The sequence below is a fragment of the Pseudomonas sp. GQ91 genome (assembly GCF_059758795.1).
In genome coordinates this window covers 286705-343226 of sequence record NZ_JCAXED010000005.1, presented here as the reverse complement: position 1 = coordinate 343226, position 56522 = coordinate 286705, and the positions used below count along the sequence as shown (strand labels likewise).

53 protein-coding genes and 1 pseudogene (2 of these 54 only partly in view) are annotated in these 56522 nt (G+C 60.6%); 30 read left to right on the top strand and 24 right to left on the bottom strand.

Annotation, left to right across the window (positions count from 1 at the left end):
* A protein-coding gene (locus tag AC6CIA_RS10085; RefSeq protein WP_498311787.1) for a DUF3999 domain-containing protein crosses the window boundary here: on the top strand, positions 1-93 show its end. 1245 nt of this gene lie to the left of the window's left edge; 93 of the gene's 1338 nt are visible here — the last part of the coding sequence; the start codon falls outside the window, past its left edge; its stop codon occupies positions 91-93.
* Positions 94-207: 114 nt separating this feature from the next.
* Positions 208-1218, top strand: a complete 1011-nt coding sequence (locus AC6CIA_RS10080; protein WP_084379884.1) for a class 1 fructose-bisphosphatase — start codon at positions 208-210, stop codon at positions 1216-1218.
* 167 nt (positions 1219-1385) lie between these two features.
* On the opposite strand, the gene AC6CIA_RS10075 is transcribed toward AC6CIA_RS10080, so the two are convergent.
* Positions 1386-1583 carry a hypothetical protein gene (locus tag AC6CIA_RS10075; RefSeq protein WP_498311738.1) on the bottom strand — a complete coding sequence of 66 codons (198 nt, stop codon included), beginning with the start codon at positions 1581-1583 and terminating at the stop codon, positions 1386-1388.
* Between AC6CIA_RS10075 and AC6CIA_RS10070 the strand changes: the two genes are divergently transcribed.
* Complete coding sequence (locus AC6CIA_RS10070) at positions 1582-1836, top strand: hypothetical protein (RefSeq protein WP_084379883.1); 255 nt, start codon at positions 1582-1584, stop codon at positions 1834-1836. The genes AC6CIA_RS10075 and AC6CIA_RS10070 overlap by 2 nt on opposite strands.
* Before the next feature lie 32 nt (positions 1837-1868).
* On the top strand, positions 1869-2438 hold the full coding sequence (locus AC6CIA_RS10065; protein WP_498311737.1) for a lipocalin family protein: 570 nt from the start codon (positions 1869-1871) through the stop codon (positions 2436-2438).
* A gap of 258 nt (positions 2439-2696) precedes the next feature.
* On the opposite strand, the gene AC6CIA_RS10060 is transcribed toward AC6CIA_RS10065, so the two are convergent.
* On the bottom strand, positions 2697-4061 hold the full coding sequence (locus AC6CIA_RS10060; protein ID WP_498311736.1) for a formimidoylglutamate deiminase: 1365 nt from the start codon (positions 4059-4061) through the stop codon (positions 2697-2699).
* A 147-nt stretch (positions 4062-4208) separates the two neighbouring features.
* Here AC6CIA_RS10060 and hutC point away from each other — a divergent pair, with 147 nt between their 5' ends.
* The 20 genes from hutC to AC6CIA_RS09960 all read left to right on the top strand — a co-directional run bounded on the left by hutC (position 4209) and on the right by AC6CIA_RS09960 (position 28519).
* Positions 4209-4919 carry a histidine utilization transcriptional repressor HutC gene (gene hutC / locus AC6CIA_RS10055; RefSeq protein WP_498311786.1) on the top strand — a complete coding sequence of 237 codons (711 nt, stop codon included), beginning with the start codon at positions 4209-4211 and terminating at the stop codon, positions 4917-4919.
* Positions 4916-5476 carry a HutD/Ves family protein gene (locus AC6CIA_RS10050; protein ID WP_498311735.1) on the top strand — a complete coding sequence of 187 codons (561 nt, stop codon included), beginning with the start codon at positions 4916-4918 and terminating at the stop codon, positions 5474-5476. The genes hutC and AC6CIA_RS10050 overlap by 4 nt, the downstream gene beginning before the upstream one ends.
* Positions 5477-5818: 342 nt before the next feature.
* Positions 5819-7507 (top strand): urocanate hydratase, encoded by a 1689-nt coding sequence (gene hutU, locus AC6CIA_RS10045; protein WP_498311734.1) that lies wholly within the window; start codon positions 5819-5821, stop codon positions 7505-7507.
* A gap of 223 nt (positions 7508-7730) precedes the next feature.
* Positions 7731-8699, top strand: coding sequence for an ABC transporter substrate-binding protein (locus AC6CIA_RS10040; RefSeq protein ID WP_498311733.1), 969 nt, complete (start codon positions 7731-7733; stop codon positions 8697-8699).
* Between the two features lie 70 nt (positions 8700-8769).
* On the top strand, positions 8770-9621 hold the full coding sequence (locus tag AC6CIA_RS10035; protein ID WP_498311732.1) for an ABC transporter permease: 852 nt from the start codon (positions 8770-8772) through the stop codon (positions 9619-9621).
* A complete protein-coding gene (locus AC6CIA_RS10030; protein WP_017738814.1) occupies positions 9618-10442 on the top strand; it encodes a quaternary amine ABC transporter ATP-binding protein in 825 nt (274 codons plus the stop codon). Before AC6CIA_RS10035 ends, AC6CIA_RS10030 begins: the two co-directional genes overlap by 4 nt.
* Before the next feature lie 261 nt (positions 10443-10703).
* Positions 10704-12227, top strand: coding sequence for a histidine ammonia-lyase (gene hutH, locus AC6CIA_RS10025; protein ID WP_498311731.1), 1524 nt, complete (start codon positions 10704-10706; stop codon positions 12225-12227).
* A gap of 20 nt (positions 12228-12247) precedes the next feature.
* On the top strand, positions 12248-13786 hold the full coding sequence (gene hutH / locus AC6CIA_RS10020; RefSeq protein ID WP_498311730.1) for a histidine ammonia-lyase: 1539 nt from the start codon (positions 12248-12250) through the stop codon (positions 13784-13786).
* A 418-nt stretch (positions 13787-14204) separates the two neighbouring features.
* Complete coding sequence (locus AC6CIA_RS10015) at positions 14205-15611, top strand: amino acid permease (RefSeq protein ID WP_498311729.1); 1407 nt, start codon at positions 14205-14207, stop codon at positions 15609-15611.
* Between the two features lie 18 nt (positions 15612-15629).
* Positions 15630-16835, top strand: coding sequence for an imidazolonepropionase (gene hutI / locus AC6CIA_RS10010; RefSeq protein WP_498311728.1), 1206 nt, complete (start codon positions 15630-15632; stop codon positions 16833-16835).
* Between the two features lie 11 nt (positions 16836-16846).
* Positions 16847-17647, top strand: a complete 801-nt coding sequence (hutG, locus tag AC6CIA_RS10005) for an N-formylglutamate deformylase (RefSeq protein WP_498311727.1) — start codon at positions 16847-16849, stop codon at positions 17645-17647.
* Positions 17648-17787: 140 nt separating this feature from the next.
* The gene (locus tag AC6CIA_RS10000; RefSeq protein WP_498311726.1) at positions 17788-18495 is read left to right on the top strand and encodes a class I SAM-dependent methyltransferase; all 708 of its coding nucleotides are present in this window, start codon (positions 17788-17790) and stop codon (positions 18493-18495) included.
* 174 nt (positions 18496-18669) lie between these two features.
* The gene (pip, locus tag AC6CIA_RS09995; protein WP_498311725.1) at positions 18670-19641 is read left to right on the top strand and encodes a prolyl aminopeptidase; all 972 of its coding nucleotides are present in this window, start codon (positions 18670-18672) and stop codon (positions 19639-19641) included.
* The gene (dtd, locus tag AC6CIA_RS09990) at positions 19638-20075 is read left to right on the top strand and encodes a D-aminoacyl-tRNA deacylase (RefSeq protein WP_498311724.1); all 438 of its coding nucleotides are present in this window, start codon (positions 19638-19640) and stop codon (positions 20073-20075) included. Before pip ends, dtd begins: the two co-directional genes overlap by 4 nt.
* A 268-nt stretch (positions 20076-20343) precedes the next feature.
* Positions 20344-22080, top strand: coding sequence for a glucan biosynthesis protein G (locus AC6CIA_RS09985; RefSeq protein WP_498311723.1), 1737 nt, complete (start codon positions 20344-20346; stop codon positions 22078-22080).
* Positions 22073-24643 carry a glucans biosynthesis glucosyltransferase MdoH gene (mdoH, locus tag AC6CIA_RS09980; protein WP_498311722.1) on the top strand — a complete coding sequence of 857 codons (2571 nt, stop codon included), beginning with the start codon at positions 22073-22075 and terminating at the stop codon, positions 24641-24643. Before AC6CIA_RS09985 ends, mdoH begins: the two co-directional genes overlap by 8 nt.
* 241 nt (positions 24644-24884) lie before the next feature.
* The gene (locus tag AC6CIA_RS09975) at positions 24885-25685 is read left to right on the top strand and encodes a transporter substrate-binding domain-containing protein (protein ID WP_498311721.1); all 801 of its coding nucleotides are present in this window, start codon (positions 24885-24887) and stop codon (positions 25683-25685) included.
* Positions 25686-25908: 223 nt separating this feature from the next.
* The gene (locus tag AC6CIA_RS09970; RefSeq protein ID WP_498311720.1) at positions 25909-26706 is read left to right on the top strand and encodes a transporter substrate-binding domain-containing protein; all 798 of its coding nucleotides are present in this window, start codon (positions 25909-25911) and stop codon (positions 26704-26706) included.
* A gap of 126 nt (positions 26707-26832) precedes the next feature.
* Positions 26833-27792 carry an amino acid ABC transporter permease gene (locus tag AC6CIA_RS09965; protein WP_084379864.1) on the top strand — a complete coding sequence of 320 codons (960 nt, stop codon included), beginning with the start codon at positions 26833-26835 and terminating at the stop codon, positions 27790-27792.
* Complete coding sequence (locus AC6CIA_RS09960) at positions 27785-28519, top strand: amino acid ABC transporter ATP-binding protein (protein ID WP_339529412.1); 735 nt, start codon at positions 27785-27787, stop codon at positions 28517-28519. The genes AC6CIA_RS09965 and AC6CIA_RS09960 overlap by 8 nt, the downstream gene beginning before the upstream one ends.
* Before the next feature lie 15 nt (positions 28520-28534).
* Here AC6CIA_RS09960 and AC6CIA_RS09955 read toward each other — a convergent pair whose 3' ends face one another.
* From AC6CIA_RS09955 to ubiE, 11 genes and pseudogenes are all read right to left on the bottom strand, one after another.
* Positions 28535-29248: a methyl-accepting chemotaxis protein gene (locus tag AC6CIA_RS09955; protein ID WP_498311785.1), complete on the bottom strand. Its 714-nt coding sequence runs from the start codon at positions 29246-29248 to the stop codon at positions 28535-28537.
* 141 nt (positions 29249-29389) lie between these two features.
* A pseudogene (locus AC6CIA_RS09950) lies at positions 29390-30394 on the bottom strand (methyl-accepting chemotaxis protein); the annotation flags it as partial.
* A gap of 237 nt (positions 30395-30631) precedes the next feature.
* The gene (locus AC6CIA_RS09945) at positions 30632-31339 is read right to left on the bottom strand and encodes a 16S rRNA (uracil(1498)-N(3))-methyltransferase (RefSeq protein WP_498311719.1); all 708 of its coding nucleotides are present in this window, start codon (positions 31337-31339) and stop codon (positions 30632-30634) included.
* Complete coding sequence (tatC, locus tag AC6CIA_RS09940) at positions 31336-32127, bottom strand: twin-arginine translocase subunit TatC (protein ID WP_498311718.1); 792 nt, start codon at positions 32125-32127, stop codon at positions 31336-31338. The genes AC6CIA_RS09945 and tatC overlap by 4 nt, the downstream gene beginning before the upstream one ends.
* Positions 32124-32540: a Sec-independent protein translocase protein TatB gene (gene tatB / locus AC6CIA_RS09935; protein WP_498311717.1), complete on the bottom strand. Its 417-nt coding sequence runs from the start codon at positions 32538-32540 to the stop codon at positions 32124-32126. Before tatB ends, tatC begins: the two co-directional genes overlap by 4 nt.
* A 10-nt stretch (positions 32541-32550) precedes the next feature.
* Positions 32551-32829 carry a twin-arginine translocase TatA/TatE family subunit gene (locus AC6CIA_RS09930; RefSeq protein ID WP_339529416.1) on the bottom strand — a complete coding sequence of 93 codons (279 nt, stop codon included), beginning with the start codon at positions 32827-32829 and terminating at the stop codon, positions 32551-32553.
* Positions 32830-32856: 27 nt separating this feature from the next.
* On the bottom strand, positions 32857-33189 hold the full coding sequence (locus tag AC6CIA_RS09925) for a phosphoribosyl-ATP diphosphatase (protein ID WP_017478214.1): 333 nt from the start codon (positions 33187-33189) through the stop codon (positions 32857-32859).
* Positions 33190-33191: 2 nt separating this feature from the next.
* Positions 33192-33584, bottom strand: a complete 393-nt coding sequence (gene hisI, locus AC6CIA_RS09920; protein ID WP_498311716.1) for a phosphoribosyl-AMP cyclohydrolase — start codon at positions 33582-33584, stop codon at positions 33192-33194.
* Between the two features lie 63 nt (positions 33585-33647).
* Entirely contained in the window at positions 33648-35252 is a 1605-nt protein-coding gene (ubiB, locus tag AC6CIA_RS09915) for a ubiquinone biosynthesis regulatory protein kinase UbiB (RefSeq protein ID WP_498311715.1), read from the bottom strand.
* A complete protein-coding gene (locus tag AC6CIA_RS09910; RefSeq protein ID WP_498311714.1) occupies positions 35249-35872 on the bottom strand; it encodes a ubiquinone biosynthesis accessory factor UbiJ in 624 nt (207 codons plus the stop codon). The genes ubiB and AC6CIA_RS09910 overlap by 4 nt, the downstream gene beginning before the upstream one ends.
* Positions 35872-36642, bottom strand: coding sequence for a bifunctional demethylmenaquinone methyltransferase/2-methoxy-6-polyprenyl-1,4-benzoquinol methylase UbiE (ubiE, locus tag AC6CIA_RS09905; protein WP_339529420.1), 771 nt, complete (start codon positions 36640-36642; stop codon positions 35872-35874). Before ubiE ends, AC6CIA_RS09910 begins: the two co-directional genes overlap by 1 nt.
* A gap of 144 nt (positions 36643-36786) precedes the next feature.
* Between ubiE and AC6CIA_RS09900 the strand changes: the two genes are divergently transcribed.
* From AC6CIA_RS09900 to AC6CIA_RS09890, 3 genes are all read left to right on the top strand, one after another.
* A complete protein-coding gene (locus AC6CIA_RS09900) occupies positions 36787-37062 on the top strand; it encodes a polyhydroxyalkanoic acid system family protein (protein ID WP_339529421.1) in 276 nt (91 codons plus the stop codon).
* 139 nt (positions 37063-37201) lie between these two features.
* Entirely contained in the window at positions 37202-37624 is a 423-nt protein-coding gene (locus tag AC6CIA_RS09895) for a phasin family protein (RefSeq protein WP_498311713.1), read from the top strand.
* Positions 37625-37634: 10 nt separating this feature from the next.
* The gene (locus AC6CIA_RS09890; RefSeq protein WP_498311712.1) at positions 37635-38600 is read left to right on the top strand and encodes a phasin family protein; all 966 of its coding nucleotides are present in this window, start codon (positions 37635-37637) and stop codon (positions 38598-38600) included.
* Between the two features lie 149 nt (positions 38601-38749).
* Here AC6CIA_RS09890 and AC6CIA_RS09885 read toward each other — a convergent pair whose 3' ends face one another.
* From AC6CIA_RS09885 to AC6CIA_RS09840, 10 genes are all read right to left on the bottom strand, one after another.
* Positions 38750-39385 carry a TetR/AcrR family transcriptional regulator gene (locus AC6CIA_RS09885; RefSeq protein ID WP_498311711.1) on the bottom strand — a complete coding sequence of 212 codons (636 nt, stop codon included), beginning with the start codon at positions 39383-39385 and terminating at the stop codon, positions 38750-38752.
* A 32-nt stretch (positions 39386-39417) separates the two neighbouring features.
* Entirely contained in the window at positions 39418-41100 is a 1683-nt protein-coding gene (phaC, locus tag AC6CIA_RS09880; protein ID WP_498311710.1) for a class II poly(R)-hydroxyalkanoic acid synthase, read from the bottom strand.
* Positions 41101-41205: 105 nt separating this feature from the next.
* A complete protein-coding gene (gene phaZ, locus AC6CIA_RS09875; protein ID WP_498311709.1) occupies positions 41206-42051 on the bottom strand; it encodes a poly(3-hydroxyalkanoate) depolymerase in 846 nt (281 codons plus the stop codon).
* Between the two features lie 196 nt (positions 42052-42247).
* Complete coding sequence (gene phaC, locus AC6CIA_RS09870) at positions 42248-43927, bottom strand: class II poly(R)-hydroxyalkanoic acid synthase (protein WP_498311708.1); 1680 nt, start codon at positions 43925-43927, stop codon at positions 42248-42250.
* A 249-nt stretch (positions 43928-44176) separates the two neighbouring features.
* Positions 44177-44554, bottom strand: a complete 378-nt coding sequence (locus AC6CIA_RS09865; protein ID WP_339529428.1) for a gamma-butyrobetaine hydroxylase family protein — start codon at positions 44552-44554, stop codon at positions 44177-44179.
* Between the two features lie 160 nt (positions 44555-44714).
* Positions 44715-46052: an ATP-dependent protease ATPase subunit HslU gene (gene hslU / locus AC6CIA_RS09860; RefSeq protein WP_339529429.1), complete on the bottom strand. Its 1338-nt coding sequence runs from the start codon at positions 46050-46052 to the stop codon at positions 44715-44717.
* Positions 46053-46090: 38 nt separating this feature from the next.
* On the bottom strand, positions 46091-46621 hold the full coding sequence (gene hslV / locus AC6CIA_RS09855) for an ATP-dependent protease subunit HslV (protein ID WP_498311707.1): 531 nt from the start codon (positions 46619-46621) through the stop codon (positions 46091-46093).
* A gap of 273 nt (positions 46622-46894) precedes the next feature.
* On the bottom strand, positions 46895-47602 hold the full coding sequence (locus AC6CIA_RS09850) for an SPOR domain-containing protein (protein WP_339529431.1): 708 nt from the start codon (positions 47600-47602) through the stop codon (positions 46895-46897).
* A 1-nt stretch (position 47603) separates the two neighbouring features.
* A complete protein-coding gene (gene argS / locus AC6CIA_RS09845; RefSeq protein ID WP_498311706.1) occupies positions 47604-49340 on the bottom strand; it encodes an arginine--tRNA ligase in 1737 nt (578 codons plus the stop codon).
* A gap of 442 nt (positions 49341-49782) precedes the next feature.
* On the bottom strand, positions 49783-52002 hold the full coding sequence (locus AC6CIA_RS09840) for a primosomal protein N' (RefSeq protein WP_498311705.1): 2220 nt from the start codon (positions 52000-52002) through the stop codon (positions 49783-49785).
* A 256-nt stretch (positions 52003-52258) separates the two neighbouring features.
* Here AC6CIA_RS09840 and rpmE point away from each other — a divergent pair, with 256 nt between their 5' ends.
* The 3 genes from rpmE to AC6CIA_RS09825 all read left to right on the top strand — a co-directional run bounded on the left by rpmE (position 52259) and on the right by AC6CIA_RS09825 (position 54772).
* On the top strand, positions 52259-52492 hold the full coding sequence (rpmE, locus tag AC6CIA_RS09835; protein WP_028621753.1) for a 50S ribosomal protein L31: 234 nt from the start codon (positions 52259-52261) through the stop codon (positions 52490-52492).
* A gap of 10 nt (positions 52493-52502) precedes the next feature.
* Positions 52503-53321: a thermonuclease family protein gene (locus tag AC6CIA_RS09830; protein WP_498311704.1), complete on the top strand. Its 819-nt coding sequence runs from the start codon at positions 52503-52505 to the stop codon at positions 53319-53321.
* A gap of 182 nt (positions 53322-53503) precedes the next feature.
* The gene (locus AC6CIA_RS09825) at positions 53504-54772 is read left to right on the top strand and encodes a malic enzyme-like NAD(P)-binding protein (RefSeq protein WP_339529435.1); all 1269 of its coding nucleotides are present in this window, start codon (positions 53504-53506) and stop codon (positions 54770-54772) included.
* A 193-nt stretch (positions 54773-54965) separates the two neighbouring features.
* Here AC6CIA_RS09825 and AC6CIA_RS09820 read toward each other — a convergent pair whose 3' ends face one another.
* Positions 54966-56522, bottom strand: partial view of a penicillin-binding protein 1A gene (locus AC6CIA_RS09820; protein WP_498311784.1) — the 3' portion only. Its footprint extends 891 nt past the window's final position; 1557 of the gene's 2448 nt are visible here — the last part of the coding sequence; its start codon lies off the right edge, out of view; the stop codon is at positions 54966-54968.

The following is a 56522-nucleotide window of genomic DNA, read 5'->3' as shown; positions in this document are numbered from 1 at the left end:
CGCGTTGGCCTGTGGGCTGTGTTGCTGTTGGGCGTGGCCGCACTCGGGGCGATGGCCTACAGCTTGTTGCGAAAGCCGCCGTCCACGCCTTGAGGCAGGGCCCTGCATGAACTCTGTCAGGGTTATCTCGTCTGATAGGAGGAAATACGCCTCGACTCGCGCTAAACTGCGCGGGTTTTCAGCCCCCCCCATTCTCCGGAGCCTTCCATGTCCCGCGTTACTCTGAGTCGCTATTTGATTGAGCAGACCCGCAGCAACAATACCCCTGCCGATCTGCGCTTCCTTATCGAAGTAGTGGCGCGTGCTTGCAAGGAAATCAGCCACGCCGTATCCAAGGGCGCGCTGGGTGGTGTGCTGGGCAGCATGGGCACAGAAAACGTACAAGGCGAAGTGCAGAAGAAGCTCGACGTGATTTCCAACGAAATCCTGCTTGAAGCCAACGAATGGGGCGGTCACCTGGCCGGCATGGCGTCCGAAGAAATGGACAATGCCTACCAGATTCCGGGCAAGTATCCGAAAGGCGCCTATCTGTTGGTATTCGACCCACTGGACGGTTCGTCGAACATCGATATCAACGCGCCGGTCGGTACCATCTTCTCGGTGCTGCGTTGCCCGAACGAATACCTGAGCCAGAACGAAGCCTTGGACGAAAAGGCCTTCCTGCAGCCTGGCACCAAGCAGGTCGCCGCCGGCTACGCGATCTACGGCCCACAGACCATGTTGGTGCTGACGCTGGGTGATGGCGTCAAAGGCTTTACCCTGGACCGTGAAATGGGCAGCTTCGTGTTGACCCACGAAGACATCTCGATTCCTGCGTCGACCCAGGAATTCGCGATCAACATGTCCAACCAGCGTCACTGGGAAGAACCCGTTACCCGCTACGTGGGCGAGTTGATGGCAGGCGAGGAAGGCCCGTTGAAGAAGAACTTCAACATGCGCTGGGTGGCTGCGATGGTTGCCGACGTACACCGCATCCTGACCCGTGGCGGTCTGTTCATGTACCCACGGGACAGCCGCGAGCCTTCCAAACCGGGCAAGCTGCGCCTGATGTACGAAGCCAACCCGATGTCGTTCCTGGTAGAGCAGGCGGGTGGTGCTTCAACTGACGGCCACCAGCGCATCCTCGACATCCAGCCCGAAGGCCTGCACCAGCGTGTGGCGGTATTCCTCGGTTCGAAGGAAGAAGTCGAGCGTGTCACGGGTTATCACAAGGCCTGATACCTTGCCGTAAGAAAAAGCCCCGAAGTGCTCTCCGCGTTTCGGGGCTTTTTATTGGATGAGGTTTTTGAGTCGTAGCGCCTGCAGACTGATGTAGGACTTAGTGGCTTTGAGGTCGTTTTTTGCGGATTGAAGTATCACAACCTGAAAGCTATTGAGCTTCGTCCTTATCCATTTCGGTGAACATGTTTGTGCACTTTAACGGTCCGACGAAAGGCGGCGATGTGTGGGTTAGAAATTTTGCTGAAAAGAGCCGCCCGGTGGAAAAAAGAAATACCGCCTCCCATCGGGAACCAGACACCTCTTTTCCCTTCTAAGCTTCTGGCAGATCCCCACTGCTGCTTGTCCTTCAGGAGCTTTTCCATGTCGTTACGCCGTCTCGCTCTCTTGTGTTTTTGCGTCTTGCTGGCCGCATGCAGCAAGGTCACTCAAGAAAACTATCAAAAACTGTCGGCGGGAATGCCCAAGGCCGAGGTGGAATCTCTGCTGGGTAAGCCGACCGATTGTTCCGGTGCACTGGGCATGTCCAGTTGCACGTGGGGTGATAAAACCAGCTTTATCAGCGTGCAGTACGCCGGTGACAAAGTTCTGATGTTTTCCGGGCAAGGCCTGAAGTAAACCGGGGCGAAAGCCTGCGGGAGAAGAAGAACATGATGCGTTTTGTTTTATGCCTTTGCGCCGGCCTGTTTTTGGCGGGCTGCGCCAGCCATTCTGGCGATGATCTGCAACCCAAGACGGTCGGCCACGTTGACCTCAAGCGTTACCAGGGCACCTGGTATGAGTTGGCTCGTTTGCCGATGTACTTCCAGCGCAATTGCGCGCAGTCCGAAGCCCGTTATTCTCTGTTGCCCGACGGTGATATGTCGGTGTTCAATCGCTGCCTGACCGCTGAGTGGCAATGGGAAGAAGCCAAGGGCACGGCCACGCCGCAAGTCCCTGGCAAGACCGACAAGCTGTGGGTCGAATTCAATAACTGGTTCACCGCGCTGTTACCGGGCATCGCCAAGGGTGATTACTGGGTGTTGTACGTCAGCGACGACTACAAGACCGCCATCGTCGGCAGCCCGAGCCGGCGCTACATGTGGCTCCTGTCCCGCACGCCGACGGTCAGCACCGATACCCGCGAAGACCTGTTGAGCAGGGCACGGCAACAGGGTTACGACACCACCCGTTTGATCTGGCGCACGTCGGACAAGCAGATGGCCAAGACCTCCCACTGAGGCGCAACGCTCCTATGCGGCTAGTTGGGGGCTTATCTGTGCCAGAGGACTTGTGGCGAGAGGGGCTTGTCTGTGGCGAGGGGGCTTGTCCCCCGTTGGGCTGCGCAGCAGCCCCAAAACCAGACGCCGCCTAACTGCCTGATCCATCGCAAGCGTTTTGCGAGGGGCTGCTGCGCAGCCCAACGGGGGACAAGCCCCCTCGCCACAAAAAGCCCTTCATCACACCACCCACCACAGAGGTTGAGCGGGAGCTGATTGCTAGCCCAGCAACGCCCTCAAGACCTGCGTAAACGCCCGGCTGCTCTCTTCCTCGCCGGCATGGTGCCCGTCACGAATCACCCATTGCCCGTTGACCAGCACGTCGCGCACCTGACGATCACCGCCGGCGAACAGCCAGCGATTAAGAATCGCGTCTTCGCGCGCAGTCGCCAGATACGGATCGTTGCCGTCCAGCACCAGCCAGTCGGCGCGCTTGCCCACTTCGAGGCGTCCAATCGGTTGCCCCAATGCCTGGGCGCCGCCGTCCAGCGCCGCATCGAACAACGTACGGCCAATCATCGGCTGATCGCTGCGATACAGCCGGTTGCGGCGCTGGTCCCGCAGGCGCTGGCCATATTCCAGCCAACGCAACTCTTCCACTACGCTCAATGAAACATGGCTGTCGGAACCAATCCCCATGCGCCCGCCCTGGGCCAGAAAGTCCACCGCCGGAAAAATCCCGTCGCCCAGGTTGGCTTCCGTGGTCAGGCACAGGCCGGCAATTGCCCGGCTCCTGGCCATTCGCGTGACTTCTTCGGCGTTGGCGTGAGTGGCGTGGACCAGGCACCAGCGTTGATCGACGGCGACATTGTCATACAGCCATTGCAACGGACGCTGGCCGCTCCAGGCCAGGCAATCGTCGACTTCCTTCTGTTGTTCGGCGATGTGGATATGCACCGGACAGGCCTGGTCACTGGCGGCCAGCACCTCACTGATCTGCTGCGGCGTGACAGCGCGCAATGAGTGGAAGCACAGGCCCAACTGTTGCGCGGGGTGCGCTGCGAGGATCGGTTGCAGGCGTGCTTGCAGGTCCAGGTAGTTGTCGCTGCTGTTGATAAAGCGACGCTGGCCTTCATTCGGTGCCTGGCCGCCAAAGCCCGAGTGACTGTACAACACAGGCAGCAAGGTCAGGCCGATACCGCTGCTGGCGGCCGCCTGGCTGATCTGGCGTGACAACTCCGTAGGGTCGGCGTAAGGCTGACCGCCGAGGTCGTGGTGTACGTAGTGAAACTCGGCCACCGAGGTGTAGCCGGCCTTGAGCATTTCGATATACAGCTGGCGGGCGATGATCTGCAGTTGCCCGGGGCTGATCTGGCCGACCATCCGATACATCAAGTCACGCCAGGTCCAGAAGCTGTCATTCGGATTGCCGGCCACTTCCGCCAGCCCCGCCATCGCCCGCTGGAACGCATGGGAATGAAGGTTCGGCATGCCCGGCAACAGCGGGCCCCTGAGCCGTTCGGCAGCGTCTGCGCCGGCATTGGCCTCGACCTTTGTCAGCAGGCCTTCGGCGCTGACTTCAAGACGTACATCATTGGCCCATCCATTAGGCAGCAGCGCGCGTTCGGCAAAGAAAGCGGACATGATTCAGGCACCCCGGTCGTGTGTTTATTTGTATATACATATACAGACGTTTGCCTGCTCGGTAAACTCCGGCAAGCTATGCTTCTTTTTCATCGACAAGGATTCCCCGTGCCGACTCCGCCCGCCAACTCGACGCTGGCTGCCCACATGGACGAAAGTCCGGCGCCCTTGTATGCCCGCGTCAAACAGATGATCAGCCAGCAAATCCTGAACGGCAACTGGTCGCCCCATTATCGCGTTCCCTCGGAAAGCGAGCTGGTCAGCCAGTTGGGTTTCAGCCGCATGACCATCAATCGCGCCCTGCGCGAGTTGACCGCGGAAGGCTTGCTGGTACGCATGCAAGGCGTGGGCACGTTTGTCGCCGAGCCGAAGAGTCAGTCGGCCCTCTTTGAAGTCCACAATATTGCCGATGAGATCGCTGCCCGGGGTCATCGTCATACCTGCAAAGTCATTACGCTGGGCGAGGAAGCCGCCGGCTCCGAGCGCGCCGTGGCTTTGGAAATGCGTGAAGGCGGGCGGGTGTTCCACTCGCTGATCGTGCATTACGAAAACGATATCCCGGTGCAAATCGAAGACCGTTTCGTCAACGCCCTGGTGGCGCCGGAATACCTGCGCCAGGATTTCACCCAGCAAACGCCCTACGCCTACCTCAACCAGGTCGCACCGCTGACCGAAGGCGAACACGTGGTGGAAGCGATCCTGGCCGACGCCGAGGAATGCACGCTGTTGCAGATCGAGCCCAGCGAGCCGTGCCTGCTGATTCGCCGTCGTACCTGGTCCGGTCGCCAGCCGGTCACCGCCGCGCGTTTGATCCACCCCGGTTCGCGCCATAGCCTGGAAGGACGCTTCAGTAAATGACGACGGTAAATCTCTGGCGTGCAACGCAATACGTGCGCATGCCGTGGAAAAACGGCGGCGGCAGCACCGAAGAAATCACCCGCGATGCAGGCGCCGGACTGGATGGATTCGGCTGGCGCCTGTCGATTGCCGATATCACCGAGTCGGGTGGCTTTTCCACGTTCGCCGGCTACCAGCGGGTGATTACCGTGATCCAGGGCGCGGGCATGGTGCTGACGGTGGATGGCGAGGAACAGCGCGGTTTGTTACCGCTGCAGCCCTTTGCGTTCAAGGGCGAAAGTCAGGTCTCCTGCCAGTTGATCAGCGGGCCGATTCGTGACTTCAACCTGATCTATTCGCCCCAGCGTTACCACGCGCGCTTGCAGTGGATAGATGGAGTGCAACGCTTTTTCAGTACCGCGCACACAGTGCTGGTGTTCAGTGTGGCCGATGAGGTGAAGGTGCTTGACGAAGTACTCGGGCATCATGATTGTTTGCAGGTGGACGGTAACAGTGGATTGCTGGATATCAGCGTGACTGGCCGCTGCTGCCTGATCGAGCTGACTGCACGCGATTAAAACAGGTGGGAGCAGGCAAGCCTGCTCCCACATTAGTGATGCATAGGCTGCAAAATCTGTTTCCAGCCCCGCACCCATTTGTTACCGAATGCCCCAGCATGGCGCAAAGCCATGCTGTCGTGACAAACCTCTCCCACTGAAAAATCCCCTCGTACGAAATTTCATCTAGCCTCGAAGCCTTATTTTTCAAGGCTTACACGCGTAGTCCAAAAATTCTCAACGTCGCATTTATCAAGTTGGCCGCTTGATTGCATATGCTTGTATGTACAAGTAGAGATGTGTGCGTAAGAGTCCTCTTCGCACCAATCATGTTCGCGCATCGATCGCTGAGGAGTTCTTGTTGTGACTGATTCTTTCAAAGCCAAGCCTACGAAATACCGTGACGTCGAAATCCGTGCCGCCCGCGGTAACACGCTCACCGCCAAAAGCTGGCTGACTGAAGCGCCGCTGCGCATGCTGATGAACAACCTCGACCCACAAGTGGCCGAAAACCCGAAAGAGCTGGTGGTGTACGGCGGTATCGGTCGCGCGGCACGCAACTGGGAATGCTACGACCAGATCGTCGAAAGCCTCACCCACCTCAACGACGACGAAACCCTGCTGGTGCAATCCGGCAAGCCGGTGGGCGTATTCAAGACCCACAGCAACGCGCCCCGCGTGCTGATCGCTAACTCTAACCTGGTGCCGCATTGGGCCAGTTGGGAACACTTCAACGAACTGGACGCCAAAGGCCTGGCGATGTACGGCCAGATGACCGCCGGCAGCTGGATCTACATCGGCAGCCAAGGCATCGTTCAGGGTACTTACGAAACCTTCGTCGAAGCCGGTCGCCAGCACTACAACAGTGATCTGAAAGGCCGTTGGGTGCTGACCGCGGGCCTGGGCGGCATGGGCGGCGCTCAACCGCTGGCCGCCACCCTGGCCGGCGCATGCTCGCTGAACATTGAATGCCAGCAGGTCAGCATCGATTTTCGCTTGAACAGCCGTTATGTCGATGAGCAAGCCACCGACCTCGACGACGCACTGGCGCGTATCGCCAAATACACCCGGGAAGGCCAGGCGATTTCCATTGCGCTGCTGGGTAACGCCGCTGAAATCCTCCCGGAACTGGTCAAGCGTGGCGTACGCCCGGACATGGTCACCGACCAGACCAGCGCCCACGACCCGCTCAATGGCTACCTGCCGGCCGGCTGGACCTGGGACGAGTACCGTGCGCGCGCCAAGACCGAACCGGCTGCCGTGATAAAGGCCGCCAAGCAGTCGATGGCCGTGCACGTCAAAGCGATGCTCGAGTTTCAGAAACAAGGCATCCCGACCTTCGACTATGGCAACAACATCCGCCAGATGGCTCAGGAAGAAGGCGTGGAAAACGCATTCGACTTCCCAGGCTTTGTACCGGCCTACATCCGCCCACTGTTCTGCCGTGGCATCGGCCCATTCCGTTGGGCCGCGCTGTCGGGCGACCCGCAAGACATCTACAAGACCGACGCCAAGGTCAAGGAACTGATCCCCGACGACGCCCACCTGCACAATTGGCTGGACATGGCCCGCGAGCGCATCAGCTTCCAGGGCTTGCCTGCGCGTATCTGCTGGGTGGGCCTGGGCCAGCGCGCCAAGCTGGGCCTGGCGTTCAACGAAATGGTGCGCAGCGGCGAGCTGTCGGCGCCGGTGGTGATCGGGCGTGACCACCTGGACTCGGGCTCGGTCTCCAGCCCGAACCGTGAAACCGAATCCATGCAGGACGGCTCCGACGCCGTGTCCGATTGGCCATTGCTCAACGCCTTGCTCAACACCGCCAGCGGCGCGACCTGGGTCTCGTTGCACCACGGTGGTGGCGTCGGCATGGGCTTCTCCCAGCATTCGGGGATGGTGATCGTCTGCGACGGAACCGACGAGGCGGCCGAGCGCATTGCCCGCGTGCTGCACAACGACCCGGCCACCGGCGTCATGCGTCACGCCGATGCCGGGTACCAGATCGCCATTGATTGCGCCAAAGAGCAGGGTCTGAACCTGCCGATGATCAAAGGCTGACGCCTGCACTGTAGGAGCGAGCTGGCTCGCGAAGATCATTAACGATGACGCAGGTTTGCAGGATACATGCGGCGCTTATACGGTTTTCGCGAGCAAGCTCGCTCCTACAGGCAATACCCGAACAATCGACAAACAGGCGTGTTGTACAAGCCTGATGGGACGTGGACAAGGCAGGATGCCTTTTGACTGCCGTAATCCATTTCATGATTGGGAGCGTCACACAATGAAAATGCATAAGACCCTGCTGACCACGCTGTTCGCCGCAGGCTTGCTGGCAAGCGCTGGCGCCACCCAGGCAGCCGGCTGGTGCGAGTCGGGCAAGCCGGTGAAGTTCGCCGGCCTGAACTGGGAAAGCGGTATGTTGCTGACCGATGTGCTGCAAGTGGTCCTGGAAAAAGGCTACGACTGCAAGACCGATAGCCTGCCGGGCAACTCCATCACCATGGAAAACGCTCTGGGCAGCAACGACATCCAGATCTTCGCCGAAGAATGGGTAGGCCGCAGCGAAGTATGGAACAAGGCCGAGAAGGCCGGCAAAGTCGTCGGGGTCGGCGCGCCTGTGGTGGGTGCGGTCGAGGGCTGGTACGTGCCGCGCTATGTGATCGAAGGTGACGCCAAGCGCAAGCTTGAGGCCAAGGCGCCGGGTCTGAAAAACATCGCTGATCTGGGCAAATACGCCGCTGTGTTCAAGGATCAGGAAGAACCGTCCAAGGGCCGCTTTTACAATTGCCCGGCCGGCTGGACCTGCGAACTGGACAACAGCGAAATGCTCAAGCGCTACGGTTTGGAAAGTTCCTACACCAACTTCCGTCCAGGCACCGGCCCGGCGCTGGATGCCGCCGTGCTGTCCAGCTACAAGCGTGGCGAGCCGATCCTGTTTTATTACTGGACGCCGACACCGCTGATGGGCCAGGTGGACCTGGTGAAGCTGCAAGAAAAACCCGGCGTGGATAAGCGCGTGACCATCAAGATCGGCTTGTCCAAGGTCTTCCACGAGCAAGCCCCGGAACTGGTCGCGATGCTGGAGAAGGTCAACCTGCCCATCGACCTGCTCAACCAGAATCTGGCGCGCATGAGCAAGGAGCGTATCGAATCACCCGAACTGGCGAAGATTTTTCTCAAGCAGCACCCTGAAGTCTGGCACGCGTGGGTGAGCGAAGACGCGGCCAGGAAAATCGACGCGGCCTTGTAGGTCGAGTGCCCGCGGCTACCCTGAACGGTAGCCGGGACCCGGCCACAATCCACTGGATCGAGAGCACGCTATGTTTCCTGAAAGTTTTACGTTTTCCACTGCCGACTGGGTCAACGGTTGGGTGGACTCACTGGTGACCAACTACGGTGATGTGTTCCGGCATATCTCCGACACGCTGCTGTGGGCCATCGTCAACCTTGAGGGGGTGCTGCGCATGGCGCCCTGGTGGCTGATGCTGGCGATTGTCGGCGGTATTGCCTGGCACGCCACGCGCAAAGTCGTGACCACGGCGGTCATCGTCGGCCTGTTGTTCCTGGTGGGAGCGGTGGGGCTGTGGGACAAGCTGATGCAAACCCTGGCGTTGATGCTGGTTGCTACCGTGATCTCGGTGCTGATCGGCATTCCGCTGGGCATTCTGTCGGCGCGCAGCAACCGCTTGCGTTCGGTGCTGATGCCGTTGCTGGACATCATGCAAACCATGCCCAGCTTCGTGTACCTGATTCCGGTGCTGATGCTGTTCGGCCTGGGCAAGGTGCCGGCGATTTTCGCCACGGTGATTTACGCCGCGCCGCCGCTGATACGCCTGACCGACCTGGGGATTCGTCAGGTCGACGGCGAAGTGATGGAAGCGATCAACGCGTTTGGCGCCAACCGCTGGCAGCAGCTGTTCGGCGTGCAACTGCCGCTGGCCCTGCCGAGCATCATGGCCGGGATCAACCAGACCACCATGATGGCCCTGTCGATGGTGGTCATCGCCTCGATGATCGGCGCCCGTGGCCTGGGGGAAGATGTGCTCGTCGGCATCCAGACCCTCAACGTCGGCCGTGGCCTTGAAGCTGGCCTGGCGATCGTGATTCTCGCAGTGGTCATCGACCGCATTACCCAGGCCTACGGTCGTCCACGGCATGAGGCGAGCAAATGACTACTGTCAGCAAAATCGAAGTGAAAAACGTATTCAAGATTTTCGGTTCCCGCTCCAAGGAGGCGCTGGCGCTCATCGGCCAGGGCAAGACCAAGGATCAGGTGTTGGCCGAGACCGGTTGTGTGGTCGGCGTGAATGACCTGTCCCTGAGCATCGGCACCGGTGAGATCTTTGTGATCATGGGGCTGTCCGGCTCCGGCAAGTCGACCCTGGTGCGCCACTTCAACCGCCTGATCGACCCTACCAGCGGCGCGATCCTGGTGGACGGCGAAGACATCCTGCAACTGGACATGGAAGCCCTGCGCCAATTCCGGCGGCACAAGATCAGCATGGTGTTCCAGAGCTTCGGCCTGCTGCCCCACAAGAGCGTGCTGGATAACGTCGCCTACGGCCTGAAAGTGCGCGGCGAAAGCAAGCAGGTGTGTGCCGAACGCGCGTTGCACTGGATCGAAACCGTGGGGCTGAAAGGCTACGAAAACAAGTATCCGCACCAGTTGTCCGGCGGCATGCGTCAACGTGTCGGCCTGGCCCGCGCCCTGGCGGCCGACACCGACATTATTCTGATGGACGAGGCCTTCAGCGCCCTCGACCCACTGATCCGCGCGGAGATGCAGGACCAGTTGCTGGAGCTGCAGAAGACCCTGCACAAGACCATTGTTTTCATCACTCACGACCTCGACGAAGCGGTGCGCATCGGCAACCGCATTGCCATCCTCAAGGACGGCAAGTTGATCCAGGTCGGCACCCCGCGTGAGATCCTGCATTCGCCGGCGGATGAGTACGTGGACCGCTTTGTTCAGCGGCGGGCGGCGGTGGTCTGATCCGAAAACTGTGGCGCGGCGGCTGGCCTTTCGCGAGCAAGCCCGCTCCCACAGGGGGAATGCATTCCAAAGGTGGGAGCAAGCCCACTCCCACAGAGGGAATGTATTCACAAGGTGGGAGCAAGCCCACTCCCACAGAGGGAATGTATTCACAAGGTGGGAGTAAGCCCACTCCCACAGGGGAATGCTAGCAAAAGGTGGGAGCGGGCTTGCTCGCGAAAGGGCCGGCAGAGCTGCACAAAAAATCAGGAAGGTATGAAGATGTCCCAGGCTGAAACAATCATCATCGCCGATGCCCCGCTGCGTTGGCGGGACGTGGTCGCCGTGGCTCGTCACGGCGCGCTGCTCGAACTGTCGGGCCAGGCCTGGGCCCGCATCGACAATGCCCAGTCCATCGTCCAGCGCATCGTCGCCAGCGGCGAGCGCGCCTATGGCGTCAACACCGGTCTGGGTGCCTTGTGCAACGTTTCGCTCAAGGCTGAGCAACTGAGCCAATTGTCGCGCAACACCCTGCTCAGTCACGCCTGCGGTGTGGGCGCGCCACTGAGCAACGAGCAGACCCGCGCGATTATCTGCGCCGCGATCATTAATTACAGCCAGGGGAAATCCGGCCTGCACCCGCAGGTGGTGCATGGGTTGCTGGCGCTGCTCAACCATGGCATTACCCCGCAGGTGCCGTCCCAGGGGTCGGTGGGTTACCTGACGCACATGGCGCATGTCGGCATTACCTTGCTCGGCGTCGGCCATGTCAGCTATCGGGGCCGCAGCGTTGCGGCCCATGAAGCGCTGGCCGCCGAAGGCTTGCAGCCGTTGGTGCTGGGGGCCAAGGACGGTCTGTGCCTGGTCAATGGCACGCCCTGCATGACGGGTTTGAGCTGCCTGGCGCTGGCCGATGCCCATCACTTGCTGCAATGGGCCGATGTGATCGGGGCCATGAGTTTCGAAGCGCAGCGCGGCCAGATCGACGCGTTCGATGAACAGGTCATCGCTCTCAAGCCACACCCCGGCATGCAGCAAGTCGGTAGCAACCTGCGGGCGCTGCTGGCCGGCAGTCAAGTGATTGCCGCAAGCAAGGGCATTCGTACCCAGGATGCCTTGAGCATGCGTTCGATTCCCCAGGTTCATGGGGCCGCCCGCGACCAGTTGGAGCACGCCACCCGGCAGGTCGAAACCGAACTCAACGCGGCCACCGACAATCCCCTGCTGCTGGGCACGCCGGACAACTACCGCGTGGTGTCACAAGCCAATCCTCACGGGCAGTCCGTGGCCCTGGCGGCGGATATGCTGGCCATCGCCATGGCGGAAATCGGCTCCATCGCCGAGCGCCGTCTGGATCGCCTGATCAATCCACATGTCAGCGGCCTGCCGGCGTTTCTGGTGAGCGATCCCGGGGTCAACTCGGGAATGATGATTGTGCAGTACGTCGCCGCTTCCCTGTGCGGGCAGAACCGTCAACTGGCGCAGCCGGCGGTACTCGACAATTTCGTCACCTCGGGCCTGCAGGAAGACCACCTGAGCATGGGCACCAACGCCGCATTGAAGCTGCACGCGGTGTTGGAAAACGTCACCCGGATCCTCGCCATCGAGTACCTGCTGGCGTCCCAGGCGTTCGAGTTTCTCAAGCCGCAGCGGTTTGGCGTGGGGACCGATACCGCCTGGCGCCTGTTGCGGGAACAGGTCGCGGCCTACGATCAGGATCGCTGGTTGGCGCCGGACATCGAGACCGCAACGACGCTGCTCAAGAACCCTGATTTGCTGAACCACGCTTTACCGAATGTGCACTGAAAACCAATTCAACAAGGAGCATGAATGTGACTGCGCTAAATCTGATTCCAGGCCAACTGAGCCTTGCCCAACTGCGGACTATCTACCAGCAGCCGGTCGCCCTCAGCCTGGATGACAGCGCCACGGCGCAGATCGAAGCCAGCGTCGCCTGCGTGGAGCAGATTCTCGCCGAGAACCGCACCGCCTATGGCATCAACACCGGTTTCGGTCTGCTGGCTTCGACCCGCATCGCCAGTGAAGACCTGGAAAACCTCCAGCGTTCCCTGGTGTTGTCCCACGCTGCCGGCGTGGGTGTACCTATCAGCGATGAGTTGGTGCGACTGATCATGGTGCTCAAGGTCAACAGCCTGAGCCGGGGTTTCTCGGGGATTCGCCGGCAGGTGATCGACGCGCTGATCGCGCTGATCAACGCCGAGGTATACCCGCATATTCCGTTGAAAGGTTCAGTCGGTGCTTCCGGCGACCTGGCGCCGCTGGCCCACATGTCCCTGGTACTGCTGGGCGAAGGCAAGGCGCGTTACAAGGGGGAATGGCTGGAGGCTACTGAAGCGCTGAAAATCGCCGGCCTCGCGCCGCTGACCCTGGCTGCGAAAGAAGGTCTGGCGCTGCTCAACGGTACCCAGGTGTCCAGCGCTTTCGCGCTGCGCGGGCTGTTTGAAGGTGAAGACCTGTTCGCGGCGGCGCTGGCCTGTGGTGGCCTGACGGTGGAGGCCGTGCTGGGTTCGCGCTCGCCGTTCGACGCACGTATTCATGCGGCCCGGGGGCAACGGGGGCAGATCGATTCTGCCGCGGCCTATCGCGATCTGCTGGGTGAGAGCAGCCAGGTTTCCCAGTCCCATCAGAACTGCGACAAGGTACAAGACCCGTACTCCCTGCGTTGCCAGCCGCAAGTCATGGGCGCCTGCCTGACCCAGTTCCGTCAAGCCGCTGAAGTGCTGGTGATCGAAGCCAACGCGGTGTCGGATAACCCGCTGGTATTCGCCGCCGAAGGTGACGTGATTTCCGGCGGCAACTTCCACGCCGAGCCGGTGGCCATGGCCGCCGACAACATGGCCCTGGCCATCGCCGAAATCGGCTCCCTGAGCGAGCGCCGCATCTCGTTGATGATGGATAAGCACATGTCGCAATTACCGCCGTTCCTGGTGGGCAATGGCGGGGTCAACTCCGGTTTCATGATCGCCCAGGTGACAGCGGCGGCCCTGGCCAGTGAAAACAAGGCGTTGGCCCATCCCCATAGCGTCGACAGCCTGCCGACATCCGCGAACCAGGAAGACCACGTTTCCATGGCCCCGGCGGCCGGTAAGCGGCTGTGGGAAATGGCCGAGAACACTCGCGGGATTTTGGCCGTTGAATGGTTGGCCGCGTGCCAGGGCCTGGATCTGCGCGCCGGCCTGAAAACCTCGCCGAAGCTGGAACAGGCCCGGGGGATATTGCGCAGCAAGGTAGCGTTTTATGAGAAGGACCGGTTCTTTGCGCCGGACATCAACGCCGCCAGTGAGTTGTTGGCCAGCCGTTGCTTGAATGAGCTGGTGCCTGGGCAGTTGTTGCCGAGTTTGTGAAGAGGGCGCCGATTCTGGTCGCTGTCAAAGTCGGCGTTCGACTCGCACTCTCAGGTCTCAGGATTGAGACCAGGCAACTCGGTCAGTCCCCTCACCCCTCTGGGCAAATTTTGCCTCAACGCTTAAATCCAAGCAGATAGGGCTGTTGTGGCGAGCGGGCTTGCCCCGCGTTGGGCTGCGAAGCAGCCCCAGGAAGTCGAATGCGCTGTATTAGATACTTCGTAGCGGCTGGTTTTGGGGCTGCTTCGCAGTCCAACGCGGGGCAAGCCCGCCCGCCACAGGGACATTTGTCAGTTTCTGAAAATTATGTAGATACCTATGCCCTCTGGGTAGAGGGTTAGGGTGGATCTCCCGGGTGCCGAGCGTTCCCGGTCACCCCTTCCATTCTTCTCCGGACAAAAATAATTAGGGACGAGAAATGCACCAGCAACAACAGGGTTTAAAACGCGGCCTGAACGCCCGCCACATTCGCTTCATGGCCCTCGGGTCCGCCATCGGCACCGGGCTGTTCTACGGTTCCGCCTCCGCCATCCAGATGGCTGGCCCGGCGGTACTCCTGGCCTACCTGATCGGCGGTGCCGCGGTCTTCATGGTCATGCGCGCCCTCGGCGAAATGGCCGTACACAACCCGGTTGCGGGCTCCTTCGGCCAGTACGCCAGCACCTACCTGGGACCCATGGCCGGGTTTGTCCTCGGCTGGACCTACGCATTTGAAATGATCATTGTCTGCCTGGCGGATGTCACCGCGTTTGGCATCTACATGGGCTTCTGGTTTCCCGAGGTCGCGCGCTGGATCTGGGTGCTGGGCATCGTCCTGCTGATTGGCGGGCTGAACTTGTGCAACGTCAAAGTCTTTGGCGAAATGGAGTTCTGGCTGTCACTGCTCAAGGTCGGGGCCATTGTCGCGATGATCCTCGGCGGCTTCGGCATCATGCTGTTCGGCGTTCATGCCGCCGGTGCCGCGCCGGCTACCGGGCTGAGTAACCTGTGGGCCCACGGTGGCTTCATGCCCAATGGCCTCGGTGGCTTGATCGCATCCTTCGCGGTGGTGATGTTTGCCTTTGGCGGCATCGAAATCATCGGCATCACCGCAGGCGAAGCCAAGGACCCGCAGCGTGTCATTCCGAAGGCGATCAACGCCGTGCCGTTGCGTATCCTGCTGTTCTACGTGCTGACGCTGTTTGTGCTGATGGCGATCTATCCATGGCCGCAGATCGGCAGCCAGGGCAGCCCGTTCGTGCAGATCTTCAGCAACCTGGGGATTGGCTCGGCGGCCACCATCCTCAACATCGTGGTGATTTCGGCGGCCGTCTCGGCCATCAACAGTGACATCTTCGGCGCCGGGCGCATGATGTACGGCCTGGCCCAGCAAGGGCAGGCGCCCAAGGGTTTTGCGCAACTGTCGCGGCAGGGTGTGCCGTGGATGACCGTGCTGGTCATGGGCGCAGCGTTGTTGGGCGGTGTGGTGTTGAACTACCTGATTCCGGAAAACGTATTCCTGGTGATCGCCTCGATTGCCACCTTCGCCACCGTCTGGGTGTGGCTGATGATCCTGTTTACGCAAGTGGCGATGCGCCGCTCGATGAGCAAGGAACAGGTCGCCGAACTGAAATTCCCGGTGCCGTTCTGGCCCTATGCGCCGGCCGCGGCGATTATGTTCATGCTGTTTATTTTCGGTGTGCTGGGCTACTTCCCGGACACCCAGGCCGCCTTGATGGTCGGTGCCGTGTGGATCGTGCTGCTGGTGATCGCCTACCTGCTATGGGTCAAACCGGCTGCCGGGCAAGCCGCCAAGGTCCACTACGACCCGGCTTTTTCTCACTGATAACGGATGGAGGCGTGGATGAAAACGCTTTGGCAACACTGCCACATCGCAACCATGGCTCAAGGCAAGTACTCGATCATCGAGGATGCCGCGATGGTCACGGCCGGTACGCTGATCGAATGGATCGGCCCACGGGCACAGCTACCGACTGGCGATTACGCGCAGATCCAAGACTTGCAAGGCGCGTGGGTCACGCCCGGGCTGATCGACTGTCACACCCACGCGGTGTTTGGCGGCAATCGCAGCGGCGAGTTCGAGCAGCGCCTGCAAGGGGTGAGTTATGCCGAGATTGCTGCGGCCGGCGGCGGCATTGCCAGCACTGTACGGGCGACTCGCGCGGCCACGGAAGAGCAGTTGTTCGCCAGCGCCCACAAACGCTTGCGCAGCCTGCTGCGCGACGGTGTGACGACGGTGGAGATCAAGTCCGGCTATGGCCTCGACCTGGTCAGCGAGCGCAAGATTTTGCGCGTGATTCGTCGTCTCGGTGAAACGCTGCCGGTCAGCGTGCGCGCCACCTGCCTGGCGGCTCACGCCTTGCCGCCGGAATACACGGAGCGCGCCGACGCCTACATCGAGCATATCTGCAGCGAGATGCTACCGGCCTTGGCCGCGGAAGGCCTGGTGGACGCAGTAGATGCCTTCTGCGAGTACCTGGCGTTTACGCCGGCGCAGGTCGAGCGAGTGTTTGTCGTCGCCCGGCAACTCGGCTTGCCGGTGAAACTGCACGCCGAACAGTTGTCGTCCCTGCACGGCTCCAGCCTGGCCGCGCGCTATCAGGCGTTGTCGGCCGATCACCTGGAATTCATGACCGAAGACGACGCCATCGCCATGGCCGCCGCAGGCACCGTCGCCGTGCTGTTGCCGGGGGCGTTCTACTTCCTGCGCGAAACCCAGCTGCCGCCGATGGACGCCCTGCGCAAGCATGCGGTGAAGATCGCCATTGCCAGTGACCTGAACCCCGGCACCTCGCCCGCGCTGTCCGTGCGCCTGATGTTGAACATGGCCTGCACCCTGTTCCGTATGACCCCGGAAGAAGCCTTGGCCGGCGTTACGCAACACGCCGCCACCGCCTTGGGCATGGGCGCTACCCACGGCTCGTTGGAAGTCGGCAAGGTCGCCGACTTCGTGGCCTGGCAGATCGATCGTCCCGCCGACCTGGCGTATTGGCTGGGTGGCGAGCTGGATAAACGCGTCGTGCGCCATGGCGTCGACGTCACCGTGTAAGGAGTACCGTTGTGGATAACGTTCTGAATTTCAAGCAAGGCCGCGTACCACTGCTGATCAGCATGCCCCATGCCGGCCTGCGACTGACGCCCGCGGTGGAGGCCGGGCTGATTGCGCAGGCACAAAGCCTGCCGGACACCGACTGGCATATTCCCCGATTGTATGACTTTGCCGAAGCGCTGGGCGCCAGTACCCTGGCCGCCGAGTACTCGCGCTTCGTCATCGACCTCAACCGGCCCGCCGACGACACACCGTTGTACGTCGGCGCCACCACCGGTCTGTATCCGGCGACGCTGTTTGAGGGGGTACCGCTGTTTCGCGAAGGGATGGAACCGTCGAAAGTCGAACGATCGACTTACCTGGAGCAGGTCTGGATGCCTTATCACCAGACCTTGCACGCCGAACTGGCGCGGCTCAAGGCCGAGTTCGGCTACGCCTTGCTGTTTGATGCCCATTCGATCCGTTCGGTAATCCCGCACCTGTTCGAGGGCAAACTGCCGGATTTCAACCTCGGCACCTTCAACAACGCCGCCTGCGATCCGCAACTGGCCAGCCAACTTGAAGCCATCTGTGCTGAGCATCGGCAATACACCCATGTTCTGAACGGACGCTTCAAGGGTGGCCATATCACCCGTCACTACGGCAATCCAGCGGAAAATATCCACGCGGTGCAACTGGAGCTGGGGCAGTGTACCTATATGGAGGAGTTCGAGCCGTTCAACTATCGAGCGGATCTGGCCGAGCCGACGCGGGTGGTGCTCAAGCAACTGTTGCAAGGTTTGCTGGCATGGGGGCAGCAGCGCTATGCCTGAGGCTGTCGGTAGATTGTAGGTGGTTTCTTTTCTTGGCGTAGTCCAGGTCTTGTTCGGCAAATTGTCGCCTTACGTTGATTGAGCGCTTTTTCTGGCTGGGATTAAGGTCTTTCCTCGACTCTCTCAGGGAAGACGCGCGCATGGATGTCTATACCAAAACCTTGAATCAAACCGGCTTTGCGTTGAATGCGGTGCTGGACCCCGTCGCGCAACAGTTTGTCGAGTTTACCCAAGGCGCTTCGCTTCCGGTTCTGGAACTGGGGTGTGCGTATGGCATGTCGAGCCTGGCATGCCTGGGCAACCGCGTGACGCTGATCCTCAACGATCTGGATGAGCGTCATCTGCGCAGCGCTATGGAACGTTGCCCGGTGCACCAGCGAAACCATCTGGTGCTGCTCCCCGGTGACTTGGAAAGCTTGCCAATCCAGGAGCGCTCACTCGCCGCGATCTTGTGCTGTCGCGTTATTCATTTCTTCGATCCGGACAAGGTGCTGCGTTCGCTGGCACGTGTGCGTCACTGGCTGGCCCCTGGGGGCAAGGCATTTTTCACGGTGGAATCGCCGTACCTGGGGATTTGGCCGAAGTTCTACGAAGACTTTCAACGGAGACGCCACCAAGGGCTGCTTTTTCCGGGCCATATGCGCGTGCGCGACTACGTTTGCGATAACGCTATTGCCGCCAACCTGCCAGAATGGATGAACCTCTTCGATGTTGAAACGCTGAGCGAGGTGTTCAGAGTCAGTGGTTTTCAGGTTGAGTCATGCCAATTCATTCCTCGGCCCTACTTCTTTGAACAATTGCGGCTTGATGGCCGTGAGAGCGTGGGCATCATTGCGGTGAAGCGCTGAGGTGGCACGCTGTGCACCTCGTGATACACCATTGGTTCATGGCTGTTTGCGGGCGGCTGACACAGGTCTGAGTCCTCAAGGACATGCTCATTGCACAATTCGGGTTTATGATGCCAGACGGCAAAAAAACAGACGTCCCCCCAGGGATGGACCCGACCCCTTACGGAGTGCGCAATGCAGACTTTGTACCCGCAGATCAAACCCTACGCCCGGCACGATCTGGCCGTCGATGAAACCCATGTGCTGTATGTCGATGAGAGTGGTTCCCCGGAAGGCTTGCCGGTCGTGTTCATCCATGGCGGCCCTGGCGCCGGTTGTGACGCCAATAGCCGCTGCTATTTCGATCCGAACCTGTACCGCATTGTCACCTTCGACCAGCGCGGTTGTGGTCGTTCGACGCCACGGGCCAACCTGGAAAACAACACCACCTGGGACCTGGTGGCCGACCTCGAGCGGATTCGTGAGCACCTGGGCATCGAAAAATGGGTGCTGTTCGGCGGCTCCTGGGGTTCGACCCTGGCGCTGGCCTACGCGCAAACCCATCCCGAACGCGTGCACGGCTTGATTGTACGGGGCATTTTCCTGGCCCGCCCCCAGGACATTCAGTGGTTCTACCAGGCCGGCGCCAGCCGCTTGTTTCCAGACTACTGGCAGGACTACATCGCGCCCATCCCCCAGGAGGAGCGCCATGACCTGCTCAGCGCTTACCACAAACGCCTGACGGGCAACGACCAGATCGCCCAAATGCATGCCGCCAAGGCCTGGTCCACCTGGGAGGGTCGCATGTTGGGGCTGTGTCCGAACCCGCAGATCATCGAGCGGTTCGCGGAGCCTCAGCGGGCCTTGTCGATTGCGCGCATTGAATGCCATTACTTCACCAACAATTCTTTCCTCGAGCCCAATCAACTGATTCGCGACATGCACAAGATCGCTCACTTGCCGGGCGTCATCATTCATGGTCGCTACGACATGATTTGCCCGCTCGATAATGCCTGGGAGCTGCATCAGGCCTGGCCGAACAGTGAGTTGCAGGTGATTCGCGAGGCGGGCCACGCGGCTTCCGAACCCGGCATCACCGATGCGTTGGTGCGTGCGGCGAGCGAGATGGCACGGCGCCTGCTTGATTTGCCGCCTGAAGAAGCATGAAGGGGCTTTTGCAGCGGGTGCGTGGCGCCCGAGTCGAAGTGGCGGGGGACGTGGTCGGCGCGATAGACCAGGGTTTGTTGGTGCTGGTGGCTGTCGAGCCTTCAGATACGCTCGAAAGCGCCGACAAATTGCTGCACAAGCTGCTTAACTACCGGGTGTTCAGTGACGATGAGGGCAAGATGAACCGCTCGTTGAAGGACATTGCGGGCGGTTTGCTGCTGGTGTCGCAGTTTACTTTGGCTGCGGATACCAAGAGCGGCCTGCGGCCAAGCTTCTCCACGGCGGCGCCGCCGGCGCTGGGCGAAGCGCTTTTCGACCACTTGCTGGCACAAGCGCAACAATTGCATGGCACGGTCGCGTCGGGGCGTTTTGGCGCGGATATGCAGGTGCATCTGGTGAATGATGGCCCTGTCACCTTCCTCCTGCAGACCTGAATGTATGAAAAACGACGTTTAACGCCTGAAAGCGCAAGTTTTCGCTACAAATACTTCGTTGCCCCTGCTGCGTTATTTCACGGGCTACTAGATAATCGCGCGCTACGGGGGATCAGCGTTAATTGGTCCATTTTTGACTTAGGTAGAGTCTTGTCCGATGACCATTGGGGAATCATTTAGCCCCTCAGGAGTCGGAACAATGCTCGCCAACCTGGCATATAGATAGCTGGCCGTTGGTTTCATGATCTGTTTTCGGCGAGGGTTGCTCGTGATTGTTAGTCCCTGTAATGCACCAAAATTGTCTGCCAAACGGTTACGAAACGCACTGGTAACGGGCTCTGCCCTGTTTTGCCTGTTCGGCGCGGGTCAACTGTGGGCATTCAGTCTGGAGGATGTGTCGGCCAAGGCAAAAGAGCTGGCCGGGCAGAAATACGAAGCCCCGCGCAGCAATCTGCCGAACGAGTTTCGCGAAATGAAATTCGCGGATTACCAGAAAATTCGTTTCCGCAATGAAAAAGCCGAATGGGCCGATCAGAAAACTCCGTTCAAGCTGTCTTTTTATCACCAGGGTATGCACTTTGATACGCCGGTGAAGATCAATGAAGTCACGGCCACTGATGTCCACGAAATCAAGTACGACCCGACGCGTTTCGATTTCGGCGACGTCAAGTTCGATCCCAAGGCGACCGAACAGCTGGGTTACGCCGGCTTTCGCGTGCTGTACCCGATCAACAAGGACGACAAACAAGACGAAATCATGACCATGCTCGGCGCCAGCTATTTCCGCGTCGTGGGTAAAGGTCAGGTGTATGGCCTGTCCGCCCGTGGCATGGCGATCGACACCGCGCTGCCGTCAGGCGAAGAGTTTCCGCGTTTTACCGAATTCTGGATCGAGCGTCCAAAACCGGGTGACAAGCACCTGGTGATCTTTGCACTGCTGGATTCGCCACGGGCCACAGGCGCTTATCGCCTGATCCTGCGTCCGGGCACCGACACCATTGTCGACGTCAAGTCGCAGATGTTCCTGCGCGAAAACGTCAGCAAACTGGGCGTGGCACCGTTGACCAGCATGTTCCTGTTCGGCGCCAACCAGCCGTCCAAGGTCCTCAACTACCGTCGTGAACTGCATGATTCCAGCGGCCTGTCGATCCATGCCGGCAACGGCGAGTGGATCTGGCGCCCACTGAACAACCCCAAACACCTGTCGGTCAGCAACTTCTCGGTGGAAAACCCGCGTGGTTTCGGCTTGTTGCAACGTGGCCGTAATTTCAGCCAATACGAAGACCTTGACGACAACTACGACAAGCGCCCAAGCGCCTGGATCGAGCCCCAGGGCGATTGGGGCAAGGGCTCCGTCGATCTGGTCGAGATTCCGACCGCCGATGAGACCAACGACAACATCGTGGCTTTCTGGAGCCCGGCAGAATTGCCCAAGCCGGGCGAGCCGCTGGACATCAGCTACCGCCTGCACTGGACCCTCAACGATGCGCCGTTCCACTCGCCTGACAGCGCTTGGGTCAAGCAGACCCTGCGTTCCACCGGTGACGTGAAGCAATCCAACCTGATCCGCCAGCCAGACGGCAGCGTGGCTTATCTGGTGGACTTCGAAGGCCCGTCCCTGAAGGCCTTGAAAGAAGATGCCCCGGTACGTAGCCAGGTCAGCGTCGGTGAAAATGGCGAAATCGTGGAAAACAGCGTTCGCTACAACCCGCACACCCAAGGGTGGCGCCTGACCCTGCGCTTGAAGATCAAGGACGCCGGGAAACCGACTGAAATGCGCGCTGCGCTGGTCCAGGATATCGTCGCGCCGGAGGCGGAGAAGGTTTCGTCCCAAGTCCTGAAAACTGACAAGGCCCTGGCCAAGCAGCACGAGAAACAGGCCAAAAAAGACGCCAAGGACAAGCAAGCCAAGCAGCCAGAAGCTGCCCCAGCCACTCCGGAGCCGACCAAGACTGAGCAAGTCCTGACCGAAACCTGGAGCAATCAGTTGCCTGCCGATGATTAATTCCCAAGTACAGCCAGAAACGCTTGCCGAGTACCTGGCGCATCTGCCGATGACCGATGAGCAGCGTGCCGAACTGGCAGGCTGCACGTCCTTCTCTGAATTGCATGAGCGTCTTTCGTCCTCGACGTTTGATGCTCCGGTCGATGCCGCACAGGCATCGGTGGGGCGGCGGTTGACCCTCAACAGCGCCGAGGAACTGGCGGAAGCCGAAATGCTGGCGCTCGACGCCAGCGGTCGGGTATGCCTGAAGGCCACGCCACCGATCCGTCGCACCAAAGTGGTGCCCGAGCCTTGGCGCACCAATATCCTGGTGCGTGGTTGGCGTCGCCTGACCGGGCGCACCAACCCGCCAGCCCCGAAAAAAGACGAGCGTGTGCTGCCGGCTGCGCGCTGGCGCACCGTGGGCTCGATTCGCCGCTACATCCTGTTGGTGCTGATGCTCGGCCAGACGATTGTTGCCGGCTGGTACATGAAAGGCATCATGCCGTACCAGGGCTGGTCCTTCGTCGATATGGAAGAAATCCGCAACCAGACGCTGCTGCAAACCGCTACCCAAGTGCTGCCTTATGCCCTGCAAACCAGCATTCTGATTCTGTTCGGGATTCTGTTCTGCTGGGTGTCTGCGGGTTTCTGGACGGCGCTGATGGGCTTTCTCGAATTGCTCACCGGCCACGACAAATACCGTATTTCCGGTAAAAGTGCTGGCGATGAGCCGATCCCCAGGGATGCCCGCACCGCGCTGGTGATGCCGATCTGCAACGAAGATGTACCTCGGGTGTTTGCCGGTCTGCGAGCGACGTTCGAGTCGGTGGCTGCCACCGGTGACCTGGATCGTTTCGACTTCTTTGTCCTCAGTGACAGTAACGACGCCGATATCTGCATCGCCGAACAGCAAGCCTGGCTTGATGTGTGCCGCGAAGCCGGTGGTTTCGGCAAGATCTTCTATCGCCGCCGCCGCCGCCGCGTCAAACGCAAGAGCGGCAACCTCGACGACTTCTGCCGTCGCTGGGGCGGTGATTACAAGTACATGGTGGTGCTCGACGCCGACAGCGTGATGAGCGGTGAATGCCTGACCAGCCTGGTGCGTTTGATGGAGGCCACGCCGGACGCCGGGATCATCCAAACCGCGCCACGGGCCTCGGGCATGGACACGCTGTATGCGCGCATGCAGCAGTTCGCGACCCGCGTCTATGGTCCGCTGTTCACCGCCGGCCTGCACTTCTGGCAACTGGGTGAGTCGCATTACTGGGGTCACAACGCGATTATCCGCATGAAGCCGTTTATCGAGCATTGCGCCCTGGCGCCGCTGCCCGGTAAAGGCGCGTTTGCCGGTGCGATCCTCTCCCACGACTTCGTTGAAGCTGCACTGATGCGCCGTGCTGGCTGGGGCGTGTGGATTGCCTACGATTTGCCTGGCAGCTACGAAGAGCTGCCGCCGAACCTGCTGGATGAACTCAAGCGTGACCGTCGCTGGTGCCACGGTAACCTGATGAACTTCCGCCTGTTCCTGGTCAAGGGCATGCACCCGGTGCACCGCGCCGTATTCCTCACCGGGGTGATGTCGTACCTGTCGGCGCCGTTGTGGTTCTTCTTCCTGGTGCTGTCCACCGCTTTGCTGGCGGTTAACACCCTGATGGAGCCACAGTACTTCATGGCGCCTCGCCAGTTGTACCCGTTGTGGCCGCAATGGCATCCGGAGAAGGCGGTGGCGCTGTTCTCCACCACTATCGTGTTGCTCTTCCTGCCGAAACTGTTGAGCATCATCCTGATCTGGGCCAAGGGCGCGAAAGAGTTCGGTGGCAAGTTCAAGGTGACCTTGTCGATGCTGCTGGAGATGCTGTTCTCCATGTTGCTGGCGCCGGTACGGATGATTTTCCACACCCGCTTCGTGCTCGCCGCGTTCCTCGGCTGGGCCGCGACCTGGAACTCGCCGAAACGCGATGACGACTCCACGCCGTGGGGCGAGGCGGTCAAGCGTCACGGTCCGCAGACCTTGCTCGGCTTCTTCTGGGCATTGCTGGTGGTGTGGTTGAACCCGAGCTTCCTGTGGTGGCTGGTGCCGATCGTCGGCTCGCTGATGCTGTCGATACCGGTGTCGGTGATTTCCAGTCGGGTCAAGCTGGGCCTCAAGTCCCGCGACGAAAGCCTGTTCCTGATCCCCGAGGAATACAATCCGCCCCAGGCGCTGCTGTCGACTGACCAATACACCCATGAAAACCGCTGGCATGCATTGAATGACGGTTTTGTACGGGCGGTGGTCGATCCGCAGCAGAACGCATTGGCCTGTGCCCTGGCGACCTCTCGCCATGGTCAGGCGGAGCCGATTGAGTGGCTGCGTACCGAGCGTGTTCGCCATGCGTTGAAGGTCGGCCCGGCCGGTCTCGACAACGGCGAACGTCTGGCCTTGCTCAGCGACCCGGTCGCCCTGGCTCGCTTGCATGAGCAAGTCTGGAGCGAAGGTCACACCGAGTGGCTGGGGGCCTGGCGTGGTTCGGTCGAATCCGATCCGCATGCGCCGTTGCTGCCGCTCAAGCCACTGGTGTCGCAGGCTCAGCCAGCCTGATTCGGACGCCCCCGAGGCAGGTCTCGGGGGCGTTTGAAGCGTTACTCCTACAGCGTTTGCGCCTTCTGCTCTATCTGCATAACTCCTTGTTATTTCGAAACAAAAGACCTTTGCTCAAGGCATATTGCGGTGCCTGGGAGTGGGTTAGGATCGCCCCCCGAAATCTGACTCGGCCGTCTCTGGTTTGCGCTCAAACCGCAAGGCTCGGCACGCGGCTGATCAATGAAAAAAGGGGTGTTGCATGATCACAAGGTATTTGTCGGTGCTGCTGCTGGGCATCGTCACGTTTTTTCACCTGGACCTGGCGCGGGCGGGTGCCATCGATGATGCCGTACGGCGTGGGGTGCTGAAAGTAGGGACTAACCCCGCCTATATTCCCTTTGAAATGACCGACAAGCGTGGGCATATCGTTGGCTTCGAGATCGATCTGCTGCGGGAAATGAGCAAAGCGCTGGGTGTGGAACTGGAGCTGGTCCCGGTGGCCTATACCGATCTGATCCCGGGCCTGTTGGCCGACCAGTTCGACATGATTGGCAGCGGCATGACGGTGACCCAGAAGCGCAACCTGCAGCTCAACTTCAGCGACGCATTCATCATTGTCGGCCAGACCATCCTGCTTCATCCCAGGCTGGCAGGGCAGGTCAGCAGTGTCGAAGACTTGAACGAGGCCGGCTATCGGATCGCGGCTACGGACGGCACCACGGGAGAAGCTGCGGCCCAGCGTTTTTTGGGCGCGGCGCACTTGCGCAGTTTTCCGACACCGGAGGAAGGTGTGCGGCAGTTAGTCGACGGTGAGGTCGATGCATTCATTCATGATGCGCCCTACAACCTGATCGCCATGGTCAAGCCGCAAAACCGCGAGCTGTTGGCCCTGGAGCAGCCCTTTACCTACGAACCGCTGGCGTTTGGCTTGAAAAAGGGCGATTACGACAGTCTTAACTGGATCAATCATTTTCTCAATCAGATAGCCCAGGATGGCACCTATGATCGGCTGCATGACAAGTGGTTCAGGGACACGGACTGGCTGTCGGAGATAGATTGACGCGCATGGCCGCCCACACATAGACAACGGGCCCGGTTCCTGCAGGGGAGGTGCCAGCGCTGTTTTTCCCTGGGGCCTGACAGGTTTTTTCTGTCATAACCGCCAACAAATCCCGGCTAGACCTTTGTAGCGATGGTCGAGTGGGTTAGCATCGCTGCGCTAAGAATAGTGCAGCCCGACTGGGGGCTGACCGCACAATAAAATGAGTTCAGGGGACTTGGTGATGAAAAAGTATCTTTCGATGCTGTTGCTCGGCGTCACGTCGTTGTTGGCCGTCAGTGCGGCCCAGGCGGGTGCGATTGACGACGCGGTCAAGCGCGGGACGCTGAAAGTCGGCATGGACCCGACCTACATGCCGTTCGAGATGACCAACAAACGTGGTGAGATCATTGGCTTTGAGGTCGACCTGCTCAAGGCGTTGGCCAAGTCCATGGGTGTCAAGCTGGAGCTGGTCTCCACCGGTTACGACGGCATCATCCCGGCATTCCTGACCGGCAAGTTCGACATGATCGGCAGCGGCATGACCCTGACCCAAGAGCGCAATCTGCGCCTCAACTTCAGCGAACCCTTCATTGTGGTTGGCCAGACCCTGCTGATTCGCAAGGAGCTGGAAGGCACCATCAAGTCCTACAAAGACCTCAACGACGAAAAATATCGCCTGACCTCCAAGCTCGGCACCACCGGCGAGATGCAGGCCAAGAAGTTGATCTCCAAGGCCAAGTACCACGGCTACGACAACGAGCAGGAAGGTGTGCTCGACGTGGTCAACGGCAAGGCTGACGCGTTCGTCTATGACGCACCGTACAACGTCGTGGCAGAGAAAAAAGTTGGCAACGGCAAGCTGGTGCACCTCGACGAACCCTTCACCTATGAGCCGCTGGCCTTTGGCCTGAAGAAGGGCGACCACGACAGCCTCAACTTCATCAATAACTTCCTGCACCAGATCAAGCACGACGGCACCTACGATCGCCTCCATGACAAGTGGTTCAAGAGCTCCGAGTGGCTCAAGGACATGGAATAAAGCTGTTCGAATACCGAGTCGCGCCTATCGCGAGCACGCCCGCTCCCACCTTTGGAAAGCCTTCCAAGGTGGGAGCGGGCGTGCTCGCGATGTCGCTGACAGGCGACATCAATCCCGGAATCCGCAATGAAACAGAAAAAAGCCCAATGGCCCTGGCACCTGCTGACCTTGCTGGTGCTGGTCGGCCTGGCGGGTGCGCTGTACTACGCCACCTCGCTGATGTCCTACGAATGGCGCTGGAACCGTGTACCGCAATATTTTGCCTATCAAGCCGAAGAGCCCCAGCGGGCGGCGGATATCTCCACCGTCATTGAACTGGTGCGCAACGGCGATACCGCCCGAGTGACCCTGCGCAACGATGCCGGCGGCGAGCAGCAACTGACTGTCGCCGAGGACAGCCTGCAAGTGGCGCGCGGCGATGATGTGGCGGAGGGCGATGCGGTCGGCGTGACCCGGCACTGGGCGCTGGGCCCGCTGATGTGGGGCTTGTGGACCACGCTGTGGCTGTCGTTGGTGTCCGGCATCCTGGGTCTGCTGATTGGCTTGGCGACAGGGTTGTGTCGGTTGTCGAATAACCCGACCTTGCGCGACTTGTCGACGATTTACGTCGAGTTGGTGCGCGGCACGCCGCTGTTGGTGCAAATCTTCATTTTCTATTTCTTCATCGGTACGGTGCTGAATCTGTCTCGCGAGTTTGCCGGTATCGCAGCGCTGTCGCTGTTCACCGGGGCTTACGTGGCAGAAATCGTTCGCGCCGGTGTGCAGTCGATTGCCCGTGGCCAAGGTGAGGCCGCGCGCTCCCTGGGCTTGAGTGCTGGCCAATCGATGCGCCATGTGGTGTTGCCGCAAGCCTTCAAGCGGGTGCTGCCACCCTTGGCCGGGCAATTTATCAGCCTGGTCAAGGACACCTCGCTGGTGTCGGTGATCGCCATTACCGAGTTGCTCAAGAGCGGGCGTGAAGTCATCACCACCTCATTCTCGCCCTTCGAGATCCTGTTCTGTGTGGCAGGCCTGTACCTGCTGATCAACCTGCCGCTGTCGAAAATGGCCAGCCGGCTTGAGCGGAGGCTCGCGCAAAGTGATTGAAGTCCGCGATCTGGTAAAAGTCTTCGACACCCGCGGGCAAGTGGTCCGTGCGGTGGATAACGTCAGCACCCAGGTGGCCAAGGGTGAGGTGTTGGTAGTGATTGGCCCGTCTGGCTCTGGCAAATCGACCTTCTTGCGCTGCCTGAATGGCCTGGAGGAATTCGATTCCGGCTCGGTGAGCATCGACGGCCTGCAACTGGCTGACCCGAAAACCGACGTGAATGCCTACCGGCGTGAGGTGGGCATGGTGTTCCAACACTTCAACCTGTTCCCTCACATGACTGTGTTGGAAAATCTGTGCCTGGCGCAGAAAGTCGTGCGCAAGCGCGGCAAGCGCGAGCGTGAAGCCAAGGCCCTGGCGTTACTGGAGAAGGTGGGCATTGCCCAGAAAGCCAACGAGTTCCCGTCGCGGCTTTCCGGTGGCCAGCAACAGCGCGTGGCGATTGCCCGGGCGCTGGCGATGGAACCCAAGGTCATGCTGTTCGACGAACCCACTTCGGCGTTGGACCCGGAAATGGTTGGCGAAGTGCTGGACGTCATGAAGACCCTGGCCCTGGAAGGCATGACCATGGTCTGCGTGACCCACGAAATGGGGTTCGCCCGGGAAGTGGCGGATCGGGTGCTGTTTTTCGATCATGGCAGGCTGTTGGAAGACGCGGCTCCGGCGCAGTTTTTCGATGCGCCGAAGGATCCCCGTGCCCAGGCGTTTTTGCGCCAGGTACTGTAAGCCCGCCTAGAACCATCAGATCCGGAAACGCCCGACCAGACTTTGCAGGTAAACCCCCAGCCGTGCCAGCTCAGCGCTGGACGCGGCGGTTTCTTCGCTGGCCGCCGAGGTCTGTTCCGAAACGTCACGTACGTTGAGCACGCTGCGGTTGATTTCCTCGGCCACGGCGCTCTGTTGTTCGGCCGCCGTGGCGATTTGCTGGTTCATCGCCTGGATGGCCGAGACGGTACGCGTGATGTTCTCCAGCGCGCTACCGGCGCGACGGGTCAACTCGACGCTGCTGTCGGTAAGCCCACGACTGTTATCCATGATGGTCGCGACCTGTTGCGTGCCGCTTTGCAGGCCGACAATCAGCTCCTCGATTTCCTCGGTGGACTGCTGCGTGCGCAATGCCAGGCTGCGTACTTCATCGGCCACGACAGCGAAACCGCGCCCGGCTTCACCGGCGCGAGCGGCTTCAATCGCGGCGTTGAGGGCCAGCAGGTTGGTTTGCTGGGCAACGGACTTGATCACGTCCAGTACGCTGCCGATCTTGTCGCTTTCACGCTTGAGGTGGCCCATGGCTTCGGTGGAGTTGCCGACTTCGCTGGCCAGGCGTTCGATCTGGGCGATGGCTTCACCCACCACCTTGTCGCCTTCGCGGGCCTGTTGGTCGGCGGCAACGGCAGCTTCCGACGCTTCCTCGGCGTTGCGTGCCACTTCCTGCACCGTGGCAGTCATTTCGTTCATCGCCGTGGCCACTTGGTCGGTTTCGACTTTCTGGCTGTTGACCCCGGCGCTGGTCTGTTCGGTAACGGCCGACAATTGTTCGGCCGCGCTGGCAATTTGCGTTACGCCATCGCTGATGCCGCCGATCAGCTCGCGCAGACCGGTGGTCATGCTCTGCATGGCGCGTTGCAATTGGCCCAGTTCGTCACGGCGTTGCGAGTTCAGGTCATGGCTCAGGTCGCCCGCGGCGACGCGTTCAGCAACCTTGAGCGTCTGGTTCAACGGGATAACGATTTGGCGAGTGATGATCCAGGCTGCCACTACGCTGAAGAGCAGCGCCAAGCCCGTTGCCAGTATCAACAGTTGCTTGGCCTGGGCGGCATCGGTATCCCGGACCACGGTTTGTGAGGCGGTCAGTTTTTTGCTGCGATCGATCAGGATATCGCCTTGTGCGGCCATGATCTTGAGGGCAGCCGCGCTGGCCACCTGGGAGTCGCGGAACTGGCTGACGGCCGCGCGATAAGCCTTGAAGGAGTCGCTGGCTGCCTGCAGGTTGGCGGCATATTGCTCGGACAGGCTGGTGCGCAGGCTGTCGATGTTCTGCAAGGCGTTGTTGATGGCATCCAGTGCCGGTTGCTCGGCTTCGGCCTTGCCGCTGTAGGTATAGCCGCGCACCTGGAAGCGTGCCTGTTGAATCAGCTTGCTCAGGTCGACCACGCTGTTGAACTGAGCGACGCTGTAACCTTGCAGCAGGCTTTTTTCAATTTCGCTGATCTGGACCACCGCGTTGTCGGCGGTCGCACCCAGTTTGCTGCGGGCGTCTTCGCGCTGGGCACCGGCCTGGACCAACGCGTTGAAGGACTGTCGATACGTGGCGACGGCGGCCAGTTGATCGTCGATCATGGCGACGTCTTTGGCCTGCTCGATCTGCCCGCGCGCGATTTTCAAGCCGCCCTCGAGTTCTTCCAGCAGCTTGTTGACCTCTTCCGGGCCTTGTTCGCCACGGCGCGTTTCATAATCCAGGCGAGCCAGGCGCAGGTCTTTGGTCAATTCGTTGAGGCTAGAAATAAACCCCAGTTTGTCACCACGACTGATCACGCCACTGAGGCCTGTCCAGCCGGTGAACGTGGTCAATAGCGTAAGAATCAATACCAGGCCAAATCCCATGCCCAGCTTGCGGTTGACGCTCACATTTCCCAACTTTTCAAACGACCAACGGTACATGCAGTGAACTCCCCTGAACAAGGCCTGGACTTATTTCAGAGGTTATCGGCAGAGGGTGAGGATTCTGTAGGCGCGAGGGGCGCCCAGCCGTTGCTCGCGAAAAGCCTGAGAGCGCCGCAATCAGGAGAGCGTGCCGTCGTTCGTGATATTCGCGAGCACGCCGTGCTCCTGCCGAGGGGGTCAGAACAGGCGGGCGAGCAAGGCGGTGACGGCGGTTTCGACCCGCAGGATCCGCGCACCCAATTGCACTGGCTGCAAACCGGCGTTGGTCAGCAAGTCCACTTCGTAAGGGATCCAGCCGCCTTCCGGGCCGATGGCCAGGGTCACCGGTTCATCCAGACCGCGTGGGCACGGTGGGTAATTGCCGGGATGACCGATCAGGCCGAGTGTTCCCTGGGTGAGGGCCGGCAAGCGGTCTTCGACAAACGGCTTGAAGCGTTTTTCGATGATGATTTCGGGCAATACCGTGTCGCGGGCCTGTTCCAGGCCGAGGATCAGTTGCTCACGGATCGCTTCGGGTTCGAGAAACGGTGTCTGCCAGAAGCTCTTTTCGACCCGGTAACTATTGACCAGCACCACCCGCGGCACGCCCATGGCCGCCACGGTTTGCAGGACCCTGCGCAGCATTTTTGGCCGAGGCAGGGCCAGCAACAGGGTCAGCGGCAATTTGGCGGGTGGCGGCTGATCGAGGGAAATCTGCAGTTCCGCTTCGCCGGCATCCAGGCGCAGCAGTTCGGCGTTGCCCATCAGCCCGTCAATCCGCCCGACGCGCAGGCTGTCGCCGACAGCGGCGCGGTGGACTTCCTGCATGTGCACCAGGCGCCGATCACGCAGGACCACCCGGTCAGCCTCGATAAAGTCGGCCTGTTCCAGCAGCAGCAGGTTCACGGTTGCGTGGCTGGCGGCTGGTCGTCGTCGGCGGGTTGCTCATCCGGGCGTTCGCCGCGCTTGCTCACCAGGCTGCCAAACAGGATGCCGATTTCGAACAGCATCCACATCGGTACGGCCAACAGGGTTTGCGAGAAGATGTCCGGCGGCGTCAGGATCATCCCGACCACAAAGCAGCCGATGATCACGTACGGACGGATCTTGCGCAGGTATTTGACGTCAACCACGCCGATCCACACCAGCAGCACCACGGCCACCGGGATCTCGAAGGCTACGCCGAAGGCGAAGAACAGCGTCATCACGAAATCGAGGTAGCTGGTGATATCGGTCATCATTTCCACGCCGGCCGGCGTAGCGGCGGCGAAGAACTTGAAGATCAGCGGGAACACCAGGAAGTAGGCGAAGGCCATGCCGGTGTAGAACAGCATGATGCTCGACACCAACAGCGGCACCGCGATGCGTTTTTCGTGCTTGTACAGCCCCGGCGCGATAAAGCCCCAGACCTGGTGCAGGATCACCGGGATCGCCAGGAACAGCGAGACCATCATCGTCAGCTTCAACGGCGTGAGGAACGGCGAGGACACGTCGGTGGCGATCATCGTCGCGCCTGCCGGCAGGTATTCGCGCAGCGGCGTCGAGACGAAGGTGTAGATCTGCTGGGTAAAGGCAAACAGCCCGGCAAAGATCACGAAGATCGCCGCGACACAGCGCAGCAGGCGGGTGCGCAACTCGGTGAGGTGCGAGACCAGCGGCATGTGCTGGTCGTTTTCCGGTTTATCAGCGCTCATGGGGCTCGCGGCGGCAATGTAGGGTCGTGGGGCGCGGGCGACGCGGTGGGCGTCGGCGCGGGTTCTGTCGGGACCGCGGCGGGCGCGGGCGTGGCGGCGGGAGCGGTCTCGGTCACGGGCGCGACGCTCGGTTCGGCCACCGGCTCGACCGGTGCGGGCGCCTGCTGCTGGGGCGCGAGGATTTTCCGCGCGTCCTGCTCCAGGGACAGGATATGTTCGTTGTGCAGCTGCCGACGAATCTCGTCGGCGCCTATTTCCCGTTCAACTTCCTGTTTGATCGCGTTGAAACTGCGTTTCAGGCGCCCGATCCACAGGCCGGCCGTACGTGCTGCCCCGGGCAGGCGCTCCGGCCCCAGCACCAACAGCGCAACGAGGCCGACGAGCAGCAGTTCAGTGAAGCTGATACCAAACATTAGTCAGTGCTCACGAGTCTTTGCGGGTCGGCTCTTCGACTTTCTCGGCCTGCACGTCGAAGGTGCGACGTTCAGTGATCGGCTGAGTGGCCTGCGGATGCACAGGCTGCGCCGGCGGAACCGGATTGGCGACGTTATCGGCCGGCTTTTCGTCATCGTTCATGGCTTTGCGAAAGCCCTTGATGGACTCGCCGACGTCGGTGCCGAGGTTTTTCAGTTTTTTGGTACCGAACACCAGGACAACCACGATGAGAATAACGACCCAGTGTTTCCAGTCAAAAATGCCCATGCTGCAATTCCTCTGTCAAAAAGTTATTCAGGCGGACGGGCGCGAGGCCTTTTCGGCGTGCCCGGACAAGCCGAAGCGACGGTCCAGTTCATCAAGCACGGCCTGTGGATGCTGCCCCAGTTGGGCGAGCATGACCAGACTGTGGAACCACAAGTCGGCGGTTTCGTAGATCACATCGCTGCAGTCGCCGCTGATTTGTGCGTCCTTGGCTGCAATGATGGTCTCGACGGATTCTTCGCCGAGCTTCTCGAGAATCTTGTTCAAGCCCTTGTGATACAGGCTGGCCACATAGGAGCTGTCGGCGGCCGCGCCTTTGCGGTCTTCCAACACCTGGGCCAGGCGGTTGAGTGTATCGGTCATGTTCAGTGTCCTGCCGAATAGATAGCGTGCGGGTCTTTGAGGACGGGCTCGACGGTTTTCCATTCACCGTTCTCGAACACCCGGTAGAAGCAGCTGTGACGGCCGGTGTGACAAGCGATGTGGCCAATCTGCTCGACCATCAGGATGATCACGTCGGCGTCGCAGTCGAGGCGCATCTCATGCAGCTTCTGCACGTGCCCGGACTCTTCGCCCTTGCGCCACAGTTTGCCACGCGAACGTGACCAATAGATGGCGCGCTGCTCGGCGGCGGTCAGGCTCAAGGCTTCGCGGTTCATCCAGGCCATCATCAGTATGCGCCCGGTCTCGTGGTCCTGGGCAATGGCCGGCACCAGGCCGTCACTGTCCCACTTGATCTCGTCCAGCCAGTCTTTCATCTTCGACTCCGACAGCCGTGCGCTACCCGCAACGGCAATGAACACAGTGTATAACCGGACGGGCTATCGGCGCACGACCAGATACAGGCCGACGGCGATCATGATCCCCGCTGGCCAATGGCCCAGGTCCTGTAGCGGTCCACCGGCCGCGAGCACCGCGCCGCCGCCCAAGTGTGCCGCACCCAGCAGACGCAGGAACCAGTCGTCCTTGCGCTCGTGCCACGGCGCGGGCGGGTCCTTGGCGTGGGGTTGGGACATGCGCTCAAGCAAGTCGCGGGTCATGTTGGCCAGGTGCGGCAATTGCTCGACCTGGCTCTGCAGGTTGCCCAGCAGGGTTTTCGGGCTGACCCGCTCGCGCATCCAGCGCTCGAGGAACGGTTGTGCGGTGTTCCACAAATCCAGGTCCGGATACAGCTGGCGGCCCAGGCCTTCGATGTTGAGCAGTGTTTTCTGCAGCAGCACCAGTTGCGGCTGGACTTCCATATTGAAGCGTCGCGCGGTCTGGAACAGGCGCATCAGCACTTGGCCGAAGGAAATATCTTTCAGCGGTTTTTCGAAGATCGGTTCGCAGACGGTGCGGATCGCCGCTTCGAATTCGTTGAGCTTGGTTTCTGCCGGCACCCAGCCCGAATCGATGTGTAACTGCGCCACGCGGCGGTAATCGCGCTTGAAGAAGGCAAACAGGTTGCGCGCCAGGTAGTCCTGGTCCTCCGGCGTGAGGCTGCCGACGATGCCGCAGTCGATGGCAATGTACTGCGGGCTCCACGGGTTGACGGTGCTGACAAAGATGTTGCCGGGGTGCATGTCGGCGTGGAAGAAACTGTCGCGGAACACCTGGGTGAAGAAAATTTCCACACCCCGTTCGGCGAGCATTTTCATGTCGGTGCGCTGGTCGGCCAGGGTCGCCAGGTCGGTCACCTGAACGCCATAGATGCGCTCCATCACCAGCACTTTCGGCCGGCACCAATCCCAATAGACTTGTGGCACGTAGAGCAGCGGCGAGCCTTCGAAGTTGCGCTTGAGCTGGCTGGCGTTGGCCGCCTCGCGCAACAGGTCGAGTTCGTCGTAGATGGTTTTTTCGTAGTCGGCGACCACGTCTACCGGGTGCAGCAGGCGCGCATCGGCGGAGAAGCGCTCGGCGGCGCGAGCGAGGATAAACAGCCACGCCAGGTCCTGGCCGATGATCGGCTTGAGCCCGGGACGAATCACCTTGACCACGACTTCTTCGCCGGTCTTGAGTTGCGCGGCATGCACCTGGGCCACCGAGGCCGAGGCCAGGGGCGCGATATCGAAGCGGCTGAAGACTTCGCTGATCTTCTTGCCCAGCTGTTCTTCGATCAGCTTCACCGACTGTTGTGAATCAAATGGCGGTACGCGGTCCTGCAACAGCATCAACTCGTCGGCGATGTCTTCGGGCAGTAAATCGCGGCGAGTGGACAGGATTTGTCCGAACTTGATGAAGATCGGTCCCAGGTCCTGCAAGGCCAGGCGCAGGCGTGCGCCACGGCTCAGTTCGAGGCTCTTGCGCGGAAACCAGCGCCACGGCAGCACATAGCGCACCGCCAGCAGGAACCAGGGCAAGGGCAAGGCGAACAGCAGGTCATCGAGGCGGTAGCGGATGACCACGCGCTGGATACGAAACAAACGGCGGACGGCGAGCAGCTTCATGCGTTATCGCTTGGATCAAGGGAGCGACTCAGGCGCTCGAAGCGCGCCTCAAGTCGTTCAAGGTCGAGTTTGGCCTGGTCGATTTCACGAAAGCGCGCTTCGGCTTCCCGTTGTCCGACGAGGGTGCGCGATTCTTCGCTGAGGTATTCGGCGAGGTTCTGGTTCAGGCTGGCGAAACCCTGCTGGTACCAGCGCGCGCGGCTGCGCAGGTGGCCACTGAGCAGGTGCGTGGCCACCGGACCGAGCCAGCGCGACAGTTCGTATTCCCAGTCCAGGTCGAGGTCTTGCAACACCGCGGCCAGGTCCATCAGGACCGCGCTGTCGCCTTCGAGCGTCACGTCCGGGCCGTGCAGGATTGCCGTCTTGTCTTGGCTCAAGGCCAGGCGCAGCAGGCTCGCGGCCGGTGCGCGCAAGGTGCAGTCGGCATCGGCGGCCCAGTGGGCCGCCAGCAACAGGCCTTCATCGCTGGGCAGGATATACAGCTGCAGGGCAGGACGTGTGCAGTCGACGGCAATGATCTTGCCGTTCAAGTGCGCCAGTCGCGCCAGGGCGGTGCTGTCCAGGCGCAGGACACGGTTGATGCCGTGTTCGACGCTGGCGAGAAGGCCTTGCAGCAGCATCAGGGCTTGATGCCGCGGTGCAGGGCGACGATGCCCGAGGTCATGTTATGGTAGGTCACCCGGTCGAAACCGGCCTCCACCATCATCGATTTCAGGGTTTCCTGGTCGGGGTGCATGCGGATCGATTCGGCCAGGTAGCGATAGCTTTCGGCGTCATTGGTGATCAGCTTGCCCATCAACGGCATGAAGGCGAACGAGTAGGTGTCGTAGACCTTGGACATCAGCGCGTTGGTCGGCTTGGAGAACTCCAGCACCAGCAGACGACCGCCCGGCTTCAGTACGCGCAACATCGAGCGCAGGGCGTCTTCCTTGTGGGTGACGTTGCGCAGGCCGAAGGCGATGGTCACGCAATCGAAATGGTTGTCGGGGAACGGCAGCTTTTCGGCATCGGCCTGGACGAACTCAATGTTGCCGGCCACTCCTTTATCCAGCAGGCGGTCGCGACCGACCTTGAGCATGGAACCGTTGATGTCGGCCAACACCACTTGACCGGTCGGGCCTACCAGCTGGGAAAACTTGGCGGCCAGGTCACCGGTGCCGCCAGCGATATCCAGCACGCGGTTGCCGACGCGCACGCCTGACAACTCGATGGTGAACCGCTTCCACAGGCGGTGCATGCCGCCGGACAGCACGTCGTTCATCAGGTCGTACTTGGCGGCCACGGAGTGGAACACCTCAGCGACCTTTTCCGCTTTCTGGCTTTCCGGGACGTTCTTGAAGCCGAAGTGAGTGGTGGGTTCGGCATCGCTGCCTTTGCGCTGATCAGTCATATCGCTGTCACCAAAAGAGAATGCGGGACATGATAATCCCCAAGGCCTGCTTTGTCTTGGCAAGGCTGAAGGTAAGATAGACGGCCACCGAGACCTTTTGCCGCATGGGCGGTCAACACATCTCTTGAATGAGGAGTCATTCCAATGGCCCGGATACAGATCGAACGTGCCCATACCCTGGGGAAAGAAGCTGCCAGGGCGAAGGCCGAGAAGTTGGCGATCAAACTCAAGGATCAATATGGCCTGGAGCCGTCCTGGACTGGCGATACATTGAACCTTAGGCGTTCCGGAGTTAAAGGCACGGTGAAAGTCGCTGAAGATTCATTGCGGGTCGAGGTGGAACTGGGCCTGTTGATGTCGGCCATGAGTGGCACCATCAAGTCCGAAATCGAGAAAGCCCTGGATAAGGCGCTGGCCTGATCAGCGCCGTGTGATCCTGCGCACGACCGGCAATCGTCCAGCGTTGTTAGGGTGCCGATTCTAATTTTTCTCCTTACTTTGTACCCAGCCCTCAACTCCTGTGGGCAGTTCCTCTACCCGTTTATACGTGAGGTGCAGCATGGCCAACGTTATGTTGAAGAAAAAAATCGACACCCGGATTAACCCGTTCAGCGATGTTAAATCCTATGCCCACAAGATCTGGCTGGCGGGTTTGGGGGCGTACGCGAAGGTCGGCAGCGAAGGCAGCGAGTACTTCAAGGAACTCGTAAAGACCGGCCAAGATGTTGAAAGTAAAAGCAAAAAAGTTGTGAACCAACAACTTGATGCGGCCAACAGTCAGCTTGATTACGTCAAGAGCAACCTCTCCAGCGTCAAAGGCAAAGTCGAGGTGCAGTTGGATAAAGTCGAGCGCGCCTTTGATAGCCGTGTTGCAAGTGCCTTGAATCGCATCGGTATTGCGGCTAAACATGACGTTGAGACACTCTCTGCTAAGCTCGATGAGCTGACGGCATTGCTTGAACGCGTCGCGCGTAAACATTAAGGAGAACGGGATGGCTGGTAAAAAGAATACTGAAAAAGAAGGCAGCTCGTGGATCGGGGAAGTTGAAAAATACTCCCGCAAGATCTGGCTTGCTGGTTTAGGCGTGTACTCGAAGGTCAGCAGTGACGGCGGCAAATACTTCGAGACGTTGGTTAAGGACGGCGAGAAAGCCGAGAAGTTGACCAAGAGCACAGTCGATAAACAAGTCGAGGCCGCCAAGGCGAATGCCAGCTCCGCCAAGTCACGTATCAGTGATGCAAAAAAACAGGTGCTCGGCACTTGGGGTGAACTGGAAGGTGCTCTCGACAAACGCCTGAACAGTGCGATCTCGCGCCTGGGCGTACCTAGCCGCAATGAAGTGAAGGCGCTGCACAGCAAAGTCGATACGCTGACCAAGCAAATCGAAAAACTGACCGGTGCCAAAGTGGCGCCTGTGGCGACCAAAGCAGCAGCAAAACCTGCTGCCAAGCCTGCGGCAAAAACCGCGGCGGCCAAACCCGCCACTAAAACTGCGGCCAAGCCTCTGGTCAAGGCTGCCGCCAAGCCGGCGGCCAAACCCGCGGCCAAGGCGCCAGCCAAGACCGCAGCAAAACCCGCAGCCAAGCCAGCGGTCAAAACCGCAGCCGCCAAACCGGCAGCCAAGCCTGCCGCCAAGAAGCCAGTGGCCGCCAAAGCCGCTGCCAAACCAGCAGCAAAAACCGCAGCCGCCAAGCCAGCTAGCAAGCCAGCCGCCGCGAAACCGGCTGCTAAACCGGCCGCTGCGAAACCAGCCGCCAAGCCCGCTGCAACCAAGCCTGCGGCAAAACCTGCCGTGGCAAAGAAACCAGCCGTCGCGAAAAAACCTGCCGCTCCAAAACCAGCCGTTGCCGCCAAGCCTGCAGCCCCGGCGCCAACAATCAACTCGGCCACCGCGCCGACGCCGGCAGCTACCTCGACTGCAACGCCGGCAACCCCGACGCCTACCAGTCAGTCCTGATTTCACGGGACATAAAAAACGCCCGGCCTTTAAAGGTCGGGCGTTTTTTATTCGGCGTCATACCCGCGGCGTCCGGCTTGGATACCCGCCCAGCACGCGTAAGATCGTTGCTCGGCAAGACTCAAGACGCTATCTACGCAAGCTCACGCTCAAGACAAGTCGCCGGGATTCGCGTCATCCAGATAACGCAGCGCAAATTTTTCGGTCGCTTGCCTGGCCGGCATCAGCAGGTGCGGCGCCACCAGCATCATGACCTGGTACACCGCTACCCGCACCTCACCCTGACGATCGAGAATCCGTTGGTAATCCAGGGAAAACAGCAGGGTCATGGTGATCTGCTCCACCAGTTGTCCCAATGCCTGGGTATCGCTGACCAACTGTCCCGCGGTTTTGAGTCGGGCCAACAGCGACGCCAGTGTGCGCTTCAACGCGGTCAGCAAATGGCGAATCCCCTTGGCCAGCTTGGGCAGGCGTCCGGCCAGGTTCGACAGGTCCTGGAACAGAAACCGATAGTGCGCCATGCGCTCGACAATCAAATGCAGAAACAGCCAATAATCCTCGGGCGCCAATTGTACGTCCGGCGGCGGGTCGAGCAGCGGCGCCAACTCTGCCTGGAAGCGCTCGAACAGCCCGAGCACCAGAGGCTCCTTGCCGTGGAAATGGTAGTAGAGGTTGCCGGGGCTGATCCCCAGTTCATTGGCCACTTCCAGGGTTGAAACATTTGGCTCGCCCTTGTGGTTGAACAACTGCAGGGCACATTCAAGAATTCGGTCGCGGGTTTTCATCCAGTCTTCTTAGTGATCGATGCGCCAAGGGGTCAGCGGACCCGCACGTAAGTGCCAGGCGCCGGTTCCATCGGGGGGTAGTTCTGGTTGCCCAGGGCGGTCAGGGTCTCGCGCTGGGTGCCCGAGCGTTGCTGGATCCACTCCAGCCACTGCGGCCACCAACTGCCTTCGATATGACTGGCGTCGTAGTACCAGGCGCGCGGGTCGCTGCTCAGTTTCGGGTTTTCGACGAAGTTGGCCTTGGGGTTGCCCGGCGGGTTGAGAATGCTTTGGATGTGCCCGCTGTTGGACAGCACGAAGCGCTTGTCGCCACCCAGCAGCAGGCTCGATCGATAGACCGCATCCCACGGGGTGATATGGTCATTGATCCCGGCCACGCTGAAACTGTCCACCGTGACTTTTTGCAGGTCCACAGGCGTGCCGCAGACCTCCAGGCCGCCGGGATGGCTCAGCGGGTTGTGCTTGAAGAAATCCAGCAGGTCGCCATGCAAGGCCGCCGGCAAGCGGGTGTTGTCGTTGTTCCAGTACAGAATGTCGAAGGCCGGTGGCTCCTTGCCCAGCAAGTAGTTATTGATCCAGTAGTTCCAGATCAGGTCATTGGGGCGCATCCAGGCGAACACCCTGGCCATGTCCCGACCGTCCAGCACGCCTTCCTGGTAGGAGCGCCGCTTGGCCGCCTCCAGGGTTTGCTCATCGACAAACAATGTGGCCGGACTGTCGATCTGACTGTCCAGCAGGCTCACCAGGTAAGTCGCGCTGGAGACGCGCCGCAGTTGTCGTTTGGCTTGCAGATGACCTTGCAGCGCCGCGATAGTCAGGCCGCCGGCGCACGCGCCCATCAGATTGACCTCGCGGGCGCCGGTGATCGCCCGGCAAATGTTCAGCGCTTCCTCAAGCGCCGCCACATAGCTGGACAGCCCCCATTCGCGGTGGCGCACGTCCGGGTTGCGCCAACTGAGCATAAACACCTGCAGTCCGTTTTTTAGGGCGTATTGGACGAAACTGTTGGTCGGGCTCAGGTCGAAAATGTAGTACTTGTTGATTTGCGGTGGCACCACCAGCAGTGGCTTGGCGTACTGTTTTTCGCTCATGGGCTTGTACTGGATCAGCTCCAGCAACTCATTGCGAAAGACCACCGAGCCTGGCGTCGTGGCCACCGTCTTGCCGACCTCGAAAGCCTGCTTGGTGACTTGGCGCGGCAAGCCATGGTTGTGCAGCAAGTCGTCGAGCAGATTGCTCGCGCCCCGCACCACGCTTTGGCCGCCGGAATTGAGCAGTTCCTTGATCGCCAAGGGGTTGAGCAAGGTGTTGGATGGCGACACCGCGTCATTCAGCAGCGAAAAGGCAAAATGTGCGCGTGCGCGGTCGTCCTCGCTCAGGGTGCTGTCATCGATCCAGTGTCTGGTCTGTGTCTGCCAGCTTAGATAGGCTTGCAGGCTGCGTCGATAAAACGGGTTGAGCCGCCAGGTCGGGTCGGCAAAGCGGCCGTCGTGGGGATTGGGCTCATGCATGGTTTCTCCCAGCAGCACGCGCCCCAGCTGGCCGCCGAGCGCCACCGCGTGCCTGGCACTGTGCAGCGGGTTACGCAGGCTATGGGCCGCGACGCTGCGCAGGGTCGATAGCAGATCCCGACCGCGCAGGCCGGTGATTGCGCTTCGGGCATTGACGAACGCGGCGGGTGTGGGCGCCGGGGTGGTCACGGATCGGTCACGCATGAGTCAACACTCCTTCGTCAATTCACCATCAGGCACGCCAATTCAGAACCATAGTCGGTTCTGGCCAGGTTGCGCGTTTGCCTGCTCGCGCTCACGTCCTTGGTGCTACAGGGCTGGGTGCGGGTGGATCACCGCACGCAGGCGTTCTTCCTGGAGAAACTTCATGATGATTGGTGCTACCGCTTCGGCCCGGGTGATCAGGAACAGGTGACCGTCGTCGATGATGTGCAATTGCGCGTTGGGAATGCGCCAAGCCAGCATGCGCATGTTGACCAGCGGGATCAGCGGGTCGTCGTCGCCGGCCAGCACCAGGGTCGGTTGCTTGATCTTGTGCAGCCAGTGAATGCTGGTCCAGCCCAGCCCGGCGAACAGTTGCCAGTAATAGCCCAGCTTGCCGGCCGAGCGTACTTTGCTCGCGTGTTCGGCCGCCAGCTTCGAGTCCCGACGGAACGAGCCGCCATAGATCATCGGCGCAATGCGCACCACGTGGGACGGCTGGATATAGCGCCGGGGGCTTGCCATCAGCCACAGCACCTTCGGCTTGCCGGGCACCATGAACGCCCCGGCTGCCGTAGCCGCGAGAATCAGCTTCTTGCAGCGTTCCGGGTAATCGTAGGCAAACTGCTGCGCCAAGGCGCCGCCCCAGGACACCCCGACGGCATTTACCTGGCCATAGTCCAGGTAATCGAGCATGCGCGCGGTGAGCTTGGCCAGGCCGGGAAAGCGATAGGGCCGGTTCGGGGTCGAAGAACCACCGACACCCGGAACATCGAAAGCAATCACTTCCAGGTCCGGATCCAGCGCCTGGACGAACGGAAACACCAGCTCGAGGTTGGCGCCGATGCCGTTGAAAATCAGCAGCGGGGTCAAGTGAGGCTTACCCGGTCGTACCGCCGTGCGGATGGTCTGGCCATCCAGATCGATGGTACGGAAGATAAACGGTTGCGGCATGCTCAAACCCTGTGAAGTGTTACAGCTGGAATTCGCTCAGTGTGGGAACTCAGTCAAGGTGGGAGCGGGCTTGCTCGCGATGCAAGCGGCACGATGTATCGGTCATGCCGAGTTGATGCCATCGCGAGCAAGCCCGCTCCCACCTTGACCGAACTCCTACACTTGATCTCATTTCAATCACACAAAAGTGTATGCGTTACCGTTCGTGAACGTATGTGCCTGGTGCAGCCTCCGCGGCTGCATGGGCTTTGTTACCCAAGCTGGCCGGAGCCTTTTTCAATTTGCCCGCGCGATCCGCCAGCCACGCCTGCCAGTGCAGCCACCAGGAGTCGGTGTGCTTGGTGGCGTTCTCCTGCCAGTCCAAGGCCTTCTGCGCCATGCTTTCGCTGGTCTGGTAACGCGCTTTCGGGTTGCCGGGCGGGTTGAGGATGCTTTGAATATGTCCGCTGCTGGACAGCACGAATTCGACCTTGCCGCCAAACAGTTGCGCCGACTTGTAGCACGACTGCCATGGCGTGATGTGGTCGTTGGTGCCGGCCAGTGAGTAAATGTCGGCGGTCACCTGCTTGAGGTCGATGGGAGTGCCGCACACTTCCAGGGCGTTCGGGCGTACCAGCGGGTTATTTTTGAACAGTTCGATCAGGTCGCCGTGAAAGGCGGCGGGCAAGCGGGTGGTGTCGTTGTTCCAGAATAGAATATCGAAGACGGGAGGCTCGTTGCCCAGCAGGTAGTTGTTGACCCAGTAATTCCAGATCAGGTCATTCGGGCGCATCCAGGCAAACACCTTGGCCATGTCACGACCTTCCAGCACACCCGCTTGATAAGAGTGACGCTTGGCCGCTTCCAGGGTCTGTTCGTCGACGAACAGCGCCACTTGAGTGTCCAGGGTGGTGTCGAGCACGCTCACCAACAACGTCAGCGCGTGGACTTTTTTCTCCCCCAGCGCGGCGTAGTGGCCGAGCAGGGCGGTGCAGGTGATGCCGCCGGAGCAGGCGCCGAGCATGTTGACGTCCTTGCTGCCGGTAATCGCCGTCACCACGTCGACCGCTTCCTTCAGCGCCTCGATATAGGTCGACAAGCCCCACTCGCGCTGCGCCTTGGTGGGGTTGCGCCAACTGACGATAAACGTCTGCTGGTTATTGCGCAGGCAGAAACGCGCGAGGCTTTTATCCGGGCTCAGGTCAAAGACATAGAATTTGTTGATCTGCGGCGGCACCACCAGCAACGGGCGTTCATGCACCTGTTCAGTGATCGGCTTGTACTGGATCAGCTCCAGCACATCGTTGCGAAACACCACGGCGCCCTCGCTGGTGCCCAGGCTCTTGCCCACCTCAAAGGCGTCCATGTTGACCTGACTCGGCATGCCGCCGTTCTGGACCATGTCCTTGGCCAGGTGCGACAGGCCATCCAGCAGGCTCTTGCCGCCGGTTTCGAAGAAGCGTTTGACGGCGGCGGGGTTGGCGGCGCTGTTGGACGGGGCCATGGCTTCGGTCATCAGATTGATAACGAAGTGCCCGCGGCTGATGTCCTGCTCTGACAGATTGCTGTCACCGATCCAGTCGTGCAGTTCCTTGCGCCATGCCAGATAGGTCTGCAGATAGCGTTTGTAAAGCGGGTTCTGGCTCCACGCCGGGTCGTTGAAGCGACGGTCATCGCTCTCGGGCGCAAGTTCGGATTTGCCGAACACCACGTTCTTCAATTCAACGCCAAAATGCGCGACATGCTTGACGCTGTGCAACGGTTGCTTGATGGCCTGGGTCAGCACCATGCGAGCAGAAGCCAGTAAATCCTTTTTCCGTAACGCGATGATCGGGTTCAGCCCGAGGGTGTTTTCCGAGGCCTGACGTTTCAAGTCATCGTTGTTCTTGTTACTCATCTACGACGCTCCATTGTCCGAAAGACGAGTACCGGGTACCGCTGCGCACCACGTGTCGGCGCACAACACCAGCCTGGTACTGCTGCTCGGGTGACCGTTGATACCGCATCGTCAAATGCAGGGAACTTGCCAGTTCCATTGGTTACCCGAGTTTAATTTTTTTCGCAAGCGGGCCATTCGTTGGCCACACGACGGGGCATTCAAGCAGATGAAATTAGAAAATGCCTACTAATGAGCAAGAGGCTTGAGTTAGAGCATCAGCCTGACGACCGACTCGTTCGGGTCGCGGGTTTTTCCGGCTGACTTGAGTTCGGCAAGATAATCGGCCCACAGAGCGTCCTGACGCACGGCAAGCTGATAGAGGTAATCCCAGGTGAACAATCCGCTGTCATGACCGTCGTCGAAGGTCAATTTCAGTGCGTACTGTCCGGCGGGCTCGATCTTGCTCAAGCCGACATTCAGCTTGCCGAATTGCAGGATCGGTTTGCCGTGGCCCTGGACCTCGGCGGAGGGGGAATGCACGCGCAGAAATTCGGCGGGCAGGTGATAGACCTCGTCCGGCCCGTAGGTCAGCGACAGGGTTTTGGAGGCTTTGTGCAGGTTTATCGCGGTAGGAAGCTTAGACATTGGGTAACCGCCCAGAGATGATCCTGAAGGAACCGGCTCAACACTGTGGGAGCAGGCTTGCTCGCGAATGCAGTGTATCAGTCCCACAGGTATTGACTGATTCACCCGACTCGCAAACAGGCCCGCTCCCACCTCAGAGCAAAGCGGTCCTGCGTGAGGCCTACAGGATATAACGAGACAGGTCTTCGTTCTGGGCCAATTCGCCCAGGTGGCTGTTGACGTACTCGGCGTCGATCTTGATCGTCTCGCCGTTCTGCGCGCCCGCCATGTCGCCCGCGCTGAAGGAGACTTCCTCGAGCAAGCGCTCAAGCAAGGTGTGCAGGCGACGGGCACCGATATTCTCGGTCTTTTCGTTGACCTGCCAGGCGATCTCGGCCAAGCGCTTGATGCCATCCGCCTGGAACTCGATGCCCAGGCCCTCGGTTCCCAGCAGTTCGCGATACTGCTCGGTCAGCGACGCGTGCGGCTCGCTGAGGATGCGCTCGAAGTCACCCGGCGTCAGCGCCTTGAGCTCCACGCGAATCGGCAGGCGGCCTTGCAGCTCCGGTACCAGGTCGCTTGGCTTGCTCAGGTGGAACGCACCCGAGGCGATAAACAGGATGTGGTCAGTCTTGACCATGCCCAGCTTGGTATTGACGGTGCAGCCCTCGATCAGCGGCAGCAGGTCGCGCTGCACGCCTTCGCGGGATACATCGACACCGCCGGAATTGCCGCGCTTGGCGACCTTGTCGATCTCGTCGATAAACACAATGCCGTGCTGCTCGACCGCTTCCAGGGCCTTGGCCTTGAGTTCTTCCTCATTGACCAGGCGGCCGGCTTCTTCGTCACGTACCAGTTTCAGTGCTTCCTTGACCTTGAGCTTGCGGCTTTTCTTCTTGCCCTTGCCCATGTTGGCGAACAGATTCTGCAACTGGCTGGTCATTTCTTCCATGCCAGGTGGCGCGGAAATATCGACGCCAGAGACTTCGGCGACTTCGATCTCGATTTCCTTGTCGTCCAACTGGCCTTCACGCAGGCGCTTGCGGAACAGCTGGCGCGTGTTGGAGTCCTGGCTCTGTGCCGAGTCTTCGTTGAAGCCCATGCGTGCCGGTGGCAGCAGCGCGTCGAGGATGCGTTCTTCGGCGGCGTCTTCGGCGCGATGGCTGACCTTGGTCATTTCCTGTTCGCGCAGCAGTTTCAGCGCGGCGTCGGCCAGGTCACGGATGATCGATTCGACGTCACGGCCGACGTAGCCGACTTCGGTGAACTTGGTCGCTTCGACCTTGATGAACGGCGCATTGGCCAGTTTGGCCAGGCGACGGGCGATCTCGGTTTTACCGACGCCTGTAGGACCGATCATCAGGATGTTTTTTGGGGTTACTTCGACGCGCAGTTCTTCGGGCAGTTGCATCCGGCGCCAGCGGTTACGCAAGGCGATGGCGACGGCGCGTTTGGCATCGTCCTGGCCGATGATATGGCGATCGAGTTCATGGACGATTTCGCGGGGAGTCATGGACATAATGGTGTGCGGTCCTCAAGCAGGAAAAAGCCGACGGCTTATTCCGCGAGGTCCTGCTCCTCAATGGTCAGGTTATGGTTGGTGAAGACGCAGATGTCGCCGGCGATACCGAGGGCTGTCTCGACGATTTCTCGTGCCGACAGCTCGGTTTTCTTCAGCAAGGCGCTGGCTGCCGCTTGAGCGTAGCCGCCGCCGGAGCCCATGGCGATCAAACCTTGTTCGGGTTCTACAACATCGCCGTTACCGGTAATGATCAGCGAGGCGTCTTTGTTGGCGACCGCGAGCATGGCTTCCAGGCGACTGAGGGAGCGGTCGGTGCGCCATTCTTTGGCGAGTTCGACGGCAGCGCGAACCAGATGCCCCTGGTGCTTCTCCAGTTGGCCTTCGAATCGCTCGAAAAGGGTGAAGGCGTCAGCGGTGGCACCTGCAAAGCCGGCGAGGACCTGGCCGTGGTACAGGCGACGCACTTTTTTCGCGTTGCCTTTCATCACGGTATTGCCAAGGGAAACCTGGCCGTCGCCGCCCATGACGACTTTGCCGTGGCGACGAACTGAAACGATGGTGGTCAAGGGGAGAGTCTCCACGCTGGGGGGCGAAAATGCCCTGATGGAAACAGATATGGGGGTAATGGCGATGATTTCAAGCGTAGGACGGCAGTGTAGACGAGTGGCGTTTATGTGTCGGACCTAGTCTTGAGATCGATGCAGATCCAATGTGGGAGCGGGCTTGCTCGCGAAAGCGGTGTGTCAGTCGCCGAAAATACTGACTGATCTACCGCAATTCGCGAGCAAGTCGAATCGTCGCACCGCCGCTCCCACATTTTTTCCCGCGCTGGCTGGGGATCAGCGGCTCTGGCGTTGTTGTAGCAACAAGTTGTTGAAGCCGGCGCCGGCCAACTGTTTCTGGGCTACGGTCAGCTGTTCACGGTTGCTGAACGGACCCACCAGCACGCGATACCAGGTCGCCTCCTTGACCGTCCCCGACTCTACCGTCACCGACTGCCCCAGCAGGATGATCTGCGCCCGTACCCGATCCGCATCCGCCTGCTTGGGGAAAGAGCCCGCCTGCAGGAAGAACTTGGTCACCGGGGCCGCCTTGGTGGTGGCGACGGGCGGTGCCGGCGGCGGAGTGATCCCGGCCAGCGCGGCCTGGGCGCGCGCGGTGTCGATCTTCGCAGCTTCCGCCGGGGTGACCGGTGTCGTCGGTACTACCGGCACTTGCGGCGTGGGCAGGGTTTTCTCCGGCACGGCGTCCTGCGGCACGATGACTTCCGACTCCGGCAGCAGCGTGTAGAAGTCATACTTGGGCTTCACCGGTGCTGTCGGACTTGGTGGGGTCTTGTTGGCTTCGGCGATCTTGGCCTTGCGCTGTTCCTGCTTGACCCGCTTGACGTCATCGCCCTGGCCCGGCTCGAGCTTCATCAGGAACACGATGAACGCGCCGACCGTCAAGCCGATGACCAGCCACATCCAGCCCGGGATCGGTTTTTTTGCCGGTGCCTGGTAGCGGCTGGCGCCGCGCTTGGGTGCAGGTTTTTTCTTGGCAGCCAACTTACATACGCTCCAGAGTTTCCAGGCCCAACAATTCCAGGCCTTGCTTGAGGGTCCGTCCAGCCAGCGCGGCGAGGCGCAGGCGACTTTGCTTTTGCGCCTCGTCTTCAGCGCTCAGGATCGGGCAGTTTTCGTAGAAGCTGGAGAACAACCCGGCGACTTCGTACAGGTAAGTGCACAGAATATGCGGCGTGCCTTTCTCGCCCACACTGTTGAGCACCTCACCGAACTGCGCCAGCTTGGCCGCCAGTTCCTGTTCGTGGGGCGCTTGAAGAATGATCTGGCCTTCGACCTCGCTGAAATCCTTGCCCAGCTTGCGGAACACGCCCGCCACGCGGGTGTAGGCGTACAGCAGGTAGGGCGCGGTGTTGCCCTCGAAGTTGAGCATCAGTTCGAAGTTGAAGCTGTAGTCGCTGGTGCGGTGCTTCGACAGGTCGGCGTATTTCACCGCGCCAATCCCCACCACGCGGGCGATGTTGCGCAGGTCGGCCTCGGCCAGCTCCGGGTTCTTTTCCTTCACCAGGTTGTAGGCGCGCTCCTGGGCTTCGTTCAGCAGGTCAATCAGCTTTACGGTGCCGCCGTCGCGGGTCTTGAACGGACGACCGTCGGCGCCGTTCATGGTGCCGAAACCCATGTGTTCCATGTGCATCGGGTGAGTGACGAAGCCGGCGCGGCGCGCCACTTCGAACACTTGCTGGAAGTGCAGGGCCTGGCGCTGATCGACAAAGTACAGGGCGCGATCGGCTTTCAGCACGCCGCTGCGGTAGCGCACGGCCGCCAGGTCGGTGGTGGCGTACAGGTAGCCGCCGTCGGCCTTGACGATGATCACCGGCAGCGGTTCGCCGTCGGCGGTCTTGAATTCTTCGAGGAACACGCACTGGGCGCCGTTGCTTTCTACCAACAGGCCTTTGGCCTTGAGGTCGTTGACCACGTTGATCAGGTCGTCGTTGTAGGCGCTTTCGCCCATTACGTCGGCCATGCTCAGCTTGACGTTCAGCAGTTCGTAGATTTCCTGGCAGTGGGACAGGGAAATGTCCCGGAAGCGGTTCCACAGTGCCAGGCACTCGGCGTCGCCGGCTTGCAGCTTGACCACCAGGCCGCGGGCGCGGTCGGCGAACTCTTCGGATTCGTCGAAACGCTTTTTGGCGGCGCGGTAGAAATTTTCCAGATCCGACAACTCGTTGCTGGTGATCGGGTTTTCCTGCAGGTACGCCATCAGCATGCCGAACTGGGTGCCCCAGTCGCCCACGTGGTTCTGACGGATCACGGTGTCACCGAGAAACTCCAGGACTCGCGCCACGCCGTCACCGATGATGGTCGACCGCAAGTGGCCGACGTGCATTTCCTTGGCCAGGTTGGGGGCGGACAGGTCAATGACCACGCGCTGGGTGCTGCCGGCCTTGCGCGCGCCGATGTTCGCATCGGCCAGCGCGGTGTCGAGGCGCGCGGCCAGGGCCTGGGTGTTCTGGAAGATATTGATAAAGCCCGGGCCGGCGATTTCAGCCTTGCTGACTTGTGGGTCGGCAGGCAATGCGGCGATGATTTTTTCCGCCAGGTCGCGCGGTTTCATGCCCGCGGGCTTGGCCAGCATCATCGCGATGTTGCTGGCGAAGTCGCCGTGGGTCTTGTCGCGGGTATTTTCCACCTGGATCGCCGGCGTCAGGCCTTCAGGCAACACACCTTCGTTGACGAGTTGGGTGATGGCTTGTTGGATCAGCTGGCGAATGGTGTCTTTCATGGTGTTCTCTGTCGACCGCAAGCGGCGGCGCGCGATGCGCAGGTGGAAAAACTGGACATTATCCGTTGCGAGGGCGGGCTTGCCAACCGTTCCGGACCTGTGGAGCCTTTAAAGATGACCCTGCTCCCTGTAGAAGCGGGCTTGCCCGCGAAAATCGTCAACGATAACCCTGGTTTACTGAGTTAACGCGGCGCCCTGGGGCTTTTCGCGGGCAAGCCCGCTTCTACAGTGCAATGCCGTTCAATTAAGGCTGAAAGTCTCCTGTGGCGAGGGGGCTTGTCCCGTTGGGCTGCGCAGCAGCCCCAATAAAGAGAAATGCGGTGTATCAGACACTCCTCAGCGGCTGGTCTTGGGGCTGCTACGCAGCCCAACGGGACAAGCCCCCTCGCCACAGGGATGGGACACTCTTAACTGAACAGCATTAGCTTCTACAGTGGGGCGATCAATACAAATCTACCGGGTCCACATCCAGCGACCATCGCACCTGGCGACCGCTGGGCATTTGCTCCAGCGCAAGCAACCAGCTACTTAACAGGCGATGCAGCGGCGCCCGGGCGCTCGCTTGCAAGAGTAGCTGCGCGCGATAACGTCCGGCACGCCGCTCCATCGGTGCCGGCACAGGGCCCAGCAACTCGATGCCGGTCAGCCCCAGTTCACCCAGCAAGCGTTCCGCCTCGCTGCAGGCCTGATCCAGAAAACCCTCGGCCTGCCCTGGTTTATGGGCCTCGGCGCGCAACAGGGCAAGGTGCGCAAACGGCGGCAGGCCAGCGGAGCGGCGTTCGCTCAAGGCCTGCTCGGCGAAGGCGAAGTAGCCTTGCTCGGTCAATTGGATCAACAGTGGATGATCCGCCAGGTGGGTCTGGATGATCACTTTGCCGGGCTCTTCCGCACGTCCTGCACGGCCGGCGACCTGGACGATCAATTGCGCCATGCGTTCACTGGCCCGAAAGTCCCCGGAGAACAGCCCGCCGTCGGCATCCAGGATCGACACCAGTGTCACCCGTGGAAAGTGATGCCCTTTGGCAAGCATCTGCGTGCCTACCAGAATGCACGGCTGGCCTTTCTGGATCGTCGCGAACAATTGATTCATCGCGTCCTTGCGCGATGTACTGTCGCGGTCCACGCGCAGTACCGGATAGTCGGGGAACAAGATCCCCAGCCGCTCTTCGGCGCGCTCGGTGCCCGCGCCAACCGGGCGCAAGTCGACCTTGCCACACTGCGGGCAATGGCGCGGCACCCGTTCAACATGGCCGCAATGATGGCAGCGCAACTCGCCGGAACGTTGGTGCACGGTCATCCGTGCATCGCAGCGGTTGCACTCTGACATCCAGCCGCAGTCATGGCACAGCAACGTCGGCGCGAAGCCCCGGCGGTTGAGGAACACCAGGACTTGCTGGCCGGCGGCGAGAGTCTGGCCGATGGCTTGTTGCATCGGTCCGGAAATGCCGCTGTCCAGCGGGCGGCTTTTTACGTCCAGGCGCAGGAAACGCGGTTGCTTGGCGCCACCGGCGCGCTCCTTCAGGTGCAGCAGGCCGTAACGTCCGGTGTGGGCGTTGTGCAGGCTTTCCAGCGAGGGTGTCGCCGAGCCCAGCACGATCGGGATATTTTCCTGGCGCGCCCGTACCAGGGCCAGGTCGCGGGCGTGATAGCGCAGACCTTCCTGCTGTTTATAGGAACCGTCGTGTTCTTCGTCGATGATGATCAGGCCCGGGTTCTTCATCGGCGTGAACAGCGCCGAGCGGGTGCCGATAATGATATCGGCCTCGCCGTCGCGCGCCGCCAGCCACGAGTCCAGGCGCTCGCGGTCGTTGACCGCCGAGTGCACCAGGGCGATCCGCGCATTGAAGCGCTGTTCGAAGCGCGCCAAGGTCTGCGGGCCGAGGTTGATCTCGGGGATCAGCACCAATGCCTGTTTGCCGGCTTCCAGGGTTTCGCGGATCAACTGCAAATAGACTTCGGTCTTGCCGCTGCCGGTCACGCCGGCCAGCAGGAACGCATGAAAACTGTCGGCGCCCGCGCTGATGGCCTCGAAGGCGGCGCGCTGCTCCGGGTTAAGCGGCAGTTCCGGCTGGGCCAGCCAGTGTTCATGGCGCTCGCCGGGCGCGTGTCGGCGCACCTCCACTTGCACCAGGTCCTTGGCCAGCAACAGGTCGAGGCTGTCCTTGCTCAGCATCAGCTTGCTCAAGAGCTGGTGGGCCACGCCGTGGGGGTGTTGCGCCAGGGTGGCCAGGGCTTCACGTTGACGCGGGGCGCGGGCGATGCGCGGGTCGTCGAGGCGTGCACCGGGGGCGATTGACCAGAAGCGTTCCTGGCGCGCTTCGGCCAGCTCGCCCTGGCGCAACAGCACCGGCAGCGCCCAGCTCAGGGTGTCGCCCAGGCTGTGCTGGTAATACTGCGACGTCCACAGGCACAGCTTGAACAGCGCTGGCGGCAGCGGCGGCGTGGTGTCCAGCAGGGCCAGGGCTGGCTTGAGCTTTTCGGCGGGCACTTCGCTGTGGTCGGCGATTTCCACCAGGATGCCGATCATCTCGCGGCGACCGAACGGCACCCGCACGCGCATCCCCGGCGCCAATTGCGAGCGCAATACGCCGGCCGGCGCCCGGTAATCGAACAGGCGGCGCAGGGGCGAAGGCAGGGCGAGGCGCAAAATGGCGTCGGGCACGCGTGAAATTCTCGTCAGCAGGAGGTGAAGAAGGTCGCGAGCCTAGCAGACCGGTGGTGGAGGTGTCCCGCCTCTGATGGCCGGTGCGGTTCCCGCGAGAGGCGGTCTGCGCCGCAATTATCGTGCGGTTTTCTGATGAAAGGGGCGGTCGCGCGGCTTGCGCGTTTAAAAAGGTCTGGTAGAATCCGCGGCCTAATTACGTGCGGTATTCGACAATAGTGTTGAGTGGCGGCACGCTAGCCCCGAGGAATACACCATGAAAGCCGATATCCATCCAGCGTACGAAACCATCGAAGTAACCTGCAGCTGCGGTAACAAGTTCGAAACCCGTTCGAACCTGTGCAAGCCACTGGGTACTGACGTATGCAACGAGTGCCACCCGTTCTACACCGGTAAGCAGAAGACTCTGGATACTGGCGGTCGTGTACAGCGCTTCGCTGACCGTTTCGGTGCTTTCGGTAAAGCTAAAGCTCCTGCTGCAGCTGAGTAAGGCACACCACGTGAAAAGCCTGCGCGGCTTTTCTTCGTTGGTAAAGAAGGCGTCCCTTGCGGGCGCCTTCTTTGTGTCCGCGACTTGGCTGGTGCCCGTCCAGGCCGAGGTGTTTTGCCCGGCGCCGGCCGCCATCGACACCTTCAAGGTCCAGCGGGTGGTGGATGGCGACACCGTGCGCCTGACAGACGGCCGCAGTGTGCGGATGATCGGTGTCAACGCCCCGGAAACCGGCAAGAAAGGCCGTTCCGACGAGCCTTTCGCCGTGGCCGCGCGCCAGCGCTTGCAAGCGCTGGTTGACGCCAGCGACGGTCGCGTGGGCATGGTCCTCGGGCGTGAGCGCAAGGACCGCTACGGGCGGACCCTGGCGCACCTTTATGACGCCAGCGGTGCCAATATGGAGGCCCGGTTACTCGCCGAAGGCCTGGGTTTTCTGGTGGCGGTCGCGCCTAATGTCGATCTGGTTGCCTGCCAGCAGGCTGCCGAGCGCAGCGCTCGGCAGGCCCGAGTGGGGCTGTGGCGGCAGTCGCCGGTGCAAAAGGTTACGCAGATCAAGCGTTCCGGCTTCGCGCTGGTCAGTGGTCGAGTGAGCAAGGTCGAACGCAATCGTGGCGGAATCTGGATCGAATTGCAGGACTCGCTGGTATTGCGAATTGCACCCAATCTGCTGAAACAATTCGACAGCGCCTCGCTCAAGCGCCTGCAGGGCCAGAATATCGAGGCCCGGGGCTGGGTGTTGGACCGTTCACGACGCGGTGGTTTGAAAAACGGTCAGGCTCGCTGGCTGCTGCCCTTGACCGATCCTGGCATGTTGCAACTGGCGCCCTGAGAAAAAATTGTAGACATTTTTTCAGTTGATTGTGAACAGTTAAGCCCTTGCGGGCCGTGGCTCTTGGCCAAAAGTCGTAGGGCGGGGCTCTTGACACCTGTGACTGCCCAGTCTTGTAGGGACTTTGCGACACGCGTATCCTCGGCGGTCCGTCGTCTAACAGTAAAAAGCGGAATGCCGATATGTCTGATTTGAAAACTGCCGCTCTCGAATATCACGCCCATCCTCGTCCAGGAAAGCTGAGTGTCGAGCTCACCAAAGCCACTGCTACCGCGCGCGACCTGTCGCTGGCGTACAGCCCCGGTGTAGCAGAGCCTGTGCGCGAAATCGCCCGCGATCCCGAGCTGGCCTACAAATACACCGGCAAGGGCAATCTGGTTGCAGTCATTTCCGATGGCACCGCGATTCTCGGTCTGGGCAACCTCGGGCCATTGGCTTCCAAGCCGGTCATGGAAGGCAAGGGCGTGCTGTTCAAGCGCTTCGCCGGCATCGACGTATTCGACATCGAAGTTGACTCCGAAAGCCCGCAGGCTTTCATCGACACCGTAAAACGCATTTCCATCACCTTTGGTGGCATCAACCTGGAAGACATCAAGGCACCCGAGTGCTTCGAGATCGAAAAGGCCCTGATCGAACAATGCGACATCCCGGTATTCCACGATGACCAGCACGGTACCGCGATCGTTACCGCGGCCGGCATGATCAACGCCCTGGAAATTGCCGGCAAGACCCTGGCTGACGCGAAGATCGTCTGCCTCGGCGCTGGCGCTGCAGCCATCTCCTGCATGAAGCTGATCATCAGCATGGGCGCCAAGCTGGAAAACATCTACATGGTCGACAGCAAGGGCGTGATCCAGTCCGAGCGTACCGATCTGAACCAGTACAAGGCGATGTTTGCCCATCCGTCCTCCAAGCGTACCCTGGCTGAAGCGCTGGACGGTGCTGACGTGTTCGTCGGCCTGTCCGGCCCGAACCTGTTGAGCGCCGAAGGCCTGAAGTCCATGGCGCCGAACCCGATCGTGTTTGCCTGCTCCAACCCTGATCCTGAAATCTCGCCGGAGCTGGCGCATGCCACCCGTAGCGACGTGATCATGGCCACCGGTCGTTCGGACTACCCGAACCAGGTCAACAACGTGCTGGGCTTCCCGTTCATCTTCCGGGGTGCCCTGGATGTTCGCGCCAAGCGCATCAACGAAGAAATGAAAGTGGCGGCCGCCAACGCCCTGCGTGAACTGGCCAAGCTGCCGGTACCTCAGGACGTGTGCGACGCTTACGGCGGCGCCAAGTTGGAGTTCGGTCGTGAGTACATCATTCCGAAACCTATGGATAAGCGTCTGATCACCCTGATCTCCGATGCCGTGGCCAAAGCCGCGATCGAGACGGGTGTGGCGACCCTGCCGTATCCGAAGCACTACCCGCTGCAAAGCGTGGATGATGTGTTCAACGGCTAAGCCCTTGTAGCGCACCAAGAAAAAGCCCCGACTCTCGCGAGTCGGGGCTTTTTGTTATCTGGCGATCCGCTTGAGCCTTGTAGAGATCTAAGTGTGGGAGCGGGCTTGCTCGCGAATGCGGAGTGTCAGTCAATGAATCTGGTGATTTCAACTCTGCATTCGCGAGCAAGCCCGCTCCCACCTTGGTTCTGCGTCAGAACAAATCAATCGGCGCCGCTTCGTCGGCCGGCAATGGACTGCCCGGCGCAACGCCGTTGCCCAGCTCGCTGATCGACGGCGGTGTGTCTTCGCTCTTGAACAGTTCGAAGTAGGCGTTCGGCGTGCCTGGTACCGCGGTTCGGCCACTGATTGGATCAATCCGCAAGCTCAGGATGCCTTCGGGCTCAGGCAAGTTGTGGGTCGGTTTGTCCTTGAGGGCCGCGCCCATGTAGCTCATCCAGATCGGCAGTGCGACGGTTCCGCCATACTCCCGCCGACCCAGGCTTTCCGGCTGGTCATAACCGGTCCAGACGGTGGTGATGTAATCAGCGTTATAACCGGAGAACCATGCATCCTTGGACTCGTTGGTGGTGCCGGTCTTGCCTGCAAGATCAGTACGACCCAGGGCCAGGGCACGACGTCCGGTGCCGCGTTTGATCACGTCTTGCAGAATGCTGTTGAGGATATAGACGGTGCGACCGTCGACAACCTGCTCCGCGACTGCAGGTGTTTGCGGAACGGGGGCTGGGGCAGTGTCCGTGGGCGTCGTGCCCGGCGCAGGCTCGATGGTGATGCCATCGTTGGCCGGCGCGGCCAGGCCGTCGCTGGCGGCGGTGCTGTTGGGGACGCTGGGCGGGTTGGCGACGAACAGTGTCTCGCCGTTGCGGCTCTCGATCTTGTCGATCAGGTAAGGCGTGACCTTGTAGCCGCCGTTGGCGAAAACGCTCCAGCCGGTGGCGATTTCCATCGGCGTGAGGGTTGCAGTTCCCAGGGCCAGGGACAGGTTGGGCGGCAGATCCTGCTTGTTGAAGCCAAAGCGGGTCATGTAATCGATGGTCTTGCCCACGCCCATCGCCTGCAGCAGGCGGATCGAGACCAGGTTGCGCGACTTGTACAGCGCCTCACGGACCCGGATTGGGCCGAGGAAGGTGTTGGTGTCGTTCTTTGGTCGCCAGACTTTATCCAGATACTCATCGACAAACACGATAGGTGCATCGTTGACCAGGCTGGCGGCGGTGTAGCCACTGTCCAGGGCCGCGCTGTAGATAAAGGGCTTGAAGCTGGAGCCCGGTTGGCGCTTGGCCTGGATCGCACGGTTGTAGTTGCTTTGCTCGAAGGCAAAGCCGCCCACCAGGGCGCGGATGGCACCGTTCTGCGGGTCGAGTGATACCAGGGCGCCCTGGGCGACCGGGACCTGGCTGAACTTCAGGCTGTCATCTTCCTGGCGTTGCACGCGGATCAGGTCGCCGACCTGCGCCACATCCGACGCCTGCTTGGGCACCGGGCCCATGCTGTTGGTGTTCAAGAATGGACGTGCCCACTTCATCGTGTCCCAGGCCACGTGTGCTTCGCCACTGCGGGTCAGTACCTGGAGGCCATCTTTATTCACTTGGGTAACGATGGCCGGCTCGAGACCGCTGATCGGGCGCTGCTTGCCCAGCTCCAGGGTCCAGGCACTCAAGGTTTTGCCCGGCAGGCGCGATTCGGGGCCGCGGTAGCCATGGCGCTGATCATAGGTGATCAGGCCTTCATGGACTGCGTTGTTGGCGAT

Excerpts from the sequence above, each read along its gene's own strand:
- tatC (WP_498311718.1), bottom strand. The coding sequence starts at position 32,127 with ATGAGCGCTGATAAACCGGAAAACGACCAGCACATGCCGCTGGTCTCG.
- AC6CIA_RS09865 (WP_339529428.1), bottom strand. The coding sequence starts at position 44,554 with ATGTCTAAGCTTCCTACCGCGATAAACCTGCACAAAGCCTCCAAAACC.
- AC6CIA_RS09890 (WP_498311712.1), top strand. The coding sequence starts at position 37,635 with ATGGCTGGTAAAAAGAATACTGAAAAAGAAGGCAGCTCGTGGATCGGG.
- AC6CIA_RS10060 (WP_498311736.1), bottom strand. The coding sequence starts at position 4,061 with ATGTCCGCTTTCTTTGCCGAACGCGCGCTGCTGCCTAATGGATGGGCC.
- ubiB (WP_498311715.1), bottom strand. The coding sequence starts at position 35,252 with ATGAAGCTGCTCGCCGTCCGCCGTTTGTTTCGTATCCAGCGCGTGGTC.
- AC6CIA_RS10040 (WP_498311733.1), top strand. The coding sequence starts at position 7,731 with ATGAAAATGCATAAGACCCTGCTGACCACGCTGTTCGCCGCAGGCTTG.
- AC6CIA_RS10000 (WP_498311726.1), top strand. The coding sequence starts at position 17,788 with ATGGATGTCTATACCAAAACCTTGAATCAAACCGGCTTTGCGTTGAAT.
- tatB (WP_498311717.1), bottom strand. The coding sequence starts at position 32,540 with ATGTTTGGTATCAGCTTCACTGAACTGCTGCTCGTCGGCCTCGTTGCG.
- AC6CIA_RS09925 (WP_017478214.1), bottom strand. The coding sequence starts at position 33,189 with ATGACCGATACACTCAACCGCCTGGCCCAGGTGTTGGAAGACCGCAAA.
- ubiE (WP_339529420.1), bottom strand. The coding sequence starts at position 36,642 with ATGACTGATCAGCGCAAAGGCAGCGATGCCGAACCCACCACTCACTTC.
- AC6CIA_RS09895 (WP_498311713.1), top strand. The coding sequence starts at position 37,202 with ATGGCCAACGTTATGTTGAAGAAAAAAATCGACACCCGGATTAACCCG.
- hutC (WP_498311786.1), top strand. The coding sequence starts at position 4,209 with ATGGACGAAAGTCCGGCGCCCTTGTATGCCCGCGTCAAACAGATGATC.
- hutH (WP_498311731.1), top strand. The coding sequence starts at position 10,704 with ATGTCCCAGGCTGAAACAATCATCATCGCCGATGCCCCGCTGCGTTGG.
- AC6CIA_RS10015 (WP_498311729.1), top strand. The coding sequence starts at position 14,205 with ATGCACCAGCAACAACAGGGTTTAAAACGCGGCCTGAACGCCCGCCAC.
- hutI (WP_498311728.1), top strand. The coding sequence starts at position 15,630 with ATGAAAACGCTTTGGCAACACTGCCACATCGCAACCATGGCTCAAGGC.
- dtd (WP_498311724.1), top strand. The coding sequence starts at position 19,638 with ATGAAGGGGCTTTTGCAGCGGGTGCGTGGCGCCCGAGTCGAAGTGGCG.
- phaC (WP_498311708.1), bottom strand. The coding sequence starts at position 43,927 with ATGAGTAACAAGAACAACGATGACTTGAAACGTCAGGCCTCGGAAAAC.
- AC6CIA_RS09970 (WP_498311720.1), top strand. The coding sequence starts at position 25,909 with ATGAAAAAGTATCTTTCGATGCTGTTGCTCGGCGTCACGTCGTTGTTG.
- mdoH (WP_498311722.1), top strand. The coding sequence starts at position 22,073 with ATGATTAATTCCCAAGTACAGCCAGAAACGCTTGCCGAGTACCTGGCG.
- AC6CIA_RS10075 (WP_498311738.1), bottom strand. The coding sequence starts at position 1,583 with ATGGAAAAGCTCCTGAAGGACAAGCAGCAGTGGGGATCTGCCAGAAGC.
- AC6CIA_RS10080 (WP_084379884.1), top strand. The coding sequence starts at position 208 with ATGTCCCGCGTTACTCTGAGTCGCTATTTGATTGAGCAGACCCGCAGC.
- pip (WP_498311725.1), top strand. The coding sequence starts at position 18,670 with ATGCAGACTTTGTACCCGCAGATCAAACCCTACGCCCGGCACGATCTG.
- AC6CIA_RS09975 (WP_498311721.1), top strand. The coding sequence starts at position 24,885 with ATGATCACAAGGTATTTGTCGGTGCTGCTGCTGGGCATCGTCACGTTT.
- argS (WP_498311706.1), bottom strand. The coding sequence starts at position 49,340 with ATGAAAGACACCATTCGCCAGCTGATCCAACAAGCCATCACCCAACTC.
- AC6CIA_RS09955 (WP_498311785.1), bottom strand. The coding sequence starts at position 29,248 with ATGAACGAAATGACTGCCACGGTGCAGGAAGTGGCACGCAACGCCGAG.
- hutH (WP_498311730.1), top strand. The coding sequence starts at position 12,248 with ATGAATGTGACTGCGCTAAATCTGATTCCAGGCCAACTGAGCCTTGCC.
- hisI (WP_498311716.1), bottom strand. The coding sequence starts at position 33,584 with ATGAAAGACTGGCTGGACGAGATCAAGTGGGACAGTGACGGCCTGGTG.
- AC6CIA_RS09900 (WP_339529421.1), top strand. The coding sequence starts at position 36,787 with ATGGCCCGGATACAGATCGAACGTGCCCATACCCTGGGGAAAGAAGCT.
- hslU (WP_339529429.1), bottom strand. The coding sequence starts at position 46,052 with ATGTCCATGACTCCCCGCGAAATCGTCCATGAACTCGATCGCCATATC.
- AC6CIA_RS09965 (WP_084379864.1), top strand. The coding sequence starts at position 26,833 with ATGAAACAGAAAAAAGCCCAATGGCCCTGGCACCTGCTGACCTTGCTG.
- AC6CIA_RS09825 (WP_339529435.1), top strand. The coding sequence starts at position 53,504 with ATGTCTGATTTGAAAACTGCCGCTCTCGAATATCACGCCCATCCTCGT.
- AC6CIA_RS10035 (WP_498311732.1), top strand. The coding sequence starts at position 8,770 with ATGTTTCCTGAAAGTTTTACGTTTTCCACTGCCGACTGGGTCAACGGT.
- AC6CIA_RS10030 (WP_017738814.1), top strand. The coding sequence starts at position 9,618 with ATGACTACTGTCAGCAAAATCGAAGTGAAAAACGTATTCAAGATTTTC.
- rpmE (WP_028621753.1), top strand. The coding sequence starts at position 52,259 with ATGAAAGCCGATATCCATCCAGCGTACGAAACCATCGAAGTAACCTGC.
- AC6CIA_RS10070 (WP_084379883.1), top strand. The coding sequence starts at position 1,582 with ATGTCGTTACGCCGTCTCGCTCTCTTGTGTTTTTGCGTCTTGCTGGCC.
- AC6CIA_RS09885 (WP_498311711.1), bottom strand. The coding sequence starts at position 39,385 with ATGAAAACCCGCGACCGAATTCTTGAATGTGCCCTGCAGTTGTTCAAC.
- phaC (WP_498311710.1), bottom strand. The coding sequence starts at position 41,100 with ATGCGTGACCGATCCGTGACCACCCCGGCGCCCACACCCGCCGCGTTC.
- AC6CIA_RS10065 (WP_498311737.1), top strand. The coding sequence starts at position 1,869 with ATGATGCGTTTTGTTTTATGCCTTTGCGCCGGCCTGTTTTTGGCGGGC.
- AC6CIA_RS09910 (WP_498311714.1), bottom strand. The coding sequence starts at position 35,872 with ATGCTGCTGCAAGGCCTTCTCGCCAGCGTCGAACACGGCATCAACCGT.
- AC6CIA_RS09930 (WP_339529416.1), bottom strand. The coding sequence starts at position 32,829 with ATGGGCATTTTTGACTGGAAACACTGGGTCGTTATTCTCATCGTGGTT.
- phaZ (WP_498311709.1), bottom strand. The coding sequence starts at position 42,051 with ATGCCGCAACCGTTTATCTTCCGTACCATCGATCTGGATGGCCAGACC.
- AC6CIA_RS10050 (WP_498311735.1), top strand. The coding sequence starts at position 4,916 with ATGACGACGGTAAATCTCTGGCGTGCAACGCAATACGTGCGCATGCCG.